The sequence below is a fragment of the Streptosporangiales bacterium genome, assembly GCA_009379955.1.
Taxonomy (GTDB): Bacteria; Actinomycetota; Actinomycetes; order Streptosporangiales; family WHST01; genus WHST01.
This window is the reverse complement of record WHST01000053.1, coordinates 1-40,761: the sequence shown is the minus strand read 5'-3', so window position 1 is coordinate 40,761 and position 40,761 is coordinate 1. Positions and strand designations below refer to the sequence as shown.

Below are 40,761 nucleotides of genomic sequence, written 5' to 3'. Positions count from 1 at the left end.
GCCACCAACCAGCCGGGACTATTCACCCACTGGCAACACGGTGCACTCCCCAGCGGCTCGACGACGGGAGCCGTGTGACGCGAGAGTGTCACGCACGGTTCTACGAGCGGCGGCGGGTGCAACTCCCGCCGCCGACTCACCATCATGGAGACTCGTTCGATCGGTTCCCTGTCCGTGTCGCTGGTCGGCGTGGGCTGCAACCAGTTCGCGCGCAAGATCGACGAACGGCGGGCAGGCGACGTGGTCGACGCTGCGCTCGACGCCGGCATCAACTTCTTCGACACGTCGGACCGGTACGGGTACGGCGACCTCCCGTTCTCCGGGCACGGTCGCTCTGAGGAGTTCCTCGGCAAGGCGTTGAGGTCACGTCGCGAGAGGGTCGTGGTCGCGACGAAGTTCGGCAACCCGATGGGCGACGACCCGCGGAACAGGGGCGGCAGTCGCCGCTGGACTCACCTCGCGTGCGACGACAGCCTGCGCCGGCTGGGCACCGACTACATCGACCTCTACCAGATCCACCGGCCGACCCGGACACGCCGATCGAGGAGACCCTCGGCGCGCTGACCGAGCTGATCAAGGCCGGCAAGGTGCGCGAGATCGGCTGCTCCAACTTCACGACCGCCCAGCTCGAGGAGGTGGTCGCCGCCGGCGGCCGGCAGGGCGACGCGTCGTTCGTGAGCGTGCAGAACGAGTACAGCCTGCTGTCCCGCGAGCCGGAGCGCGGGGTGCTCGAGGTGTGCGAGAGGAACGGCGTCACGTTCCTGCCGTATTTCCCGTTGGCCGGTGGACTGCTCACCGGCAAGTACGGCAAGGACAGGCCGGCGCCGGCGGACTCGCGGCTGGCGAACTTCGCGCCGAACCGCCCGCACCTCGGCCTCACCGACGAGAACCTCGACCGGGTCGCGCGCCTGTCGGCGTTCGCCGCGGAACGCGGCCACACCCTCCTCGAGCTCGCGTTCGCCTGGCTCGCGGCGCGTCCGATGGTGGTGTCGGTGATCGCGGGCGCGACACGGCCGGATCAGGTCCGCGCGAACGCCGCGGCCGTCGACTGGCGGCTCACGGTCGACGACCTGGCTGCTATCGACCGGATGTGACGCCCGTTCAGCCCGACACGACGCGCGGTTGAGCTGTCGTCGAGTGTGTGCCAGGTAAGATGATCAGCGTGCAGGTTTGATATGATGGCCTTTATATACTCCACGATCGACACAGCTGCGATCGTCGACGCCTGACGATGTGCGTTGTCGTAGTGTGAGAGGTTCCAGGTAAAGATGCGGTCGTCTGCACGGTCATATTCGAGAGTACGGAACGGAAAGAGGCGGTGGTGGTAATGGAGATCGCCGCCAGCCTGGCGGGTCGTAAGACGGCCCACGAGTACGTCAAGGACTCACTGCGTCAGGCGATCCTCCGCGGGACCATCCCCGGTGGCTTCCGCCTCGTCCAGGCCGATGTCGCCCGCGACCTCCAGGTGAGCACGACCCCCGTCCGCGAGGCGCTGCGCGACCTGGCAACCGAGGGGCTCATCCGCCTCGACCCGCACCGTGGTGCGATCGTCCACCGCCTGTCGTACGACGAGACGCGCGAGATCCACGACATCTGCAAGATGCTCGAGCCCGAGGCCATGCGGCAGGCGACCAAGGTCATCACCGAGGAGACCTTCGCCGACGCCGAGGACCTGATGACCCAGATGGAGGCCGAGGACGACCCCGGCCGCTGGGCCGATCTCAACCGCCAGTTCCACGGCGTCCTCATCCAGGACGTCGACTCGAAGTACCTGCTCGACATCCTGCGCACGCTGCGCGACCTCGCCGCCATGTACGTCGGCCTGGCCATCCAGTCGCGGCCGGTGCAGATGAAGGAAGCCAACAAGGAGCACCACGAGTTCATCGACGTCCTGCGCAGGCACGACGCCGGAGCGGCCGCCAAGCTGTCGCGCCGTCACCTCGACCTGACGCTCAAGACGCTGGAGAGCTCCCGCCACCTCCTCGAGGCCTGACCGCTACTTCCTCGCGCGGATCTCGTCCAGGTCGACGACGCGGGCGGTGGTGACACTCTCGACGATGCCCTCCAGGACGGCGACCACCTCGAGCGCGGCTCGTCCGTCGGTCTCCGGGGTGGCATCGCCCCGTACGCAGGCCGCGAACTCGGTCAGCTCGTCCTCGATGGTGTCGAGGGTCTCCACCTGTTGCTCCGACCGCTCCTTCTCACCCACCACCTGGAAGTAGAAGCGCGCGCCGTCGACCTCGTTCCACGCCGCGGCCTCGGTGCCGTGGACGGCCGTCCGTGCGACGTCCGGGACGACCATCGACGTGGACAGGACGCCCAGGGCGCCGGACTCGAACTCGATCGTGACCGAGGTGACGTCGTCGAGCATGCCGAGGCCGAGATGCCGGCGGCTGAACGCCGCGAGCCTGGACGGCCTGCCGGCGAGGTAGATCAGGTTGTCGGCCATGTGGACGCCGAGGCCGGTCATCCCGCCTGCCGGGCTCTCCGCGGGGTCACCGCGCCAGCCCGTCCGCGGGTCGAGGCCGCTCGGCTTGGAGAGGTTCGCCTCGAGGTGGTGGACGACGCCGAGTGCGCCCGACCCGACGAGGTCCTTGAGTCGCCGCGTGGCCGGTTGGCGTCGCCTGTTGTGCCCGACCTGCAGGACGACGCCGGCCTGCTCGGCCGCGGTGACCGCGCGCCTGCCCTCGGCGACGGTCAGGGTGAACGGCTTCTCGACGAACACGTGCTTGCCGGCCGTCGCGGCCGCCTCGACGATGCCGGCGTGCGTCGAGTGCGGGGTGGCGACGAGGACCGCCTCGACCTCCGGGTCGGCCAGCACCGCGTCGAGCGAGTCGGCCTGCCGGCAGTGGTTCTTGCTGCCGAAGTCGTCGCGCGCGTGATCGCTGCGCGCGAAGCACGACACGATCTGCAGTCCGGCGTTGCCCGCGCGATCTGCCAGGACCTGCCCCCACCAGCCGAGTCCGACCGAGGCGACGCGTACGGCGTTCATGGTGCTCCTTGGATTGTCACGGGGTGGGGCGGTGGTACGACACGGTGCCCGTGTCGCCGTCGACCGCCAGCAGAGCGCCGTCGAGGTCAGGCAGCGGCGGGAGGTCCTGGCTCGCGACGACCGCGGGGACGCCGAGCGACCTCGCCACCTCGATCACGTGGGCCGCGGCCGAGCCGGTGACGGTGACGAGCGCGGCGGCGTCCCAGAGCAACGGCGAGAGCGAGGGGGTCGGCGCCGTGGCGACGACGACCTCACGGGCGCCGCGTCCGGACGGTACTGCACCACCGGCCACCCGTGCGCGGCCGGCGCCGATGCCGGCCGCAGCGCCGATGCCGCCGACCGTGGTGCCGCGGGTCTGGGTGACCGCCGCGAGGAACGGCTCCCAGCGACGCGCGCCCGCCCACGACTGGTGACCCGCCGTGCCCGCCGCACGGGCCAGGTCGGCGGCGTCGCAGCCGAAGACGTCGGACGCACGACGCAGCCGGCCGTCCGCCGCCAGCCGCTCACCGACCGCGAGCATCAGCGCGAGGAGCTCGGAACCGCCGTCGGCATCGGGTACGGCGAGCTCGTCGAGCGTCGCCAGTGCCGCACCCGGGGCGTCGCCGCGCAACGCGCGCAGCAGGTCGCTACTGCGGGTGACGGCCTCGCTCGCCGAGGTAGCCCAGACCCGCGCGGCCAGCTCGCCGGCGAGCCGGCGCAGCCCGTCGAGGTCGACGGCGTGCGACGCGGCTGCGGGTGGTATCGCCGGTACGGTGCGCGCGCCGAGCAGCCACGGGAACACCAGCTCGTCGCAGGCGCCGCCGGGAAAGGCCAGTGCGAGCGCGGCGACGCGGTCGGCGGCTCGTGTGTCGAGCTCGGCGAGGCGGGTGACCGGCGCGGGTGGGGGAGGCGCGGTCTCCGGCGCGGGCATGCTCTGCAGCAGGACCAGCCCGCCGCCGGTCCACGCCCACTCGACGACACCGTGGCCCAGCCTGTCGTGCACACGCCGGACGAGCGCCGCGACCTCGCGCGCGCGGGCCTCGTCGAGCACCGCGTGACCGGACCCGCCGACCGTGCCGTCGGGTGCGACGACGACACGGTGGCCGTCGGCGTGCCCGTCCATCAGCGCCGCCGGCGATCCGGCGACGGCCTCGACGGTGACCGCCCCGTCCGCCAGCCGGGCGAGCCCGGCGACCTCGGGGACGACACGCGGCTGCAGCAGCACCGCGAGGGCGAGGCTCTCCGGCGGCCGTCCGGTGTGCTCGGCCCGGTCGAGCGCGTCGACGCCGAACGCCGAGGCCCAGCAGCCGCGCACGGCCGTCGCGGCGTCGTCCGGCCCGATCTCGGAGAAGGTGCTGAACGCCCCCGACCACTCCCCGGACGCCTCGACGTCGGCGGACGAGCGGACGACGACGTCGCCGCCGAGCGCGGTCACGGCGACGCGCAGCTGCTCGCTGAGCGCGGGCCGGACGGCGACCGTCATCGCCGCGCGGCGGGCTCCGCCACTGCCGCGTTCACCGAGAGCCTTGGCGCCCGCGGCGAGTGCCTCGGTGGCCTCCCCGGCAGGCACCACCACGCCGGGGAGGACGGGCAGGCCGACCGACCGCGCGCGACACAGTCCGGCCGCCTTGCCACCCGCCACGGCCGCGTCGCGGCACCGCGGATCGAAGAGGTCGAGGACGGCGCCGGAGAGGCCGGTGCGGGTCTCGGACATCGGCCGCTAGTCGATGGCGACGATCTCGTGCGACGCGTACGTCGACACGGCTTCGGCGCCGGTCTCGTTGACGATCAGCATCTCCTCGAGGCGCACGCCGAACTCGTGCAGCTTGCCGTGCTGGGTCTCCAGTGCGAAGACCATGCCCTCCTGGATCTCCTGCGGGTAGTCGAGCGACCAGATGCGCGAGATGACCGGCTGGTCGTACTGCGCCAGGCCGAGGCCGTGGCCCCAGAAGTTGGCCGCCGCCTGGTCCTCCTCCTCGTACCCCCAGACCTCCTTGGCCGACGGCCACTGCGAGGCGATGTCCGCCGTCGTCGCGCCCGGCCGGACGGCGCCGATCGCGTCCCACAGCCACTTGTGTGCGAGGTCGTAGTACTGCTTGTGCTCGTCGGTCGGCTTCCCGCCGACGCAGTACGTGCGGTACACGCAGGACTTGAAGCCGTTCCAGGTGAGCGCCGCGAGGTCGATGATCACCAGCTCGCCCGGCCGGACGATGCGGTCGGAGAAGTTGCGCCAGTTGGGCCACGCGTTCGGACCGGACGAGACGATGACGTCCTCGACGTCCTCCATGCCGGGGATCTTGTAGAGGTTCTCGAAGCCGAACGCCGCGATCTCGTTCTCCGTCATGCCCGGCTTGATGAAGTTCGTGAACTTGTAGTGGAGCGTGTCGCAGATCGACCCGACCATGCGGACGGCCTTCTGCTCGTCCGGGCTCTTGATCGCCCGCGCCTCCATCATCGGCGTCATGCCGTCGGTCCACGTGAGGCCGACGCGCTCGAACGCACGGATCATGTTGATGTCGATGAAGTCGACGCCGAGCGGCTGGTCCCTGACGCCGGCGTCCTCGAGGTCGTTGACCAGCGCCTGGGTGAACTTCTCCACCTGTCGCTCGGACGCCGGACCCGCGGCGCCCTTGATCCACGAGTACGAGTACCTGATGTTCTCGTGCGGGATCCAGGGGTTGTGCACCTTGAGATGCTGGCCGATGTCGCCCTGCTCGTAGACGATCGGCTCCTTGCCCTCGACGAGCACGACGTAACGCAGACCGGGCTTGAGACGGTTCCAGCCGGGCGTGTACGTCGACGACACGTAGCGCATGTTCTCGTCGAACATGAGCAGCATGGCGCCGAGTCCGTGCCTGCTCATCGCCTCGCGTGCACGGCGCAGCCGCCACTCGCGCACGTTCGGCCAGTTGATGCCTTCCTTCCAGTCGGTGCTGGCTACGCCGAAGGCTTCCTTCACATCTGCTCCTCTGATCGGCCGAACGGGACAGCTGCGCGAGTGGTCGGTCGTGCGTTCACGGCAGCACCTGGTAGTCGAGTGCCTCTCCGCGCAGTACCTTCACGATCTGCGTCGCCGCCTTGCGCTGCGACTCCTTCAGCGACGACTCGGAGTAGAACGCCGTGTGCGGCGTGGCGATCAGGCCGGGCACGTCACGCAGCTGCTCAGGATCGGGTGGCTCGACCTCGAACACGTCGAGACCCGCTCCGCGCAGCCGGCCCTCGCGCAGTGCGGCGAGCAGGTCGGCGAGGACGATCAGCGGTCCGCGCGACGTGTTGACCACGACGGCGTGCGGCGGGAGCAGGCGCAGTGCGTCGGCGTCGATGACTCCGCGCGTGTCCGGCGTGAGCGGTGCGTGCACAGAGAGCACGTCGGACCCGCGGAGCAGTTCCTCGAACCCGACGAGTGCGGTGCCGTCGTCGACGGACGTGACGTACGGGTCGTGCGCGACGACGGTGGCGCCGAGGAGCCGGACGGACTCCGCGAGCCGCCGCGCGATGCGCCCGTAGCCGAGCAGGCCGACGGTCAGCTCGGACACCCGCGACACCGGCCTGATGCCGTCGACGCCCCACGCGCCCTCGTCGAGCTGGCGCATCGACTCGGGAAGGCGCCTGACCAGTGCGAGCACCAGGGTGAGCGCGTGCGTCGCGACCTCCTCGACGCAGTAGTCGGGCACGTTGGTGACGACCATGTCCGCCCGCTGTGCTGCCGCGATGTCGATGTTGTCGGTGCCGATGCCGTACCGGGCGACGATCCTGCACTGCGGTGCGCCTTCGATGAACCCGGCGTCGATCGGGAGGTAGGTGTTGAGCATCGCGATCGCGTCGCCGGCGAGGGCGAGTGCGCCCTCCCGCGTGCCGTCGGCGACCACGAGGTCGAGGCCGGCGTCGCCGAGGATGCGGCGTTCGAGGTCGACGTCGGGGAACACCTGGTCGGTCACGACGACCGTCTGACGTGCGCTCATCGGCGGCTGCTGACCAGGGTCGATGCCTCATCCAGGCCGGTCGCCGTCACCGCTTCCACGCTGCCTCCTCGTGTCGGTGCCGGTCCGCCGTCAGGCGAAGATCAGATTACATACATCATGCACAATCGGCAAGAACGCGCGATCCGCTTGACCGATAATTCTATAATCTATAGGGTTTGTCCGTGAATTCGGTGGCGATCGAGGGTGCTGACGTCCGTCTCGATCCCACGCGCCTGACCACCTTCTGCGCCGCCGCGCTCACCGCCGCGGGCGCGAGTGACGACGACGCCGCGCTGACGGCGCGGCTGCTCGTCCGCACCGACCTGCGGGGCACGCACTCGCACGGGGTGCAGACGCTGCCCGCCCACGTCAGGAACCTGCGCGAGGGCGGCACGCGGTCACCCGCCGCGATCGACGGGTACGCGAGACCCCGGTGAGCGCCGTGATCGACGGCGGGGGCGGGATCGGCTTCGTCGTCGCCACCCGCGCCATGGGGGTGGCGATCGAGAAGGCCCGGGCGTCGGGTCTCGCCGTCGTCGTCGTTCGCAACAGCAACCACCTCGGGGCCGTGGGCCTCTACGCGCTGGCCGCGGCGGAGGCCGGATTCCTCGGCCTCGCCACGAGCAACGCCTCTCCGATCATGGCGGCCGCGGGGTCACGGCACAAGGCCGTCTCCAACGCTCCGTTCGCCTACGCGGTGCCGACCGGGCTGTTCCCGCTCGTCCTCGACGTCGCGATGAGCGCGACGGCGGGCATGAAGGTGCGGCTCGCCGCGGAGCGGGGCGAGGAGATCCCGCTCGGCTGGGTGCTCGACGCCGACGGTCGCGCGACGACGGATCCGGGCGCGTACGCCGCCGGCGGGTCGCTCGCGCCGCTCGGCGGGCACAAGGGCTACGGCCTCGCGCTGCTCACCGAGGTGCTGGCCGGCGCGTTGAGCGGCGCGGCCATGACGCGTGCGGTCGTGCCGTGGCTCGTCGAACCCGGCACACCGACGAACGCGGGCCACGCGTTCGTCGTCATGGACGTCGAGTGCTTCATGGGTCGCGCCGAGTTCGAGGCGCGCATGCGGCTCCTCGTCGACGAGATGCACGAGCTGGAGACCGCGCCCGGTGTCGACCGCGTCGTCGTCCCCGGCGAGCCGGAGCACCACGCCGAGCGGCGCGCGGCGGCCGAGGGCCTCGTCCTCGAACGGGTCGTCTGGGGACACCTCGAACGCGTGGCCGAGACCCTCGACCTCGGTGACCTGCTCGCCTCGTTGCCGCTGTCGCACACCGTGACCTGACGCCGCCCACCCCACGAGAGGACGAGTCCGTTGACCACACGATCGTTGCGCCAGGCGTTGTCCACCAGCGGCCCCCAGCTCGGTGCCTGGCTGCAGATGCCGAACCCGGTCGCCGCGGAGGCCGTCGGGCGCGCGGGCTTCGACTGGGTCGGGATCGACACCCAGCACGGGCTCATCGGGTACGAGACGATGCTGCACATGCTGCAGGCGGTCGCCGTGTCCGGCACGCCGACCGTCGTCCGCGTCTCGGGCAACATCCCCGGCGAGATCGGCCGGGCGCTCGATTCGGGAGCGCAGGGGATCATCGTCCCGCTGATCGAGTCGCCCGAGGAGGCGGCGAAGGCGGCCGATGCCTGCCGCTACCCGCCGCGCGGCCACCGCAGCTGGGGCGCGCTGCGTCCCGCGCTCGAGCACGTGCCGTACTCGCCGGCGCTCGGTGACGACCAGGCCGTGTGCTTCGTCATGGTCGAGACGGTGGCGGGCGTCGACCGCATCGACGAGATCGTCGCCGTCGACGGGGTCGACGTCGTGTACGTCGGACCGAGCGACCTCGCGTCGTCCGCGGGGCTGCCGCCGATGCTGGAGCTGCGCGACGCCTCGCACCGTGCACTCGTCGAGCGCATCGCCGCGTCGTGCCAGCGGGCGGGGCGGTGGTCGGGCATCCATCCGCCGTCGCCCGACGTGAGCTGGTACAAGGAGGTCGGTTTCAACCTGCTGCCCGTCTATCGCGACCTGCCGGCCCTGCAGGAGGGCGCGAGTGCCTCGATCGCCGAGGCGCGCAAGTCGATGGGGTCGGCATGAGTGCCGCGCTCACCGGCGCGCGGTTCCTCGCGTCGATGCTGGAACGGTGCGGGCTCACGCACGCCTTCGTCGTCCCGACGATCCTGAGCGAGACGCTGATCGCGATGGACGAGCACACCGGCGTCGAACGCGTCGTGACCCACGGCGAGAAGGCCGCCGCGTACATGGCCGACGGCTACGCGCGGGCGTCGGGACGGATCGGGTTCTGCGGCGCGCAGAACGTCGGGCGTGCCAACCTCGCCGCCGGGCTCCAGGACCCCTACCTCGCGGGGTCGCCCGTGCTCGCGGTCACCGGTGGACCGGTGCCGTCGAGCCTCAGTCGTCGCGCGTACCAGGAGATCGACGCGTTCGGCATGTTCGCGCCGGTGACGAAGTCGAGCGTGCACGTCGAGTCCGTCGATCGGCTGCCCGACGTCCTGCGGCAGGCGCTGCGCGACGCGACGACGGGTCAGCCGGGGCCGGCACACGTCGAGCTCGCGGGCCATGCCGGCGAGCCGATCGAGCACGCGTCCGCGGAGCTCGACACCTTCGTCGACACCAGGTACGCCTCGGTGCCCGCACTCCGTGCGGCTCCCGAGCCTGGTGCCGTCGCCGAGGCGTTGCGGGTGATCGAGTCGGCGGAACGCCCGATCCTGGTGGCCGGCGGCGGCGTCCGCGCGTCGGACGCGTCCGCCGAGCTCGTGGCGTTGGCCGAACGTCTCTCGCTGCCCGTCGCGACGTCGCTGAACGGCAAGGACACCTTCCCCGGTGACCATCCGCTGTCCGTAGGCGTCGTCGGCTCGTACAGCCGTACGTGCGCGAACCGCGCGGTGAGCGAGGCCGACCTCGTCGTGTACGTCGGCAGCCAGACGTCCAGCCAGGTGACGCACGGCTGGCAGGTGCCGCCGGCGTCGACGCCGGTGGTGCACGTCGACGCCGAGCCGGCGGAGCTCGGCCGCCACTACCCGCGGACGACGCCCGTTCTCGGCGACGCGAAGCTCGCGCTCCAGGCGCTGCTCGGCGCCGCCGGCTCGCCGGCCGACCGGACGTCCTGGGTGGCGCGCGTCCAGACGCTCGTCGCGGAGTACGTCGAGGAGCGGCGGCCGTTCATGGAGTCCGACGAGTCGCCGGTCCGGCCGGAGCGGCTGTGCGGCGACCTCACCCGGCTGTTGCCGTCCGACGCGCTGCTCGTCGCCGACACCGGCCACGCCGGCATGTGGACCGGAGGCATGGTCGACCTGTGCCACCAGGGCCAGGGCTACATCCGCGCGGCCGGCTCGCTGGGGTGGGGACTGCCCGCGGCCATCGGCGCGCAGCTCGCGGTGCCCGACCGTCCGGTCGTGCTCTTCACTGGTGACGGCGGCTTCTGGTACCACGTCGGGGAGCTGGAGACCGCGGTGCGCTGGAAGGTCCCCCTCGTGGTGGTGGTCAACGACAACCGCTCGCTGAACCAGGAGATCAACCCGTACACGAAGGCGTACGGCGGCGAGCTGCGCGGCCGCCACCACGAGATGTGGCAGTTCGACGACGTCGACCTCGCGGCCGTCGCGCGGTCGATGGGCGCGTCCGGCGTACGGGTCACCCGGCCGGCGGACTTCGAGCCGGCGTTCGCCAAGGCTCTCGAGGCCGACGGCCCGACCGTGGTCGACGTGGTCACCCCGCTGGACGCCCTGGCCCCACTGGGCTACGCGCCGTAGACAGGTCGGAGACGCCGGCCAGGGTGCGCAGGACCTCGACGATCACGGCGTTGTCGCGGTCGCCGTGGCCGTTCGCGATCGCGGCGCGCACCAGGCCGTTGAGCTGCGCCTGCGCCGGCAGCGGCGCGCCGTTCCTGCGGCCGAGGTCGAGGATCAGCTGCGCGTCCTTGTCGTGGGTGCTGATGCGCGACGCCGGTTCGGCGTAGTCGTGCTCGACCATGCGTCGCCCCCACATGTCCATGGCCGTGCTGTGCGCGGCGCTCGCCTGCAGCACGGCCAGCATCTGCGCGGGGTCGAGGCCGACCTTCTCGGCGAGGACGAGGCCCTCGGCGAGCGCGTACCTGTTGAGGCTGAGCACCTCGTTCACCACGAGCTTGGCGCGCATGCCGTCGCCGGTGCCGCCGACGTGCCTGATCTCGCGGCAGAACGCGGCGAGCACGTCCTCGACCCGGGCGACGGACGTCGCGTCGCCGCCGACCATGGCCAGCACGTCGCCGCGCGCCACCATGCCGCTGTAGCCGCTGAGCGCCGCGTCGAGGAACGTCACGCCGGACGGCGCCAGCCCTTCGGCGACGGCCTCCGCCTGCTCGGGCAGTGTCGTGCTGGTGTCGACGACGACCGTGCCGTCGCGCGCGCCGGCCGCGACGCCGTCCCGGCCGAGGCACACCTCCTGCGACACCTCGCCGTTCGGCAACGACAGGAGCACGACGTCGCACCCGGACGCGACGTCCGCGGCGGTGTCGACGACCGTGCCGCCCCGGGCGACGTGCGCGTCACGTGCGGCGGGGGACGGGTCGCAGCCGACGACGGCGCGACCCGCCGCGAGGAGCCGGCCGCTCATGGCCGTGCCCATCAGGCCGAGACCGACGAGTCCGATCGGGTCCGTGCCGGGCATGGGCGCCTCCGTTGCGTGTGAGCAGTCGCCGAGCCGTGAGGAGCGTTGTTACACTATGCAAAATATTGACGACGGACAACGGTCCTCGGGGAGGGACGAAGGTGCTCCCGTTCCGCAGCCTGCTCTTCTCGCCCGGCTCCGACGCCCGCAAGCTGGCGAGGGCGGCGACGTCCGGTGCGGACGCGCTGATCTACGACCTCGAGGACGCCGTCGCCCCGTCCGCACGAGCGCAGGCGCGACGGGCCGTGGCCGAGGCTCTCGCGCGGACCGACCGGCCGCCGGTGTTCGTCCGGCCCAACCATCCGGACACCGGCGAGATGTACGCGGACCTCGACGCGGCCGTCGGTCCGCACCTCTACGGCGTGGTGCTGCCGAAGGTCGAGACGGTGGACGAGATGCGCCGCCTCGACGAGGCGCTCGCCGAGCGCGAGGCGCGTCACGACATGGCGCTCGGGTCCGTCGTCGTCCTGCCGCTCGTCGAGAGCTGCCGCGGGCTGCGCGTCGCGTACGACATCGCCGTGAGCTCGCTGCGCGTCGTGGGCCTCGCGTTCTCCAGTGGCGAGGACGGCGACTTCATGGCCGACCTGCAGGGCGAGTGGACTCCCGCGGGCGAGGCGATGATGTACCCGCGGAGCAGGCTCGTCTGCGACACCAGGGCGGCCGGTCTCTGGTGGCCCGTCGACGGAGTGTGCATGTCGCTCGACGACGACGCGACGCTCGAACGGGAGTGCGCGCTGGCCCGCGTCCTCGGCTACCAGGCGAAGATGGCGATCCATCCCGCCCAGCTGCCCGTCATCCACCGCGCCTTCACCCCGTCGCCGGAGGACGTGACGCGCAGCCGCGAGCTGCTGGCCGCGTACGCGCGTGCTGAGAGCGACGGCAGTGGCGCAGTCCGCCACGAGGGCAGGATGGTCGACCGGGCGAACGTGCTGCGCGCCGAGCGGATCATCGCGCGCGCGGACGGCGTCGCCGCTCTCGGCGGGTACCGATGAGCGCCGCGCTGGACCGTCTCCTGTGTCCCGAGTCGGTCGCCATCGTCGGCCTGTCCACGGACCCACGCAAGCACGGCGCCCGCGTGCTCTCGGCCCTGCGCCGGTTCGGGTTCGGCGGCAAGGTGTGGGGCGTGCACCCCAAGGCGACGGAGATCGACGGCGTCCCCACCGTCCCGTCCCTACGCGACCTGCCGGAAGGGCCGGACGCCGTCGTGCTCGCCGTGCCAGGTACGCAGGTGCCGCGGGTGCTCGAGGACGCCGGTGCCGTGGGGTGCGGCGGCGCCATCGCGTTCGGCGGTGGCTTCGCCGAGGCGGGCTCGGAGGGCGCCGCGTTGCAGGCGCGGGCACGCGACGTGGCGCGTGACAGCGGTGTACGCCTGCTCGGTCCCAACTCCGCCGGCGTCATCGACGCGTCGGCACGCGTCGTGCTGAGCTTCCTCACCTGCCTCGACCGGTCGCCGCAGAGCCTGCGGCCGGGTCCGGTCGGCGTGGTGACCCAGAGCGGCGGCACGGCGAGCTACCTGCACAACCTCGCCGCCGAGCGTGGCAGCGGCCTCGCGGTGACCGTCTCGACGGGCAACGAGGCGGACGTGGGTGCAGGTGAGGTGATGGAGACGCTGGTCGCACGACCTGACGTCCACGCGATCGCCCTGATGCTCGAGACGGTGCGGGACGGTCCGCGCTTCCTCGCGGCCGCGCGCGCCGCGGTCGAGGCGGGCAAGCCGGTCGTCGTCTGCAAGATCGGGCGCAGCGAGGTGGGCGAGCGCGTCATGCGCACGCACACCGGCGCGATGGCCGCGCCGTGGCGCCGCTACCTCGCGGTGTTCGAGGCGCTGGGCATCACCGTCACGGGCACGCCGGAGGAGCTCTTCGACGTCGCCGAGCTGATGGCGCGGGCACCCGTGCCCGCCGGTGGCGACGTCGGCGTCGTCACGCACTCGGGTGGCACGGCGGTGCTGCTCGCGGACAAGCTCGACGAGGCACGGGTGACGCTCCCCGAGCCGACGCCCCGGTTGCAGCGCGACCTCGAGCCGTACCTGCAGCACGGTGCGCCGGGCAACCCGACCGACCTCGGCGGCATCATCACCGAGCCGGGGCGGTACCCCGAGGTGGTGCGGTTGTTCGTCCACGACTCCGCGTACGACCTGGTCGTGGCCGCATCGACGCCACACCCGCGTGAGCACACGCGCGACCGGGCCGCGGAGCTCGCGGCGATCGCGCGCGCGTCCACCACCCCGGCGCTCAACCTGTGGCTGGCCGGGGACGTCGGCGCCGAAGGTCTGCAAATCCTGCGTGGCGCCGGTGTTCCGGTGACCACGAGCGTCGACAGCCTGGTCCGCGCGGTCGCCGGGCTGGTGCGGTTCGGCGAGGTTCGGCGGCGACCGGTCGTGCGGGCGGGCGAGCCCGACCCGGACGTCAGGGCCGGCCTCACAGACCTTCGGCGTGACGGCGCGGTCGACCTGACCGAGGTGGAGGGCAAGCGGGCGCTCGACCTCCTCGGCTACCCGACGTTGCGTCGCGCCTTCGCCCGTACGTCCGACGAGGCGGCGAAGGCCGCCGCGGGCATCGGGTTCCCGGTCGTGGCCAAGGTCGTCTCGCGCGACGTGGCGCACAAGACGGACCTCGGCGGCGTCGAGCTCGATCTCCGCGACGGCGACGCGGTGCGGCGCGCCTGCGAGGCGATCGCCGGGAACGTCCGCACGTCCGCGCCTGACGCCGAGGTCGACGGCTACCTCGTCGAGGAGTACGCGCCCGGCATCGAGATGGTGACGGGGTTCGTCACCGACCCGGCGCTCGGGCCGCTCGTCGTGGTCGGCACGGGCGGCAGCCTTGCGGAGGCGATCGACGACGTCGCGCTCGCTGTGCCGCCGTTCGACGTCGAGCAGGCGCTCGGCCTGATCCACTCGCTGCGCGGACACCTGCTGCTGCGCGGCTACCGTGGCGCCCCGGGCGCGGACGAGCCGCAGCTGGCCGCTCTCGTCGCGCGACTCTCCGAGATCGCCGTGACGTACGGCGACGTCGTCGACGAGCTCGAGGTCAACCCCGTCGTGTACGCGAACGGACACTGGCGCGCCGCCGACGCCGTGGTCCGTCTGTATCCCTGACCTCGATCATATCGACAATATGATATAGCATCGTGGCTCCGAGCGCGGACGGCTCACCGCGCGCCCCAGTCCGGGAGGCCGGGCGAGATGCTGCCGCTGAACCAGATGAGAGTGCTCGACCTGACCAGGTTCCTCTCGGGCCCGTACTGCACGATGACGCTCGGCGACATGGGTGCCGATGTCGTGAAGGTCGAACGTCCGCCGGCGGGCGACGACGTGCGGGCGCTGGGACCGTACGTGAACGGCGAGAGCTACTGCTTCGCCATGGTCAACAGGAACAAGCGCAGCATCGGTCTCGACGTGTCGACGCCGCGCGGTCGTGACGTGCTGATGGCGATCGCGCGCACGGCCGACGTCGTCGTCGAGAACTTCCGGCCGGGCGTCACCGAGCGGCTCGGTATCGACTACGCAAGCGTGCGGGCGGAGCGTCCCGACGTCGTCTACTGCTCGATCACGGGGTTCGGCCAGGACGGGCCGTACCGCGACCGGCCGGGCTTCGACATCATCGCGCAGGGCCTCTGCGGGTTCCTGCGGATGACCGGGCAGCCGGACGAGCGGCCGGCCAAGGTCGGCTTCGCCGTCAACGACCTGGTCGCGGGCACGCTCGCCGTGCAGGCCGTCCTCGCCGCGTACATCCACCGGCTGCAGACCGGCGAGGGACAGTACATCGACCTGTCGCTCGTCGAGGCGGGCCTCGCGCTCACCGTCTGGGAGGCCGCCGCGTACTTCGGCAGCGGCGAGCTGCCCGAACAGTCGGGCACGCGGCATCGGCGCAACGCGCCGTACCAGGCGTACCGGACGAGCGACGGCTACGTCACGATCGGCGGCAACACCGAACCGATGTGGCGGGTGCTGTGCACCGACGTGCTGAAGGCACCGGAGCTCCTCGCCGACCCGCGGTACGCGGACAAGGACGCGCGCCTCGCCAACGTCGAGGCGCTCGAGGCCGACATCGAACGCGTCACGGTCGCGGAGCCGACGCGGACCTGGGTCGAACGGATGGACGCGGCGGGCGTACCCGGCGGGCCCGTGCTGCGGTACGACGAGGCGCTCGCCGACGAGCACATGCTCGCGCGCGGCATGGTCACCGAGGTCGAGCACCCGACGATGGGGACGATCAGGACGCTGGTGCCCGCGGCGAAGCTGTCCGCCACTCCGTTGCGGTTGCGGCTGCCGTCACCCGGGGTCGGCGAGCACACCGGGGACGTCCTGACCGAGAGCGGTCTCACCGCCGCGCAGGTCGGCGAGCTGTTCGACGACGGCACGGTGTACGACGCGGCACGGTCGGCAAAGGTGGTGCACGGATGAGCGAGGACGACGTCTACCTGGAGGCGCGCGACGGCGTGGCGACGATCGTGCTGAACCGGCCCGCGAAGCGCAACGCGATCACGTACGCGATGTGGGTCGAGCTGGCCGAGCTGCTCGCGCGGTTCGCGAAGGACGACGCGCTGCGGGTGCTTGTCCTGCGCGGTGCGGGCGACGCGGCGTTCTCGGCAGGCGCGGACATCAGCGAGTTCCAGACGCTGCGCGCCTCGTCGGAGGGCACGAAGTCGTACGACGCGGCGGCGGCGAAGGCGCAGGACGCCCTCGCCACCCTGGTCAAGCCGAGCATCGCGATGATCCAAGGGGCGTGCGTCGGTGGCGGTTGCGGGCTCGCGCTCTCGTGCGACCTCAGGTTCTGCGACACGTCCGCGAAGTTCGCCATCACGCCGGCGCGTCTCGGCATCGTCTACCCGGTCGCCGTCACCAAGCGACTGGTCGATCTCGTCGGAGCCGCGCATGCGAAGAGCATCCTGTTCACCGGCATGACGATCGGCGCGCGACGCGCGTACGAGATCGGCCTCGTCCAGGACGTCCACGAGGGTTCACTCGAACGCCACGTGACCGAGTACGCCGAGGCGGTGTCGTCGCGTGCGCAGTACTCGGTGCAGGGCACCAAGCGCGTCGTCGAGATGCTGCTCGGCGGGCTGACGCGCGAGACCGAGGAGACGCTGGCGCTGCGCCGGGCGGCGTTCGACACCGAGGACTACCGCGAGGGCGTCCGGGCGTTCCTGGAGAAGCGCAAGCCCGTGTTCAAGGGCACGGGCCTCGGCGGTACCACGTGACGGATGCGCCGGTGGTCGTCGACGCGGCGGAACTGCGCTTGTTCGCACGGCGCGCGTTCGAGGCGTCGGGTGTCGACGCCGAGGGTGCCGCGGCCGGTGCTGACGTGCTCGTCCGCACGTCGTTGCGCGGTGTGCAGAGCCACGGCGTCGCGTACCTGCACCAGTACGTCAGGCAGTTGCGCGACGGCGGCGCGGATCCGCGGGCGCGCCTGGTGCACGAGACCGATCGCGGCGGGCTCGTGGCCGCCGACGCCCGCGCGGGCGTGGGTCCCGTCGTCGCGTCGTACGCCACGCGGCTGGGCATCGAGCGTGCGCGCGAGCACGGGCTCGCGATGGTGTCGGTCCGCAACGCCAACCACTTCGGCGCCGCCGGCCACTACGCCCTGATGTGCGCGGAGGCGGGATGCGTCGGCCTGATGGCGTCGAACACCCCGCCCATCATGGCCGTCACCGGGTCGCGGAGCCGGTCGATTGGCAACAGCCCGCTCGGCTTCGGCGCCCCGCGCACCGGCGCGCCGCCGTTCGTGCTCGACATCGCGATGAGCAAGGTGGCCGGCGGCAAGATCCGGCTGGCCGCGCAACGTGGTGAGCAGGTGCCGCTCGGCTGGATCCTCGACCCCGACGGTGAGCCATCGACCGCCCCGGAGGACTTCTTCGTCGAACGCGGCGCCCTGCTCCCGGTCGAGGGCCACAAGGGCTACGGCCTCGCCCTGATGATCGAGACGCTCGCGGCGGCGCTGTCCGGCGCGGCGATGGCGAGCGGAGTCGGCAACTGGCTCTACGACCCGGACACCCCGAGCGACACGGGCTACTTCCTGCTCGTCATCGACGTGTCGTCGGAGAGCGCGTTCGCGCTCTTCCAGGACCGGGTGCGTGCGCTGTGCGAGGAGATCACGGCGGCACCGCGCGCGCCTGGGGTGTCGCGGGTCTACGTCCCGGGGGAGATCGAGGCCCTGCACGAGTCGCGCGCCCTGGCCGACGGGCTCCCGTTGGAGCAAGAGGTCGTCGAGCGGCTGTCGGCCCTTGCGTCGGACCTGGGCCTGCGCCCGCCGCCGAGCCTCCTGCCCCGTTGATCACGTTGACGTGATCAACGTGGACTTCACCTCGTGCAGGGACGAGGTGAAGTCCACGTTGGTGAGGTGATGTGCTAGTCGAACCAGTGGCGCTTTCTCGGGACGGCCGGGTCGTTGGGGCTGTGGCCCTTGGGGGCGATCCACTTGGTCTCGCCCGGCTGGGCGATCGGCTTGCCGTCGAGGCGGTCCTTCAGCCAGTCGGCCGACATGGAGTGATGGTCGCCGAGCCACTGGGTGGCGAACGACGCCTTCATGTTGGTGTTGTGGTGCTGGTCCTCGAAGACCCACAGCTCCGTCGGTGCGGTGACGGTGTCGACGAGGCGGTAGACGTCCTCCAGGGGGCTACGGGGGTCGTACTGGCCGATCGTGAAGAGGGTCGGGCCGACGATCTCCGGGAGCACCGACTCCAGGGCCAAGTTGTCGCGGAAGGTGTCGAGCTCGGCCTCGGACTCGAGGCCGGTCATGAACGCGAAGAGCTGCTTGTAGCGCGGAGACTCCTCCTCCAGGAGGTAGTACTTGTCGGAGATCGATGCCCAGAGGATCACCGTCGCGGCGATCCTGTGGTCGGTCGCGGCGAAGCGTGCGCCCCAGTAGGAGCCGAAGCTGAGCGAGTACAGCCCGACGCGGCTCTCGTCGACCTCCGGGCGGGCGAGCAGCTCGGTCAGGGCCGCGCTCGCGGCGCGCTCATAGTTGTCGAGCGTCAGCCTCAGGCCCCGGAGGTTCGACTCGCCCTGGCCGGGCCCGTCGAAGACGAACAGGTGCATGCCGCGGCTGGTCGCGAAGTTGAACAGGGGATGCGGGACCATCTCCTTGGTCATGTCGCAGCCGGGTATGAAGAAGACGAGCGGCGCGGGGCCGTCGACCGGGGCCAGGTGCAGGTAGCCGGAGACGGTGTTGCCCTCGAACGGGACGTCGATCTTCTCGATGGGAGTCGGGGCGAGACGGCGCACCTCGTCGTAGCAGCGGAGCACGCCGCCGTGCAGGTGGCGCTTCTCGTCGTTCAGTGCGAAGACCGGGTGCTGTGCCTGCGCGTACGCCGACGCGGCGTCGAAGTAGAACTCCAGGGCCGTCAGGTCGTGCCCTGCCTCGGCCTCGGACTTGGCGATGCGCTCGAGCGCTGCCGCCGAGCGGCCGACGTGCTTGCTGATCATGTCGTGCTGCTTGACGGCGGCCGGTAGCCGTCCGCGGCCGTTCTGCTGCCAGTGGAACACCCGGCCGGTCTCGTTGACGAAGCGGTCGAACGCCCATTGCTGCGAGTCGCGTCGCAGCCTGATCCGACCTCCGGCACCGTCGGTGTTCGCCATCGTGGCTCCTTATCCGCGCGCGAGTGTTGTTGCGTAGTATAGTCTGCAGAATGTTGGATTCAACCCGGCCGCGACGGCACGGGCCGATCATCGACACCGACATCCACAACTACCTGCCGGACGCGAACACCATCAGGGAGTACCTGCCGGCACGGTGGCGTCGCTACCACGAGGAGTTCGGCATCCGCAGCCCGAACTCCATCGCCTTCTTCCCGACGCGCCCGCGCAACATGGCCGCCCGCGCGGACACGTGGCCGGAGACGGGAGCGCCGGGCAGCGACCTGCAGCTGATGCGCGACCAGCATCTCGACCGGTGGGGGATCACGGTCGGCATCCTCAACCCGCTCGAGCAGATCTTCATGGGCAGCCAGTTCCCCGAGTACGCCGCGGCGCTCACGACCGCGCTCAACGACTACACCCTCGACCGGTGGATCGATCCCGAGCCGCGGCTGTACGGCTCGATCTGTGTGGCGTACGAGGATCCCGACCTCGCCGTCGCGGAGATCCGCCGGCTCGCGGACCACCCGAGGTTCGTCCAGGTGCTGCTGAACCTCAGGACACGCGAGCCACTCGGCAGCCGCAGGTACTGGCGGATCTACGAGGCCGCGGTCGAGTACGACCTGCCGGTGGCCGTCCACGTCGGGGGAGTGGGCGGCAACACCATCACCGGTGCGGGATTCCCCTCCTACTACTTCGAGGACCATGCCGGCTACCCGCAGGCGTTCCACGCCCACGTCGCCAGCCTCGTCTGTCAGGGCGTGTTCACGCACTTCCCGACGTTGAAGTGGATCTGCCAGGAGGGCGGCTTCGCGTGGGTGCCGTGGCTGAGCTGGCGGCTCGACCGCGCATGGCACCTGCTCGGTCACGAGGTGCCGCACGTCGACGAGCTCCCGTCGACCTACGTGCGTCGCCACTTCTGGTACACCACGCAGCCGATCGAGGAACCGGAGCGACCCGAGCAGTTCACGCAGCTGCTCGACCAACTCGACGAGCTGGGGGTCACCGAGCGGCTGCTGTTCTCCAGCGACTACCCGCACTGGGACTTCGACGCGCCCGACCGCGCCCTGCCTCGCGAGATGTCGAAGGAGCTCAGGCGCGCGGTGTTGTACGACCACGCGGCCTCGCTGTACGGGATCGACCGTGCCGCCTGAGCGCGCCGTCCGCGCGCCCCTCGTCGACTGCGACGTGCATGTCCCGACGCCGACCGTCGGGCAGCTCGCACCGTACCTGTCCGAGCACTGGAACGAGTACATCGCGGTCGCCGGCTTCACCGGCACGATGGCCACGACGAGCACGTACCCGCCCGGCGCGCGGACGTCGGGACGTGCACGCTTCGGCGCGACTCTCGACGACGCGTTGCGCGCGCTGCGGACGGACTGTCTCGGCGACGACCCCGGTACGCGTGCGGTCGTCAACTGTCACTACGGGGTGGAGGCGATGGGTCCGCCCGACTTCGCCGTCGCGATGAGCGCCGCGGTCAACGACTGGCTCGTGCACGAGTGCCTGAGCGCCGACGACCGGCTGCTCGGCAGCGTCGTGGTGCCGCCGCAGTACCCGGAGCTCGCCGCGGCGGAGATCGAACGGATGGCCGGTCACGAGCGGGTCGTGCAGGTGTTCCTCCCCGCACGGGCGACGCATCCGTACGGCAACAGGAACTACTACCCGATCCTCGCCGCGGCCGAGCGGCACGGACTTGCCGTCGGCGTGCACTTCGGTGGCATGACGTGGACGCCGCCGACTCCCGTGGGCTGGCCCAGCTACTACCTCGAGGAGTACGTCGGCATGGCGCACGTGATGCAGGCGCAGCTCTCGAGCCTCGTCCTCGAGGGTGCGTTCCGGCGCTTCCCCGACCTCCGGGTCGCGCTGCTCGAGGGCGGCTGGACGTGGTTACCGCAGCTGATGTGGCGGCTCGACAAGGAGTGGCGCGGCATCAGGCGCGAGGTGCCGTGGGTGGAGGAGCCGCCGTCGGCGTACGTGCGCCGGCACGTGACGATGAGCGTCCAGCCGGTCGACGCGCCCGCGACGGGCGACCAGGTCATGACGATCGTCGACCAGATCGGCTCCGACGACGTCCTGATGTACGGCACCGACTTCCCGCACGACCACGGCTGTGACCCGATGGCGCTGGTGGACCGGCTGCCGCCCGCCGCGGCGGACAAGGTGCGGTACGGGAACGCCACACGCTGCTACCGGCTTGCTCCGCTGTCGCCGACTTCGCAGCCGAACTGAACGGTGAGAGGGGCGGGCAGTGGCGACGTTCAGAACGAGTCCCTTCCGATGCCCCGCCATGTGATCGGACGTGCGGACGAGCTCCCTCCGGGGAGTCGCCGCATCGTCGAGATCGACGGACGTTCGATCGGGGTCTTCAACGTCGGCGGCAGGTACTACGCGCTGAGGAACACCTGCCCGCACCAGGGGGCGCCGCTGTGCGAGGGCGACGTCGTCGGTTCGCTGAGGTCATCGTCGCCGGGCGAGTACGACCACGAGCCCGGTCGCAGCTTCCTCGCCTGTCCCTGGCACAACTGGGAGTTCGACCTCGCCACCGGACGGTCCTGGTTCGACCCGACACGCACCCGCGTCCGCGCGTACACCGTCGAGACGCTGCGGGTCACCGTCGACGACGACTACCTGGTCGTCTGCTCGTGACGACCGCCGGGTGAGCGCGCCACCGGGACGCATGCGGTCGTCGCTGCTGATGGGCGCCGCCGTCGCCTGCACGGTCGTCGGCGTGCTCCCGAACTTCCTGGTGAGCGGGTTGGCCCTGCTGGTCCGGGCCGACCTGGCGTTCGACGAGGCGGGGCTCGGCCTGGTCATCGGCGTCTTCTACGGCGCGTCCGCGCTGACGGCGATACCCGGCGGCAGGATCGCCGAACGCCTCGGGGCGCGCTGGACGCTGGCGCTGGGCGTCGCGCTCGCGGTGACCGCCCTCGGGGCGGTGGCCGGACTCGCCCGCTCCCTGCCCGTCCTCGCCGCCTGCCTCGCGGTGGGCGGGATGTCGAACGGCCTGATCCAGCCCGCCGCGAACCTCGCCCTCGCGCGGGGGATACCCGCCCACCGACTGGGCTTCGCGTTCGGCGTCAAGCAGTCGGCCGTCCCCACGGCGACGCTGCTCGCGGGCGCCGCGGTGCCGGTCGTCGGCCTCACGATCGGGTGGCGGTGGGCGTTCGCGGGCGCGGCGCTGGTCGCCGTCACCCTGCTGGTCGTCGTCGCCGTGTCGGCGCCGGGCGGCCGCGCGTCGCGACTGCCGAGGCAGCCGCGGGTGAGGATCGACCCCGCGCTGTTCCCTTCCCTGCTGCGGGTGGCCGCCGCGAGCTGTTGCGGCACGGTGGCCGCCAACTCGCTCGGCGCGTTCTACGTCGAGTCGACCGTCGCGTCCGGCCGGTCGCTCGCCACCGCCGGCCTGCTGCTCAGCTGCGCCAGCGTGGCGGGGATCGTCACCCGGCTGGTCGGGGGCTGGCTGGCCGGGCGGCGCTCGACCCGGTCGCTGCGCGCCGCCGGCCTGATGATGGCGACGGGCACGCTCGGACTCGTCCTGCTGGCCTTCGGGTCGGGCACGGCCGCGCTCGTCGTCGCCACCCTCGTCGCGTTCGTCGCCGGCTGGGGCTGGCCGGGCCTGCTGCAGCTCGGCATCGTGCAGGCGCACATGCGGACGCCCGCGGCGGCGAGCGGGGTGGTGCACTCCGGCGCACTCACCGGCGGCCTCGTCGGCCCGGTCGTCTTCGGCCTCGTGGCAGCCGAGCACGGCTTCACACCGGCGTGGCTGATGGTCGCGGCCGTCGGCCTGCTCGGCGGCTGCCTCCTGCTGCGGGAGGGCCGTACGGCATGAGCGGACCAGCGGGACGGTTCGTCCGTCTGCTGCGTTCGGTGCTGGTCGACGTCACGCCGTTGCGGACCAGTCCGGGCTTCCGCTGGCTCTACCTCGGCCAGATCGGCAGCGCGCTCGCCCGCCAGTTGCTCGTCGTCGCGGTGCCGTACCAGGTGTACGTGGTCACCGGGTCGACGCTGCTCGTCGGCATGGTCGGACTCGTGCAGATCGCTCCGCTGGTCGTCTGCTCCATCCTCGGTGGCACCGCAGCGGACGCCTTCGACCGGCGCCGGCTGCTCGTCGGCGTCGAGGTCCTGGTGGCGGCGTCGACGGTCGGCTTCGCGCTGAACTCGGCCTGGGGCGAGCGCACCTGGCCGATCTTCGTGCTGATCGCGATCAACGCCGGGCTCTCGGGTGTCGAGGCGCCCACCAGGACGGCGATGATCTCGACCCTCGTCGGCACCAGGCAGATGCCGGCCGCCTTCGCGCTGAACCAGACCCTGAACCAGACGGCCCAGATCGTCGGCCCCGCAGTGGCCGGCGTGGTCATCGCGCGGCTCGGGATCGCGGCGACGTACTGGATCGCCGCCGTCGCAGCGTTCCTCACCGCGCTGGCCCTCGTCCGCCTCGGGCCGCAGCGTCCGGCGGGTGCGAGCGGACGCCTCACCATACGGGCGATCGGCGACGGGTGGCGCTACCTGCGGAGCGTGCCGCTGATCCAGCAGGTGATGCTGATCGACCTCAACGCGATGGTGTTCGGGATGCCGCGCGCGCTCTTCCCCGTCATCGGGACGGTGGTGCTCGGCGGCGACGCGAGCACGGTCGGCCTGCTCCACGCTGCGCCGGGTGCGGGAGCGCTCGCCGGGGCGCTGACCACGGGCTGGGTGTCGGCGGTGCCGGATGGTGATCCTCGCCGTCTGCGTCTGGGGCCTGGCGATCGCGGCCTTCGGCTTCGCGCGCCACCTCTGGCTCGCCCTCGTCCTGCTCGCCGTCGCGGGCGCCGCGGACGTCGTGTCCAACGTCTTCCGCAACACGATCCTCCAGGCCGCCGCGCCGGAGGGCATGCGCGGACGCCTGACCGCGTTCAAGATGGCGCTCACCGGCAGCGCCCCGCGCCTGGGCGACGCCGAGGCGGGTGCCGTCGCGGCACTGACGACGCCGAGCATCTCGGTGGTCACCGGCGGCCTGGCGAGCGTGGCCGGCGCGCTGCTTCTCGCCTGGCGCGGACGTCGGCTCTGGCACCAGACCGTCGACGACGACCTCACCGTTCCGGACCCGTGAGGGGCACCCTCACCCGCGTCATAGCCCGGTGAGGGTGCCCCTCACCAGTCGGGCCGTCCGGGCCGGGGTCAGGGGAGGTCGACGGTGACGGTGCGGGCCTCGCGCGCGGCGCGGTAGAGGGCGTCGACGACGGCGATGGTGCGCAGGCCGTCCTCGCCGGAGCCGTTGGGCTGGCGTTGCTCGCGTACCGCCGCGGCGAACTCCTCCACCTCCCTGGCGTATGCCGGCGCGGTGCTCCGCGCGAGCACCGTCGTCGCGTCGCCGCGGTGCAACGTCAGCTCGTCGCCGCCGGGTGCGGCCAGTGCGCGGCGACCCTCCAACCAGCCTTCGGTGCCGACGGCGACCCAGTCGCGGGGAGTGCCGCCCAGTACCTGGTTCGAGGCGATGGTGGCCAGCGCGCCGTTGTCGAGCCGGCACGTGGCGGCGAAGACGTCCTCGAGCGGTGCGACGTCGGTGACGCAGGAGACCTCGACGATCGGGCTGTCGGCGAGGAACTGCAGCAGGTCGATCACGTGCGTTCCCTGGTTCAGCACCGTGCCGCCGCCGGCGAGCGTCGTGTCGGATCGCCAGGTGTCGTAGGGGAAGTGGTCCTTGCCCGCGCTGAGCCAGATGTCGAGGAACACCGCACGGCCGATGTCACCGGCGCGGATGCTCGCGCGCGCCGCGAGGTTGGTCTCCTTGTGCCGCATCTGGAAGCCGGTGCCGAGCCGCACGCCCGCCGCCGACGCGGCCTCGACCATCTCCCGGCCGTCCGCGACCGTGACAGCGAGCGGCTTGTCGACGAGGACGTGCCTGCCCGCACGCATCGCCGTCAACGCGTGCGCGCGGTGCAGGCCGTTGGGCGTCGCGATGTAGACGACGTCGACGCTGTCGTCGGCGACCATCGCCGCCAGATCGTCGTACGCCGTCGCGACGCCGTGCCTGCCGGCGAACGCCTTCGCGCGCCCGAGGTCGCGGCTGCACACGGCGACGAGCTCGCAGCCGGCAGCCGACGCGATCGCCGGCGCGATGGCGACGTCGGCGAGCTTGCCGATCCCGATGATCGCCCATCCCTGCGCCATGACTAGCCGATCCGTTCGGTACGCCTGGGCGCCTCGCCGTACACCTCGGGGTTGAGCACGTCCATCGGTCGCCTGCCCGCCAGGAAGCGCTCGATGTTCGCGACGGTGCGCAGCGCCATCTCCTCGCGGGTCTCCCTGGCGGCGCTGCCGATGTGCGGCGTGAGCACGACGTTCGGCAGTCGTGTCAGCCCTTCCCGCGGACCCGGGTCGGTTCCCTCGTGCAGGTACACGTCGAGGCCCGCGCCCCGGATACGACCCTCGACGAGTGCCTCCTCGAGCGCGGCCTCGTCGAGCACCGGCCCGCGCGAGGTGTTGACGAGGATGGCGCTCGGCTTCATCAGCGCGAGCAGGTCGGCGCCGACCAGCCCCTCGGTCTCCCGGGTCAGCGGTGGCGTCAGCACGACGAAGTCGGACTCCCTGAACAGGTCCTCCAGCGATCGGTACTCGACGCCGAGCGCCGCCTCCTCGGCGGGGGAGAGCGGGGTCCGCTTGGTGTAGACGACGTCCATGGCGCAGCCCCGTGCCTTCGTCGCGACCTCGGTGCCGATGGCGCCGAGTCCGACGATGCCGACCGTCTTGCCGTAGAGGCGGGTGCCGACGAACGCCTCCGACTGGTTCTGCTGCCACCGCCCGTCGCGCAGGAACCGGTCGGCCTCCGGCAGTCGCCAGGCCGTCGCCAGCAGCAGCGCGAACGTGAACTCGGCCGTCGTCCTCGCGAGTCCGGTGTTCGGGATGCCCGTCACGGGGATGCCGCGCCGGGTCGCGGCCGCGACGTCGACGAACGTCGGATTGACGTGCATCGCGGCGACGAGCCGGAGCTCGGTCGCGGAGTCGAGGATCTCCGCGTCGTAGCCGATGCCACCGAGCGCGTACAGGACGTGCTGGTCCCGTACGGCGGCGAGCACCTCGTCGCGCGGGATGACCCGGTCGAGGTGCTCGTACATGGTGAGGTCGCCGAGCTCGCCCAGACGCCGCACAGCGGCCTGGGGGATCGGCTGGGGAACGAAGATCCGGACGCCCATGGCCCCTCCATCCGTCGGTCCCGAGCAGTCTACGCGAAGGCCGGGGCACAGTGCATCACGCATGATATAGTAAATCTGCTTGAGTTGAGATCGGCGAACCGGTGCGGCGGGGATCCACACACGGGAGTCGCGCGATCACGTCTTGCGGTACGGGCACCGACTTCGGCATCCGGGGTGGCGCAAGGCAACGGGTTGGTCAAAGGTATGGATTGTGTAGAATGCCGAGTGCAATATTAGCCGAAAGTGAGCGGGCCACCGATCGGCATCGCCCTTGCGGCCTTCCACCGCCGGTCTCCCGGTCGGGCTCTGACAGGTACAGCTCACGACGGCGTGGGCTGCCAGAGAGGAACGGCTGCCGATGAGCGCAAGCTTCCCGACCCCACGCATCCGACCCGCCGGGAAGAGGCAGGGTCTCGGGGTCGTCGCCCTGATCGCCGTTCTCACCCTCCTCGTTGCGGGCTGCGGCGGCGGTGGCGGCGGCGAGGACGACGGCAAGATCACGCTCACCGTGTGGGGATCCCGCACGTACTACATTCCGCCCGACCACTTCAAGAGCTTCATGGCCGAGCACCCGAACATCACCGTGAAGTTCGACGTCATGGACAAGGACGACATCCTCCAGCAGCTGCTGCGGATGAAGGACGCCGGTCAGGCGATGCCCGACGTCATCCAGGACGACGTCTTCCTGATGGAGGCGTACGCGCAGTCCGATCTCATCCAGCCGATCGACGAGTACGTCACGCGGTGGAAGAAGGAGGACGCGGCCGGCTACAAGAAGATGCTGCCGATCGTCTGGGACGAGGCGAAGATCGACGGCAAGACCATGGGCATGAGCTCGGCCGCGAACTTCGACCTCTACTACTAAAACAAGCCGATGTTCGAGAAGGCCGGCATCGAGCTCCCGTTCAAGACTCTCGAGGACGTCTACGACGCCGCGCTGAAGCTCAAGAAGTCGAGTCCCGACAGCGTGCCGATGTCGGTGCAGGCGAAGGCCGGTGAGGGCATCACCAGCCTGAAGACCACGATGGCGGCGGCCGGCGTGCCGTTCGACGGGGCGAAGCCCGACCTCCAGTCGCCGGCAGCGCAGTACGTCCTCGACTGGTACAAGCGCTTCCAGGCCGAGGGCCTGCTGCCGGAGGAGGCCATCTCCTGGGGCGAGGCCGAGGCGCGTGGCGCGTTCATCCGCGGCCAGGCGGGGTTCATCCTCGACGGGCTCAACACGGCCGCCGACTTCGGCGAGGTGCCCGGCTTCGACTACGACAAGAAGTGGGCGACCACGCTGATGCCGACCGACACCGGGTCCGGGACGACGGGTGCCCGCATCTCGTCGGCCAGGAGCTGGGCCATCACCACCGGGACGGAGCACCCGTACGAGGCGAGCCTGCTGCTGCGCTACATCGCCGACAGCAAGAACCTCGTCGACTCCGTCCTCGAGGGCGCGGTGCCGCCGCGCAACACCGAGGCGCTCGAGGACCCGAGGCTGAACAAGTTCATGCCGTTCTTCACCGACGACCTGAAGACCGCGTTCAAGGAGAGCGAGCCGGTGCCGGCGGCTCTCAACGCCGGTGAGGTGGAGGACGTGCTCGAGCAGCTGTTCGGCGAGATCGTCACGGGGACGGACCTCAGCGCGAAGCAGTTGGCCGACAAGTATCAGCCGAAGCTCGACTCCGTGAAGTAGGCGACGGTCTTCTGGCCGGACGTCTGACAGGGGTGTGCGTGTGAGTGTGACGAGCCCGCGCGTGGCGACGCCGATCGATCCGGGGAGGCGTCCGAAGCGGCGATCCGTCCGCATGGACAAGTCGAGCCTCATCGGTCACAGCAAGCTGACGCCGTACCTGTTCTCCGCGCCGTCGGTGGTCATCGTGAGCCTGCTGCTGGGGTTCCCGGTGCTGTACGGCGTCTACAAGAGCCTGTTCCGCGCCGAGCGGCTCGGCGCGCCACAGGAGTTCGTGGGCCTGCGCAACTACGCCGACATGTTCAAGAGCGCGGAGTTCCTGGCGTCGCTGATCCGCACCGCGATCTTCGTGTTCGGCTGCATCGCCGTCGGGATCGTGCTCGGACTGCTGTTCGCGTTCGCGCTGAACCGGGTGGTCAGGCACCTGCGGTTCCTCCGCGCGATCACCATCGCCCCGTACATCGTGTCGAACGTCGCGGCCGCGGTGATGTTCCGCATCCTCTTCAACACCGAGTTCGGCCTGCTCAACAAGACCATCGAGTTCTTCGGGTTCGACGGCCTGCGCTGGCTGAGCGACCCCAAGCTGGCGATGGTCGTCGTGATCTTCTGCCAGGTGTGGACGGACCTTCCGCTCACGATCCTGCTGCTCCTCGGCGGCCTGCAGACCATCGACGATGCGTACCTCGACGCGGCGCTCGTCGACGGGGCGACGGGCTGGAAGCGGGCGCTGCACGTGTCCATCCCGCTGATCGCGCCGCAGATCGCGATCGCGGTGGTCTGGCAGAGCTACTCGACGCTCACCGGGCTGGGTGTCGTGCTGTCGTTGACGGGCGGTGGTCCGCTCAAGGCGACGCAGACACTGCCGATGGAGATGTACGACACGGCGTTCACCCGCCTGGAGATGAACCAGGCGCTCGCGATCGGCACGTTCATCCTCGTCCTCAACGCTCTGCTCACGGTGTGCTTCATCACCGTGTCCCGCCGGTTCGGGATGGGAGACGAATGATGGCCACCGACTCCGCGCAGGCCACGGCGCGACGGGCGACGGGCCGCTCGTCGGGAGGCGGCCGCCCGCCCCTGAGTGGCAGGGCCCGCTACGACCTGGTGCGCCGTCGCGTGCTCCAGGTGCTGGCCTGGATCCCGTTGCTCCTGCTGGTGCTCTGGACCATGATCCCGTTCCTCGTGACGCTCGGCATCTCGTTCAAGTCCCGCGGCGAGGTGTTCGCCGACCCGGGCCTGCTCCCGAACGACCCGACCCTGGGCGCGTACGGCGAGGTGCTCGCCCGTCCCGGCTTCCGCGCCACGCTGCTCAACAGCGTGCTCGTCGGACTCGGCACCACGGCGCTCACGCTGGCGATCTCGATGCCCGCGGCATACGCGTTCGCGCGCTTCAGGTTCGCGGGCAGGCACCTGCTGCTGCTCTTCACCCTGCTCCCGCGGCTGGTGCCGAGCCTCGGCCTGATGGTGCCGCTGTACCGGATCGCCGTCGCCCTCGGCGCGCTCGACCGCCGGCTCACGCTCATCGTCGTGTACACGGGCATGCTGGTGCCGCTGGCGGTCTGGCTCCTGGTCGGCTTCTACCAGCGGATCCCCAGGGAGCTGGAGGAGGCGGCGAACGTCGACGGGTGCAACCTGTTCAAGCGCATGCGCTACATCGTCATCCCGCTGTCGGTGCCCGCGCTCATCACCATCGGCGTGCTGGCGTTCCGCGAGGCGTGGAACGAGTTCACCCTCGTGCTCGTGCTGACGACGACGCCTGGCAAGCGCACGCTGCCGTACGAGCTCTTCACGATGCAGGGCATCGAGGGCATCCCGAACTTCCCCGCGGAGGCTGCGTTCGCGTTACTGACGGTCCTCCCGTTCATCTTCGTCTACATGCGCATCGAGCGGTACGTCGTCTCGGGCATCACGTCCGGCGCGGTCAAGTAGGGGACCCGCAGCACCTCGGACACGGCCTCGTCGGACGGGGTAGCGGCTCCTGCATGATACATGATGTACTGTCGATTGGATCGACAGGAAAGGGGTTCGCGATGACGTCGACACCGTGGAAGACGGCGGACTGGTTCACGTCTCCCTGGAATCACGACGCGGAGGTCACCGCCGATCTCGCGCTGCCGGAGTCGGTGATCTTCCACGACGTGACCTTGCGCGACGGGGAGCAGCAGGCGCGCGTGGAGTTCTCCGCTGACGACAAGGTGCGGATCGCCGAGGCGCTCGCCGAGGTGGGGATCCAGCGGATCGAGGCCGGCCTGCCGGCCGTGTCGCCCTCGGACGCCGAGGCGGTCAGCCGGATCGCGAAGCTCGGGCTGCCGTCGCAGGTCTACGCGTTCTCGCGCTGCATGGTCGACGACGTCAAGCGCGCCGTCGACTGCGGGGTCGAGGGCGTGGTCATGGAGGTGCCGTCGAGCCGGCACCTGATCGAGCTCGGCTACCGGTGGAGCGTCGAGCGTGCCATCGAGCTGTCGGTCGAGGCCACCAACCTGGCGCACGACAACGGCCTGCTCGTGTCATTCTTCCCGATCGACTCCACCCGGGCGTCGCTCGAGGACTATCTCAACCTCATCGACCGGGTGGCGACCGACGGGCACATGGACTCCCTCGTGCTCGTCGACACGTTCGGCGTGCTCGCGCCGCATGCCGTCGAGCGCTTCGTCCGCACCAGCCGCGAACGGTTCGACGTCCCGCTCGAGACGCACTTCCACATGGACTACGGGCTCGGCATCGCGAACAGCCTCATCGCGGCGACCGCTGGTGCGTCGGTCATCCAGACGACCGTGGCGGGCATCGGCGAGCGGGCGGGCAACGTCCCGTTCGAGGAGACCGTGATGGCGCTGCGCACGCTGTACGACCACGACTGCGGCATCAAGACGGAGAAGCTGACCGGGCTGGCGAAGCTGGTCGGCGAGCTGTCGAAGGTGCGCCAGCCGTCCAACAGGGCCGTTACGGGGGAGAGCCTGTTCGACGTCGAGTCGGGCATCATCGCGACCTGGGTGCGCAACGTCCGCGACGAGGCGCTCACCGAGTGCGTGCCCTACGACCCGCGCATCGTCGGCCAGACCGGGCCGCACATCGTCCTGGGCAAGGGCAGCGGCATCGACAACGTGGTCGAGTACCTCGAGCTCATCGGCCGCGAGGCGACCGAGGACCAGCGGCTCGAGATCCTGCAGGAGGTCAAGGCCGCCTCCCTCGCCAAGCGCGACCTGCTCGACCGCGAGGAGTTCACTCGGATCGTCGACGCCTGCACCTGAGGGTCAGCTGTCGAGCAGCAGCTCGTCGCAGAAGGCCGTCCTCGACATGACGTGCGCCTCCGCGTCGGTGATCGTGATCATCTCCTCGAGCCGCACGCCGCCACCGCCGCGGATGCCGTCGACCCAGATGAGCGGCTCGAGCGCGAAGACCATGCCGGGCTCGAACTCGTACTCCGGCGAGCCGGGCAGCGTCTCGCCGATGTAGGGCGGCTCGTTCGAGCCGATGCCGACGCCGTGGCCGATGAACAGTGACAGGAAGCGGTCGCCCAGCCCGAACTCCTCGGCGGCCGCCCTGATCGCCCTGGCGGCGTCGACGTTGGTCTTGCCGGGGCGCATGTGCTCGATGCCCGCCCGCAGGCTGGCGTAGACCGCGGTGTAGATCTCGCGCTGGGCGGTCGACGGACGCCCGCAGATCGCCGTACGCGCGACGTCGCCGAAGTAGCCGGACCACGAGGCGCCGATGTCGACGAAGATCAGGTCGCCGTTGCGCACGATCTTGTCGCTGGAGATCCGGTTGGGCGGCGACATGTGCTCGCCCGACGCGACGAACGGCGTCATCACGTGCGCGTACTCGCCGCCGAGGTGGAACAGCGTGTGCATCGCGTCGGCCGCGAGCTCGTTCTCGCGTACGCCCTCGCGCACGCCGCGGACCGCGGTGGCCGTGACGGCATCCGCGATCGCGGTGGCCTCCTCGAGCAGCAGGAGCTCCCCGGGGAGCTTGATCCTGCGGCTCTGCTGCATCGGGGTGTCGCCGTCGGCGACCTCCACGTTCGGCAGCTGCCGCGCGACCTCCTCGAAGAAGATCGTGGACGACTCGTCGACGCCGAGCCGGCACCGGAGCAGGCCGTGGTCGGCGAGCGCGCCCCGCAGCGCGGTGCCGACGGCGCCGCTGATCAGCGAGCGCTCCTCCATGATCGGGATGATGTGCGACTCGGTGATCCACGACATCGTCCGATCGACGCGGTCCTTCTCGCCGCCGGAGCAGAAGAGGATCGGGTCCGCGCCGTCGATCAGCAGCGCGCCGTTGAGTACCGTCGACTTGCCGGCGAGCAGCTGTGGGCGTAGGTCGGTGAGATAGCGGACGTTCTCGTCCTTCCAGACGAGCAGGGCGTCGAGCCCCGCCTCGCGCCTGGCGGCCTGGGCCTTGGCGATGCGGCCCGCCCGCAGGTCGCGGACGTCCAGGCGGTCCTCGTACCCGACGTTGGCCTGTCCTCGTGCGTAGCGGTCCACGGTTGGCTCCCCTTCGTAGGGACAGGCCCCCTCACGCGGCGAAGCCTGGCGACGATTCCACCTAGTACATAATGCATGATGTTTACGATGGACGCGACCCCGAGGTCAGCCCCACGAGTCCGCCGTGACCAACGGCGCGTCGCCACCGTGCAGGAGCGCCCAGAGCTGCCGGCACGACTCCACGCCCATCCGCACCATGCTCCGGTCGCTCGAGTAGCCGACATGCGGCGTGAAGGCGGTGCCGCCCAGCGCGAACAGCGGATGGTCCGCGCCCGGCGGCTCGGGCTCGTAGACGTCGAGCGCGGCGCCGCGCAGGCGCCCGTCGCGCAGCAGCTCGGCCAGCGCCGTCTCGTCGACGATGCCACCCCGGCTGGCGCACACGAGCGAGCCCTCGACACCGAGGCGGCCGAGCACACCGGCGTCGAGGAGGCCTCGGGTCTGCGGCGTCAGTGGTGCCGCGACGACGACGTTGTCGGCCCACTCGACCAGGTCGGCGACGGTGCCGAACCGCGTGGCGTCCAGGTCGGTGTCGTCGCCGAGAAACGGGTCGTAGACACCGATCCGACAGTCGTACCCGCCGCGACAGATGGCCGCGACCCGGCGGCCAACCCGACCGGCGCCCACGAGACCGAGCCTGCTGCCCGTCAGCTCCTTCAGCTGCCGCAGGCCGAACCGCTCGTCGAACCGTCCCTGCCGGACGAGCCGGTCGCAGTCGACGAGGTCGCGGGAGAGCGCGCTCAGCAGGGCGACCGCGTGCTCGGCCACCGCGTCGGTGTTCGCGCCCGGCACGTTGGTGACCCTGATGCCGCGCGCGGCCGTGGCGGCGAGATCGATCGTGTTGACCCCGCTGCCGTGCTTCGCCACGACCTCCAGTGCCGGCAGCTCGTCGAGCAGCGCCACGTCCACCGGACAGGCGCGCACCACGAGGCCTCGGACGTCACCGGCGGACTCGCGCCACGCCGCGTCCTCGTAGGCGAGCGTGACGATCGCGCCCTGGTCGCGCAGCCACGCGAGCGCGGAGTCGTGGACGGGTTCGGTGATCAGGACGTGCATGGGTCCTCACGTCACGGGGAAAAGGGATCCTAGACATAATGTAGGATACAGCATCCGTACGGCGGTGGACGCGAAGCGGCCCCGACCAGAGGCTGGTCGGGGCCGCTCGTTCGTGCGTGTGGTTACCGCACCTGTCGATCCGTCCTTACGGGATCGACACCTGGTAGACGTCGAGCGCCTCCTGGACCGGCTGGAAGAACGTCTCCCCACCGGAGGTGCAGTTGCCGCTGCCGCCGGAGGTCAGGCCGTACGCTGTCTCACCCGCGTACAGTGAGCCGCCGCTGTCGCCGGGCTCGGCGCACACGTCGGTGTGGATCAGCCCGTTGACGATGCCCTCGGGGTACTGGACGGTCGCGTCGAGTGCCAGGACGTCACCGTCGTGGTTCCCCGTCGTGCTGCCGGCGCGGTTCACGGTCTCGCCGACCGTGGGAGTGCCCGCGGCGGTGATCGTCTGCGAACCGACGGCCGACGGGTGGTCGGTGTAGTCGGCGTTGTAGTCGACGATCGCGTAGTCGTTGTCCGGGAACGAGTAGTCGACGGTGTCACCGAGCACGTCGCTGCCGCCCTGGTCCTCGGACCAGGTGGTGATGGCCTCGCCGCAGTGGCCCGCGGTGAGGAACGCGTGCTTGTTGGGGTCGCTGTCGTAGACCACGTTGAAGCCCAGGGAGCAACGGCCGCCGTCACCCCAGATGGCATCGCCACCGGTGATCTTGGTCGAGTAGGTGCCCTTGGCCCTGCGCAGCTCGACCGACTCGCCGTACGACGACAGCGCCTTCCTCACCGTGGCCAGCTTCTTGCCGGTGACCGTCTTGTCGACCGAGACCACGACCTGGTTGGTCTTCGGGTCGACCGCCCACGCCGAACCCGCGACGAGCGTCTTGCGGTCCAGGGCGGACTTCACGGACTCCAGCCGAGCGCCGCTGCGCTCGACGATGCGAGGAGTCGCGCCGGCGGCCCGCACCTCGTCCGCTGCCGCGGCGTCGGTGACGTTGACGACCGTCTGCTTCGTCTTCGCGTCGATATAGGTTCCTGCGGCCTTGGCGTCGCCGAGTTGCTTGGCCAGGGACGCGGCCTTCTTTGGGCTCGCCTTCGTGGGCGAGGTGTCGGCGCTGGCCTGTGGCGCACTGATGGCCAGTGCGAGGAGTCCAGCGGCGGCGATCCCGGTCGTGACGACACGGGATGAGGGCTTGATCCTTCTCATCGTGGCTCCCTCTGGGGGCAATCGATTTTTGGGCAGCACGAATACGACCGCTTTAGGCGATACCCGCGTGGCACCGCAGAAACGAAAATGGGTAGAGCCGGCAAAGCGGCCGTAATTATTCAATTGTTTCTGGAATGTGACCCTTCCAGCGTCGCTCGCGGAGTGTCAAGGCAACGCGGTCGGAGTGTGACGACGGGCAGGGCGGGGCAGGCCGCGTGCGGCCGGACGCTCTGCGTGGCCGGAGTGGGTCGATCGAGTGACGGGGCGAGGCCAATGTCGCGAAGGTCCCGTTTAGGTCTCACTATCTGTAAGTGACGGATACACCCCAGTGATCACTCCGGCGCTTCCCGACGATTACGGAAAGCGAGCACTCCCGACGGTGATCGCGGACACGGGGACACTAGGCTCGACCCGGGGAGTCGGACCGGGGACGGACGAGGAGACCGCATGCGGGAGCGCCGGGAGCACAAGAAGCCACGGAGCCACGAGGTCACCGACGGCATCGCGCGTGCCGGTGCGCGCGGCATGCTGCGTGCGGTGGGCATGGGCGACGACGACTGGCGCAAGCCGCAGATCGGCGTCGCGTCGTCGTGGAACGAGATCACCCCGTGCAACCTGTCGCTCGACCGGCTCGCCAAGAAGGCGAAGGAGGGCGTGCACGCCGCTGACGGGTACCCGCTGGAGTTCGGCACCATCTCGGTGTCTGACGGCATCTCGATGGGGCACGTGGGCATGCACTACTCGCTCGTGTCGCGCGAGGTGATCGCCGACTCCGTCGAGACCGTCATCCAGGCCGAACGCCTCGACGGCAGCGTGCTGCTCGCGGGATGCGACAAGTCCGAGCCCGGCATGCTGATGGCCGCGGCGCGCCTCGACCTCGCGTCGGTCTACCTGTACGCCGGCACGATCATGCCGGGACGCCTGCACGGCCGCGACATGAACATCATCGACGCGTTCGAGGGCGTCGGCGCGTGCCTCGCCGGCCGGATCACCGAGGCCGAGCTCGGCGAGATCGAGCGCGCGATCTGCCCGGGCGAGGGCGCGTGCGCCGGCATGTACACCGCCAACACGATGGCGGCCGCCGCCGAGGCGATGGGCATGTCGCTGCCGGGCAGCGCCGCGCCGCCCGCGCCCGACGCCCGCCGCGACGTCTTCGCGCGGCAGAGCGGCGAGGCCGTCGTCGCGCTCGTCGACGCGGGCATCACCGCGCGGCAGATCATGACGAAGGAGGCGTTGGAGAACGCGATCACCGTCGTCATGGCGCTCGGCGGCTCGACCAACGCGGTCCTGCACCTGCTCGCGATCGCGCACGAGGCGCAGGTCGACCTCGACCTCGACGACTTCAACCGCATCGGCGACCGCACCCCGCACCTCGCCGACGTGAAGCCGTTCGGCCGCTACGTCATGACCGACGTCGACGAGGTCGGCGGCGTGCCGGTCGCGATGAAGGCGCTCCTCGACGCCGGCCTGCTGCACGGCGACTGCCTCACGGTCACCGGCAGGACGATCGCGGAGAACCTCGCGGCCGTCGACCCGCCCGACCCGGACGGCAAGATCATCCACGTGCTCGGCGACCCGATCCACCGCACCGGCGGCCTCACCATCCTGCGCGGCTCGCTCGCGCCCGAGGGAGCCGTGGTCAAGAGCGCGGGCTTCGACGCCGAGGTCTTCGACGGCACGGCGCGGGTGTTCGACGGCGAGCCTGGCGCGATGGACGCCGTCGCCGACGGCTCGCTGCGCAAGGGCGACGTCGTGGTGATCAGGCAGGAAGGCCCGAGGGGCGGGCCCGGCATGCGCGAGATGCTCGCCGTCACCGGTGCGATCAAGGGCGCGGGACTCGGCAAGGACGTCATGCTGCTCACCGACGGACGCTTCTCCGGCGGCACCACCGGCCTGTGCGTCGGCCATGTCGCGCCCGAGTCGGTCGTCGGCGGCCCGATCGCGTTCGTCAGGGACGGCGACCCGATCCGGCTCGACCTGGCTGCGCGCACCCTCGACCTGCTCATCGACGAGGACGAGCTCGAGAAGCGCCGCGCCGACTGGACCCCGCCGCCCGTCCCGACCGGCACCGGCGTCCTCGCCAAGTACGCCAAGCTCGTCGGCACCGCGGCCGAGGGGGCCGTCTGCGGCTGACGTCCCTACTCGGGCTTGTTGTGGGAGCCGGCCGCGTCGCCGATGCGGTAGGGGCCGTAGACGCCGGCATACATCAGGTGCGCCATCAGGCCCTCGTTGACGTGCGGCAGGTTGTGGCAGTGGTCCATCCAGAGCCCGGGATTGTCGGCGCGGAAGGCGACCTCGTACGACTCGCCGTTCTGGACGTTCAGCGAGTCGACCCACCACTCGCTCCCGGACGCAGGGACGCCGTTGCGTGACAGGACGAGGGCGTGGTGGCCGTGAAGGTGCATGGGGTGGGCCTCGCCGCTGCCGTTGTGGATCTTCATCCGTACGATGTCGCCTTCGGCGACGACGTACATCGGGACGTCGGGGAACAGTCGGCCGTTGATCGACCAGTACATCCCGGGTTTGCCGTTGATGAAGCCGGGACGCCGGCCGACGCGGTAGTCGAAGACGCGGTCCGGCTTCGCGGTGCGGAGGTCGTCCTTGGCCGGCGAGCCGTATGAGAGCAGGTCGAGTCGCTGCGACGGTTCCGGTGTCCTGCGTACGGACGATCCGGCCGGGCCGACAACTACGGCCGAGCCGCCGCCGAGCTCGACACGGACGGCGTCGCCGCTCGCCGGCACCGCGACCTCCAGGTCGACGCGGCCGCCGGCGCCGACGACGACGCTCTTGCCGTGGACGGGTGTCGGGCGGTGCACGTCGCGGCCGTCGACGGCGAGTACGCGGTAGCCGCCGCCGGCCCAGAGTCGCAGTGGCCCGTTGTCGGTGTCGATCACTCGGACCCGCGCGGTCGTGCCCGGGCGGGCCGGCACGCGGTACTCGCCGGTGCGTCCGGCTACCGTGCGGAGCCCGCCGTAGGAGTGCACGGGCGCGACGACGTCCGTCGCGTAGGTGCTCCTGCCGCGTGGTTCGACGACGAGGGTGCCCCATAGGCCGTCGCGTACCTGTTCGCTGGAGATCTGGTGCGAGTGGTACCAGTACGTGCCGGCGTCCTCGGCGACGAACCGGTACACGTGTGACCGGCCGGCGGGCACGGCGTTCTGGGTGACGCCGGCGACGCCGTCCTCGGCGTTCGGGACGTCGACGCCGTGCCAGTGCAGGGTCGTGCCCTCGGCGATGTTCGCGTTGACGAGGCGTACCTGCACGACGTCGCCCTGTCGGGCGCGGATCGGTGGCCCTGGCGAGGAGCCGTTCAGGGAGTAGCCGTCGACCTTCTCCCCGGTGGCGAGGGTGACCGGACCCTTGCGCGCGACCAGTGTCGTCGACACGTCGGGACGGACGTCGCGCGGCCCGGTGAGGTCGGCGACGCTGACGTCACCGGGTCGGCGGGCCGGCCCCACCCACCGGTCGTCGGTGTGTCCGAGGTGTCCGCCGAGCGCGGGACCGCCCCCGAAGTCGACCCGTCCCATCCCCATCACCGAGTACGTGGGTGGGGCGAAACTCCGCGCGCACATCCAGGCCGGAGGCGCCAGGAGCGCGACCGTCGCGCCGCCGGCCAGGACCAGCCGCGCTCTCCTCGACAGCACCTCTCACGCCGCCGTGCGGTCCATCGGCTCGGAGGTCGCGGAGGCGGTGGTCCTGGAGACACGCATCGCCGCGGTCACCGCGAGACCGAGGATGACGAACGCGTTGACGCCGTGCAGCAGACCGATCGCGGGCAGCCCGAACGCGACGAAGCCGAACGCGATCTGCAGCGCCACGGCGAGCACGATGAACAGCGCCCACTTCACCCCACCGGCGATGTGCGCGAAGAACGACACGACCAGCAGCGCGAGCGTGACGACCGGGATGACGTACATGCCGCCGATGCCGTGCAGCATCGCGCCGGCGTTCGGCTCGTAGCTCTCGTCGATGACCGTGCCCGAGTCCACCGCGTTGATCACGCCGAACGCGGACAGCGCCACCCAGGCCGCCTGCAGGGCGACCAGGACTGCGATGGTGTAGGCGAGTACGCGGTACATGGATTTCATGTTTCCCTCCCGAGCCGCGGCCGACGACGGGCCACGGTGGCCGATCCCCATGTGCCAAAACGGCGCCTTGACGTTACGTCCGGGACCTTCCGGCGCGTGCCACTTCATGGAGTGCGACGCAACGTGCGTCGGCGGATCCGGTGCCAAGCCGTTGGTGTGAGGTCGATGGCGGAGCGCTCTCTTGCGGTGTCGGGGCGCAGTCGGCGGGTCACGTGACGTCCTCGACCTGTGCTTCTTCGGTGACTGGGTGCGGTGGGTGGTCGCTGGTCGCGCTTCATGGGATACGGCGGCGTAGGGGCTTTGGTCCCTTACCTAGGTTGGGGGTGGTTGGTGCCTGTCTTTGGTTGCCTGTGGGCGCTGCCCTCTTGTGGGCCGCTGCCTCAACCCCTCTGTGGGACGCTGCCTCACCCCTTCTTTGAGTGTTGGGGTCGGGCGGTGGGTGTCAAGAATCCGCACGGCCATTGCTTCGTGGTGCGGTGGTCTGGCGGAGTCTTGACACCCACCGCCCGACCCAAGGGCGCGGCATCTACGGGGTGAGGCAGCTCTGTGGCTGCCTCGCTTCCCGGGGGTCTCGCGGTGGCGGTTTGTTGGCGGAATCCCTTGCTGTATAAGGGAATCCGGCCTATCGGATGCCCTCCGGTTGTGGTAGAGTCGAACACATGTTCGACGTCGAGGAGCTGGACCGGATCGAGGCACTCCCCGCCTCCGGCACCACCCACGCCGCCCTCGACACTGTCGACCTCGCTACCGCGCCGGCCGAGATCGCTCTTGCGGTGCTTGCTGGCTATGAGCGGTGTCTCGCTGCGGCGCAGGCCCGTCAGTTCGCCGCGCTCGCGCGGCTGGATCAGCTTCGTGACGTGACCAAGGATGACTTCACCCGCGAGGAGGTCGCGGCGGTGTTGCGGATCGCGACCGGTACCGCGGCGGACCGGCTTGCGGTCTCCCGGATCACCTGTGACCGGCTCCCCGCGACTCAGAAGCTGTTCGCCGCCGGGGAACTCACCGCGATGCACGTGCGGATCCTCGCCGACGCGGTCGAACACCTGGACCCGGAGACGACCGCGTTGGTGGAGGAGTACGCGTTGCGGCGCCCGGACCTGCCGGTCGGACAGTTCCGCGCCCGCGTCAACCACGCGGTCGCCAAGTTCGACCCCGCCGGGGTCGAGGAGCACAAGGACCGCGCCTTCGAGGACCGGACCCTGTGGCACCGCCCCGACCCCGGCGAAACCGGTGTCCTCGTGCTACGCGGACCCGCGGACCAGACCACCACCGTGTTCGGCCTGGTCGACGACCTTGCGCGGAAGCTGATCCCCGGCGATACGCGGACCCTGGAGCAGCGCCGGTTCGACGCGTTCACCGACCTCATCCTCGACGACCACGTCCGCCGGAACATCACCACACTCGTGGAGGTGACCGTCCCGGTCGACACCCTCCAAGGCGGCACCGCACCCGGGGAGCTGCGCGGCTACGGATCGGTGTCCGCGTCCACCGCCCGTGCGCTCGCCTCCGGTGAGCGGGTCTCGTGGCGGAGCCTCGCATTCGACCGGGAAACCGGTGTCCTCGCCGCCGTCGGGGACAAGACCTACCGCGCCGGAGACCTCGACAGGCTCCTCGCGGCGCCGGTCGAGGCACCGCTGCCCGCGGAACCGCAGTACACACCCAGCGCGCGGCTCGCCAGGCACATCCGGGCCAGAGACGTGACCTGCCGGTTCCCTGGCTGCACCCGCAGAGCCCGGCGTTCCGAGCTGGACCACACGGTCCCGTGGGGCAAGGGTGGTCCCACCGCCACCGCGAACCTGCACTGCCTGTGCAAGCGACACCGTGTGTCCTGAAGATGATTGTGAGGTTCTGATGTAGAAGCTGGAATGCTCGTGATTGTCGTGCTGTGCTGGAGATGAAGGTCGACCCTTCGGGATCGTCATACAGGTGAT

35 protein-coding genes and 2 pseudogenes are annotated in these 40,761 nt (G+C 70.7%); 24 read left to right on the top strand and 13 right to left on the bottom strand.

Annotation, left to right across the window (positions count from 1 at the left end):
* The first annotated feature begins 144 nt into the window (after window positions 1-144).
* Window positions 145-1,094: pseudogene (locus tag GEV10_16820) on the top strand (aldo/keto reductase).
* Between the two features lie 233 nt (window positions 1,095-1,327).
* Entirely contained in the window at window positions 1,328-1,993 is a 666-nt protein-coding gene (locus tag GEV10_16815) for an FCD domain-containing protein (protein ID MQA80119.1), read from the top strand.
* 3 nt (window positions 1,994-1,996) lie between these two features.
* On the opposite strand, the gene GEV10_16810 is transcribed toward GEV10_16815, so the two are convergent.
* Genes GEV10_16810 through GEV10_16795 form a run of 4 tightly spaced genes read right to left on the bottom strand, consistent with a single transcriptional unit; the run spans window position 1,997 to window position 6,933 of the window.
* Window positions 1,997-2,992: a gfo/Idh/MocA family oxidoreductase gene (locus GEV10_16810; protein MQA80118.1), complete on the bottom strand. Its 996-nt coding sequence runs from the start codon at window positions 2,990-2,992 to the stop codon at window positions 1,997-1,999.
* Between the two features lie 16 nt (window positions 2,993-3,008).
* Window positions 3,009-4,685 carry a hypothetical protein gene (locus GEV10_16805; protein MQA80117.1) on the bottom strand — a complete coding sequence of 559 codons (1,677 nt, stop codon included), beginning with the start codon at window positions 4,683-4,685 and terminating at the stop codon, window positions 3,009-3,011.
* 6 nt (window positions 4,686-4,691) lie between these two features.
* Complete coding sequence (locus tag GEV10_16800; GenBank protein MQA80116.1) at window positions 4,692-5,930, bottom strand: M24 family metallopeptidase; 1,239 nt, start codon at window positions 5,928-5,930, stop codon at window positions 4,692-4,694.
* 55 nt (window positions 5,931-5,985) lie between these two features.
* Window positions 5,986-6,933, bottom strand: coding sequence for a C-terminal binding protein (locus GEV10_16795; protein ID MQA80115.1), 948 nt, complete (start codon window positions 6,931-6,933; stop codon window positions 5,986-5,988).
* Window positions 6,934-7,109: 176 nt separating this feature from the next.
* Between GEV10_16795 and GEV10_16790 the strand changes: the two genes are divergently transcribed.
* The 4 genes from GEV10_16790 to GEV10_16775 are packed head-to-tail and all read left to right on the top strand — an operon-like array spanning window position 7,110 to window position 10,692.
* Complete coding sequence (locus GEV10_16790) at window positions 7,110-7,370, top strand: hypothetical protein (GenBank protein ID MQA80114.1); 261 nt, start codon at window positions 7,110-7,112, stop codon at window positions 7,368-7,370.
* Window positions 7,367-8,215 (top strand): Ldh family oxidoreductase, encoded by an 849-nt coding sequence (locus GEV10_16785; GenBank protein MQA80113.1) that lies wholly within the window; start codon window positions 7,367-7,369, stop codon window positions 8,213-8,215. The genes GEV10_16790 and GEV10_16785 overlap by 4 nt, the downstream gene beginning before the upstream one ends.
* A gap of 30 nt (window positions 8,216-8,245) precedes the next feature.
* On the top strand, window positions 8,246-9,016 hold the full coding sequence (locus tag GEV10_16780; GenBank protein MQA80112.1) for a 2,4-dihydroxyhept-2-ene-1,7-dioic acid aldolase: 771 nt from the start codon (window positions 8,246-8,248) through the stop codon (window positions 9,014-9,016).
* Complete coding sequence (locus tag GEV10_16775) at window positions 9,013-10,692, top strand: thiamine pyrophosphate-binding protein (protein MQA80111.1); 1,680 nt, start codon at window positions 9,013-9,015, stop codon at window positions 10,690-10,692. The genes GEV10_16780 and GEV10_16775 overlap by 4 nt, the downstream gene beginning before the upstream one ends.
* On the opposite strand, the gene GEV10_16770 is transcribed toward GEV10_16775, so the two are convergent.
* Window positions 10,649-11,587 carry an NAD-binding protein gene (locus GEV10_16770; GenBank protein ID MQA80110.1) on the bottom strand — a complete coding sequence of 313 codons (939 nt, stop codon included), beginning with the start codon at window positions 11,585-11,587 and terminating at the stop codon, window positions 10,649-10,651. The genes GEV10_16775 and GEV10_16770 overlap by 44 nt on opposite strands.
* On the opposite strand from GEV10_16770, the gene GEV10_16765 reads away from it, so the two are divergent.
* The 5 genes from GEV10_16765 (at window position 11,470) to GEV10_16745 (ending at window position 17,862) form a co-directional block, all read left to right on the top strand.
* Window positions 11,470-12,579 (top strand): CoA ester lyase, encoded by a 1,110-nt coding sequence (locus tag GEV10_16765; GenBank protein ID MQA80109.1) that lies wholly within the window; start codon window positions 11,470-11,472, stop codon window positions 12,577-12,579. The two genes, GEV10_16770 and GEV10_16765, sit on opposite strands and share 118 nt — an antisense overlap.
* Complete coding sequence (locus tag GEV10_16760) at window positions 12,576-14,684, top strand: hypothetical protein (GenBank protein ID MQA80108.1); 2,109 nt, start codon at window positions 12,576-12,578, stop codon at window positions 14,682-14,684. Before GEV10_16765 ends, GEV10_16760 begins: the two co-directional genes overlap by 4 nt.
* A gap of 87 nt (window positions 14,685-14,771) precedes the next feature.
* Window positions 14,772-15,992 carry a CoA transferase gene (locus GEV10_16755; protein MQA80107.1) on the top strand — a complete coding sequence of 407 codons (1,221 nt, stop codon included), beginning with the start codon at window positions 14,772-14,774 and terminating at the stop codon, window positions 15,990-15,992.
* On the top strand, window positions 15,989-16,789 hold the full coding sequence (locus GEV10_16750; protein MQA80106.1) for an enoyl-CoA hydratase: 801 nt from the start codon (window positions 15,989-15,991) through the stop codon (window positions 16,787-16,789). The genes GEV10_16755 and GEV10_16750 overlap by 4 nt, the downstream gene beginning before the upstream one ends.
* On the top strand, window positions 16,786-17,862 hold the full coding sequence (locus tag GEV10_16745) for an Ldh family oxidoreductase (GenBank protein ID MQA80105.1): 1,077 nt from the start codon (window positions 16,786-16,788) through the stop codon (window positions 17,860-17,862). Before GEV10_16750 ends, GEV10_16745 begins: the two co-directional genes overlap by 4 nt.
* Window positions 17,863-17,936: 74 nt before the next feature.
* Here the strand turns inward: GEV10_16745 and GEV10_16740 are convergent, their stop codons facing one another.
* Entirely contained in the window at window positions 17,937-19,166 is a 1,230-nt protein-coding gene (locus tag GEV10_16740) for an alpha/beta hydrolase (protein ID MQA80104.1), read from the bottom strand.
* A gap of 50 nt (window positions 19,167-19,216) precedes the next feature.
* Between GEV10_16740 and GEV10_16735 the strand changes: the two genes are divergently transcribed.
* The 6 genes and pseudogenes from GEV10_16735 to GEV10_16710 all read left to right on the top strand — a co-directional run bounded on the left by GEV10_16735 (window position 19,217) and on the right by GEV10_16710 (window position 24,252).
* Window positions 19,217-20,317 (top strand): amidohydrolase family protein, encoded by a 1,101-nt coding sequence (locus GEV10_16735; GenBank protein ID MQA80103.1) that lies wholly within the window; start codon window positions 19,217-19,219, stop codon window positions 20,315-20,317.
* On the top strand, window positions 20,307-21,395 hold the full coding sequence (locus GEV10_16730) for an amidohydrolase family protein (GenBank protein MQA80102.1): 1,089 nt from the start codon (window positions 20,307-20,309) through the stop codon (window positions 21,393-21,395). Before GEV10_16735 ends, GEV10_16730 begins: the two co-directional genes overlap by 11 nt.
* A gap of 48 nt (window positions 21,396-21,443) precedes the next feature.
* Window positions 21,444-21,812, top strand: a complete 369-nt coding sequence (locus tag GEV10_16725; protein MQA80101.1) for a Rieske 2Fe-2S domain-containing protein — start codon at window positions 21,444-21,446, stop codon at window positions 21,810-21,812.
* Window positions 21,813-21,822: 10 nt separating this feature from the next.
* Entirely contained in the window at window positions 21,823-22,992 is a 1,170-nt protein-coding gene (locus tag GEV10_16720) for an MFS transporter (GenBank protein ID MQA80100.1), read from the top strand.
* A pseudogene (locus GEV10_16715) lies at window positions 22,989-23,864 on the top strand (MFS transporter). The gene GEV10_16720 and the pseudogene GEV10_16715 overlap by 4 nt, the downstream one beginning before the upstream one ends.
* Before the next feature lie 7 nt (window positions 23,865-23,871).
* Complete coding sequence (locus tag GEV10_16710) at window positions 23,872-24,252, top strand: hypothetical protein (protein MQA80099.1); 381 nt, start codon at window positions 23,872-23,874, stop codon at window positions 24,250-24,252.
* Window positions 24,253-24,320: 68 nt separating this feature from the next.
* On the opposite strand, the gene GEV10_16705 is transcribed toward GEV10_16710, so the two are convergent.
* Window positions 24,321-25,313, bottom strand: a complete 993-nt coding sequence (locus GEV10_16705; GenBank protein ID MQA80098.1) for a hypothetical protein — start codon at window positions 25,311-25,313, stop codon at window positions 24,321-24,323.
* A 2-nt stretch (window positions 25,314-25,315) separates the two neighbouring features.
* Complete coding sequence (locus tag GEV10_16700) at window positions 25,316-26,398, bottom strand: D-glycerate dehydrogenase (GenBank protein ID MQA80097.1); 1,083 nt, start codon at window positions 26,396-26,398, stop codon at window positions 25,316-25,318.
* A gap of 295 nt (window positions 26,399-26,693) precedes the next feature.
* Here GEV10_16700 and GEV10_16695 point away from each other — a divergent pair, with 295 nt between their 5' ends.
* From GEV10_16695 to GEV10_16675, 5 genes are all read left to right on the top strand, one after another.
* A complete protein-coding gene (locus GEV10_16695) occupies window positions 26,694-27,200 on the top strand; it encodes an extracellular solute-binding protein (protein ID MQA80096.1) in 507 nt (168 codons plus the stop codon).
* A gap of 9 nt (window positions 27,201-27,209) precedes the next feature.
* The gene (locus GEV10_16690) at window positions 27,210-28,013 is read left to right on the top strand and encodes an extracellular solute-binding protein (protein MQA80095.1); all 804 of its coding nucleotides are present in this window, start codon (window positions 27,210-27,212) and stop codon (window positions 28,011-28,013) included.
* 61 nt (window positions 28,014-28,074) lie between these two features.
* Window positions 28,075-29,016, top strand: a complete 942-nt coding sequence (locus GEV10_16685; GenBank protein ID MQA80094.1) for an ABC transporter permease subunit — start codon at window positions 28,075-28,077, stop codon at window positions 29,014-29,016.
* Window positions 29,013-29,939, top strand: a complete 927-nt coding sequence (locus GEV10_16680) for an ABC transporter permease subunit (GenBank protein MQA80093.1) — start codon at window positions 29,013-29,015, stop codon at window positions 29,937-29,939. Before GEV10_16685 ends, GEV10_16680 begins: the two co-directional genes overlap by 4 nt.
* A 53-nt stretch (window positions 29,940-29,992) precedes the next feature.
* Window positions 29,993-31,258: a pyruvate carboxyltransferase gene (locus GEV10_16675; protein MQA80092.1), complete on the top strand. Its 1,266-nt coding sequence runs from the start codon at window positions 29,993-29,995 to the stop codon at window positions 31,256-31,258.
* Between the two features lie 3 nt (window positions 31,259-31,261).
* Here GEV10_16675 and GEV10_16670 read toward each other — a convergent pair whose 3' ends face one another.
* The 3 genes from GEV10_16670 to GEV10_16660 all read right to left on the bottom strand — a co-directional run bounded on the left by GEV10_16670 (window position 31,262) and on the right by GEV10_16660 (window position 34,742).
* Window positions 31,262-32,488, bottom strand: coding sequence for a M24 family metallopeptidase (locus GEV10_16670; protein ID MQA80091.1), 1,227 nt, complete (start codon window positions 32,486-32,488; stop codon window positions 31,262-31,264).
* A 105-nt stretch (window positions 32,489-32,593) separates the two neighbouring features.
* Window positions 32,594-33,541 (bottom strand): hypothetical protein, encoded by a 948-nt coding sequence (locus GEV10_16665; protein ID MQA80090.1) that lies wholly within the window; start codon window positions 33,539-33,541, stop codon window positions 32,594-32,596.
* A gap of 145 nt (window positions 33,542-33,686) precedes the next feature.
* Window positions 33,687-34,742, bottom strand: a complete 1,056-nt coding sequence (locus GEV10_16660) for a trypsin-like serine protease (protein MQA80089.1) — start codon at window positions 34,740-34,742, stop codon at window positions 33,687-33,689.
* A gap of 447 nt (window positions 34,743-35,189) precedes the next feature.
* Between GEV10_16660 and ilvD the strand changes: the two genes are divergently transcribed.
* Window positions 35,190-36,875, top strand: coding sequence for a dihydroxy-acid dehydratase (gene ilvD / locus GEV10_16655; GenBank protein MQA80088.1), 1,686 nt, complete (start codon window positions 35,190-35,192; stop codon window positions 36,873-36,875).
* 5 nt (window positions 36,876-36,880) lie between these two features.
* Here ilvD and GEV10_16650 read toward each other — a convergent pair whose 3' ends face one another.
* Together GEV10_16650 and GEV10_16645 are read right to left on the bottom strand one after the other, a co-directional pair.
* Window positions 36,881-38,314 (bottom strand): multicopper oxidase domain-containing protein, encoded by a 1,434-nt coding sequence (locus tag GEV10_16650; GenBank protein ID MQA80087.1) that lies wholly within the window; start codon window positions 38,312-38,314, stop codon window positions 36,881-36,883.
* A 75-nt stretch (window positions 38,315-38,389) separates the two neighbouring features.
* Entirely contained in the window at window positions 38,390-38,830 is a 441-nt protein-coding gene (locus GEV10_16645) for a hypothetical protein (GenBank protein MQA80086.1), read from the bottom strand.
* 629 nt (window positions 38,831-39,459) lie between these two features.
* Here GEV10_16645 and GEV10_16640 point away from each other — a divergent pair.
* Window positions 39,460-40,662: a DUF222 domain-containing protein gene (locus GEV10_16640; GenBank protein MQA80085.1), complete on the top strand. Its 1,203-nt coding sequence runs from the start codon at window positions 39,460-39,462 to the stop codon at window positions 40,660-40,662.
* Window positions 40,663-40,761: the final 99 nt, after the last annotated feature.

What these genes read in the sequence shown, in the direction of transcription:
- GEV10_16795 (MQA80115.1), bottom strand. Translation starts at nt 6,933, where the DNA reads ATGAGCGCACGTCAGACGGTCGTCGTGACCGACCAGGTGTTCCCCGAC.
- GEV10_16645 (MQA80086.1), bottom strand. Translation starts at nt 38,830, where the DNA reads ATGAAATCCATGTACCGCGTACTCGCCTACACCATCGCAGTCCTGGTC.
- GEV10_16650 (MQA80087.1), bottom strand. Translation starts at nt 38,314, where the DNA reads ATGTGCGCGCGGAGTTTCGCCCCACCCACGTACTCGGTGATGGGGATG.
- GEV10_16805 (MQA80117.1), bottom strand. Translation starts at nt 4,685, where the DNA reads ATGTCCGAGACCCGCACCGGCCTCTCCGGCGCCGTCCTCGACCTCTTC.
- GEV10_16680 (MQA80093.1), top strand. Translation starts at nt 29,013, where the DNA reads ATGATGGCCACCGACTCCGCGCAGGCCACGGCGCGACGGGCGACGGGC.
- GEV10_16640 (MQA80085.1), top strand. Translation starts at nt 39,460, where the DNA reads ATGCCCTCCGGTTGTGGTAGAGTCGAACACATGTTCGACGTCGAGGAG.
- GEV10_16760 (MQA80108.1), top strand. Translation starts at nt 12,576, where the DNA reads ATGAGCGCCGCGCTGGACCGTCTCCTGTGTCCCGAGTCGGTCGCCATC.
- GEV10_16695 (MQA80096.1), top strand. Translation starts at nt 26,694, where the DNA reads ATGAGCGCAAGCTTCCCGACCCCACGCATCCGACCCGCCGGGAAGAGG.
- GEV10_16675 (MQA80092.1), top strand. Translation starts at nt 29,993, where the DNA reads ATGATACATGATGTACTGTCGATTGGATCGACAGGAAAGGGGTTCGCG.
- ilvD (MQA80088.1), top strand. Translation starts at nt 35,190, where the DNA reads ATGCGGGAGCGCCGGGAGCACAAGAAGCCACGGAGCCACGAGGTCACC.
- GEV10_16700 (MQA80097.1), bottom strand. Translation starts at nt 26,398, where the DNA reads ATGCGTGATGCACTGTGCCCCGGCCTTCGCGTAGACTGCTCGGGACCG.
- GEV10_16770 (MQA80110.1), bottom strand. Translation starts at nt 11,587, where the DNA reads ATGCCCGGCACGGACCCGATCGGACTCGTCGGTCTCGGCCTGATGGGC.
- GEV10_16740 (MQA80104.1), bottom strand. Translation starts at nt 19,166, where the DNA reads ATGGCGAACACCGACGGTGCCGGAGGTCGGATCAGGCTGCGACGCGAC.
- GEV10_16750 (MQA80106.1), top strand. Translation starts at nt 15,989, where the DNA reads ATGAGCGAGGACGACGTCTACCTGGAGGCGCGCGACGGCGTGGCGACG.
- GEV10_16710 (MQA80099.1), top strand. Translation starts at nt 23,872, where the DNA reads ATGGTGATCCTCGCCGTCTGCGTCTGGGGCCTGGCGATCGCGGCCTTC.
- GEV10_16665 (MQA80090.1), bottom strand. Translation starts at nt 33,541, where the DNA reads ATGCACGTCCTGATCACCGAACCCGTCCACGACTCCGCGCTCGCGTGG.
- GEV10_16755 (MQA80107.1), top strand. Translation starts at nt 14,772, where the DNA reads ATGCTGCCGCTGAACCAGATGAGAGTGCTCGACCTGACCAGGTTCCTC.
- GEV10_16705 (MQA80098.1), bottom strand. Translation starts at nt 25,313, where the DNA reads ATGGCGCAGGGATGGGCGATCATCGGGATCGGCAAGCTCGCCGACGTC.
- GEV10_16725 (MQA80101.1), top strand. Translation starts at nt 21,444, where the DNA reads ATGCCCCGCCATGTGATCGGACGTGCGGACGAGCTCCCTCCGGGGAGT.
- GEV10_16810 (MQA80118.1), bottom strand. Translation starts at nt 2,992, where the DNA reads ATGAACGCCGTACGCGTCGCCTCGGTCGGACTCGGCTGGTGGGGGCAG.
- GEV10_16660 (MQA80089.1), bottom strand. Translation starts at nt 34,742, where the DNA reads ATGAGAAGGATCAAGCCCTCATCCCGTGTCGTCACGACCGGGATCGCC.
- GEV10_16815 (MQA80119.1), top strand. Translation starts at nt 1,328, where the DNA reads ATGGAGATCGCCGCCAGCCTGGCGGGTCGTAAGACGGCCCACGAGTAC.
- GEV10_16775 (MQA80111.1), top strand. Translation starts at nt 9,013, where the DNA reads ATGAGTGCCGCGCTCACCGGCGCGCGGTTCCTCGCGTCGATGCTGGAA.
- GEV10_16690 (MQA80095.1), top strand. Translation starts at nt 27,210, where the DNA reads ATGTTCGAGAAGGCCGGCATCGAGCTCCCGTTCAAGACTCTCGAGGAC.
- GEV10_16735 (MQA80103.1), top strand. Translation starts at nt 19,217, where the DNA reads ATGTTGGATTCAACCCGGCCGCGACGGCACGGGCCGATCATCGACACC.